Annotated in this window: 58 protein-coding genes and 2 pseudogenes (1 of these 60 running past the window's edge); 33 read left to right on the forward strand and 27 right to left on the reverse strand. The window is 38.7% G+C overall.

Annotation, left to right across the window (positions count from 1 at the left end; genetic code table 11):
* The 3 genes from C6H66_RS26370 to C6H66_RS11835 form a co-directional block, all read left to right on the forward strand.
* Positions 1–199, forward strand: a 199-nt coding sequence (locus C6H66_RS26370) for a hypothetical protein (RefSeq protein WP_219847616.1), incomplete at its 5' end; no start/stop codon positions are given.
* A gap of 279 nt (positions 200–478) precedes the next feature.
* Positions 479–703, forward strand: coding sequence for a DUF4224 domain-containing protein (locus C6H66_RS11830; RefSeq protein WP_046396693.1), 225 nt, complete (start codon positions 479–481; stop codon positions 701–703).
* Positions 703–1719 carry a tyrosine-type recombinase/integrase gene (locus C6H66_RS11835; RefSeq protein ID WP_046396694.1) on the forward strand — a complete coding sequence of 339 codons (1017 nt, stop codon included), beginning with the start codon at positions 703–705 and terminating at the stop codon, positions 1717–1719. Before C6H66_RS11830 ends, C6H66_RS11835 begins: the two co-directional genes overlap by 1 nt.
* Before the next feature lie 166 nt (positions 1720–1885).
* Here the strand turns inward: C6H66_RS11835 and C6H66_RS25645 are convergent, their stop codons facing one another.
* The 4 genes and pseudogenes from C6H66_RS25645 to C6H66_RS25945 form a co-directional block, all read right to left on the reverse strand.
* On the reverse strand, positions 1886–2179 hold the full coding sequence (locus C6H66_RS25645) for a hypothetical protein (protein ID WP_146111047.1): 294 nt from the start codon (positions 2177–2179) through the stop codon (positions 1886–1888).
* 112 nt (positions 2180–2291) lie between these two features.
* Positions 2292–2921 carry a tail fiber assembly protein gene (locus tag C6H66_RS11840; RefSeq protein ID WP_105395778.1) on the reverse strand — a complete coding sequence of 210 codons (630 nt, stop codon included), beginning with the start codon at positions 2919–2921 and terminating at the stop codon, positions 2292–2294.
* Positions 2922–3145: 224 nt separating this feature from the next.
* A pseudogene (locus C6H66_RS11845) lies at positions 3146–3776 on the reverse strand (tail fiber protein); the annotation flags it as partial.
* Positions 3777–4005: 229 nt separating this feature from the next.
* Positions 4006–4185, reverse strand: coding sequence for a hypothetical protein (locus C6H66_RS25945; RefSeq protein WP_105395693.1), 180 nt, complete (start codon positions 4183–4185; stop codon positions 4006–4008).
* Here C6H66_RS25945 and C6H66_RS27630 point away from each other — a divergent pair.
* A complete protein-coding gene (locus C6H66_RS27630; protein ID WP_105395779.1) occupies positions 4105–4350 on the forward strand; it encodes a DUF2569 family protein in 246 nt (81 codons plus the stop codon). The two genes, C6H66_RS25945 and C6H66_RS27630, sit on opposite strands and share 81 nt — an antisense overlap.
* A gap of 77 nt (positions 4351–4427) precedes the next feature.
* Here C6H66_RS27630 and C6H66_RS27635 read toward each other — a convergent pair whose 3' ends face one another.
* The gene (locus tag C6H66_RS27635; protein ID WP_422615603.1) at positions 4428–4556 is read right to left on the reverse strand and encodes a YdaS family helix-turn-helix protein; all 129 of its coding nucleotides are present in this window, start codon (positions 4554–4556) and stop codon (positions 4428–4430) included.
* A gap of 104 nt (positions 4557–4660) precedes the next feature.
* Here C6H66_RS27635 and C6H66_RS11860 point away from each other — a divergent pair, with 104 nt between their 5' ends.
* Entirely contained in the window at positions 4661–5362 is a 702-nt protein-coding gene (locus C6H66_RS11860) for an XRE family transcriptional regulator (RefSeq protein WP_046395052.1), read from the forward strand.
* A 9-nt stretch (positions 5363–5371) separates the two neighbouring features.
* Complete coding sequence (locus tag C6H66_RS11865) at positions 5372–6523, forward strand: type I restriction endonuclease (protein WP_105395694.1); 1152 nt, start codon at positions 5372–5374, stop codon at positions 6521–6523.
* A gap of 583 nt (positions 6524–7106) precedes the next feature.
* Here C6H66_RS11865 and C6H66_RS11870 read toward each other — a convergent pair.
* Positions 7107–8024 carry a phage tail protein gene (locus tag C6H66_RS11870; RefSeq protein WP_105395695.1) on the reverse strand — a complete coding sequence of 306 codons (918 nt, stop codon included), beginning with the start codon at positions 8022–8024 and terminating at the stop codon, positions 7107–7109.
* 814 nt (positions 8025–8838) lie between these two features.
* Here C6H66_RS11870 and C6H66_RS11875 point away from each other — a divergent pair.
* The 4 genes from C6H66_RS11875 to C6H66_RS11895 all read left to right on the forward strand — a co-directional run bounded on the left by C6H66_RS11875 (position 8839) and on the right by C6H66_RS11895 (position 13884).
* The gene (locus C6H66_RS11875; protein WP_105395696.1) at positions 8839–9411 is read left to right on the forward strand and encodes a serine acetyltransferase; all 573 of its coding nucleotides are present in this window, start codon (positions 8839–8841) and stop codon (positions 9409–9411) included.
* 131 nt (positions 9412–9542) lie between these two features.
* Positions 9543–10358, forward strand: coding sequence for a lipopolysaccharide core biosynthesis protein RfaZ (locus C6H66_RS11880; RefSeq protein WP_181150193.1), 816 nt, complete (start codon positions 9543–9545; stop codon positions 10356–10358).
* A gap of 1346 nt (positions 10359–11704) precedes the next feature.
* Positions 11705–12379: a LuxR C-terminal-related transcriptional regulator gene (locus tag C6H66_RS11890; protein ID WP_040152597.1), complete on the forward strand. Its 675-nt coding sequence runs from the start codon at positions 11705–11707 to the stop codon at positions 12377–12379.
* Between the two features lie 836 nt (positions 12380–13215).
* Positions 13216–13884: a helix-turn-helix transcriptional regulator gene (locus tag C6H66_RS11895; protein ID WP_105395699.1), complete on the forward strand. Its 669-nt coding sequence runs from the start codon at positions 13216–13218 to the stop codon at positions 13882–13884.
* A 1308-nt stretch (positions 13885–15192) separates the two neighbouring features.
* Here the strand turns inward: C6H66_RS11895 and C6H66_RS27440 are convergent.
* Positions 15193–15459 carry a hypothetical protein gene (locus tag C6H66_RS27440; protein WP_181150194.1) on the reverse strand — a complete coding sequence of 89 codons (267 nt, stop codon included), beginning with the start codon at positions 15457–15459 and terminating at the stop codon, positions 15193–15195.
* Between the two features lie 931 nt (positions 15460–16390).
* On the opposite strand from C6H66_RS27440, the gene C6H66_RS11905 reads away from it, so the two are divergent.
* The 13 genes and pseudogenes from C6H66_RS11905 (at position 16391) to C6H66_RS11985 (ending at position 26807) form a co-directional block, all read left to right on the forward strand.
* Entirely contained in the window at positions 16391–17083 is a 693-nt protein-coding gene (locus tag C6H66_RS11905) for a PAS domain-containing protein (protein ID WP_105395700.1), read from the forward strand.
* Between the two features lie 45 nt (positions 17084–17128).
* Positions 17129–17809 (forward strand): helix-turn-helix transcriptional regulator, encoded by a 681-nt coding sequence (locus tag C6H66_RS11910; protein ID WP_105395701.1) that lies wholly within the window; start codon positions 17129–17131, stop codon positions 17807–17809.
* Positions 17810–18106: 297 nt separating this feature from the next.
* Positions 18107–18784 (forward strand): PAS and helix-turn-helix domain-containing protein, encoded by a 678-nt coding sequence (locus C6H66_RS11920; RefSeq protein WP_105395702.1) that lies wholly within the window; start codon positions 18107–18109, stop codon positions 18782–18784.
* Between the two features lie 292 nt (positions 18785–19076).
* Positions 19077–19754: a PAS and helix-turn-helix domain-containing protein gene (locus C6H66_RS11930; RefSeq protein ID WP_105395703.1), complete on the forward strand. Its 678-nt coding sequence runs from the start codon at positions 19077–19079 to the stop codon at positions 19752–19754.
* 293 nt (positions 19755–20047) lie between these two features.
* Positions 20048–20731, forward strand: a complete 684-nt coding sequence (locus C6H66_RS11940; protein ID WP_065389422.1) for a helix-turn-helix transcriptional regulator — start codon at positions 20048–20050, stop codon at positions 20729–20731.
* Positions 20732–21029: 298 nt separating this feature from the next.
* Complete coding sequence (locus C6H66_RS11950) at positions 21030–21710, forward strand: helix-turn-helix transcriptional regulator (protein ID WP_105395704.1); 681 nt, start codon at positions 21030–21032, stop codon at positions 21708–21710.
* Between the two features lie 28 nt (positions 21711–21738).
* On the forward strand, positions 21739–22419 hold the full coding sequence (locus C6H66_RS11955; protein ID WP_105395705.1) for a helix-turn-helix transcriptional regulator: 681 nt from the start codon (positions 21739–21741) through the stop codon (positions 22417–22419).
* Positions 22420–22447: 28 nt separating this feature from the next.
* Positions 22448–23128, forward strand: a complete 681-nt coding sequence (locus tag C6H66_RS11960) for a helix-turn-helix transcriptional regulator (protein WP_105395706.1) — start codon at positions 22448–22450, stop codon at positions 23126–23128.
* 30 nt (positions 23129–23158) lie between these two features.
* The gene (locus C6H66_RS11965) at positions 23159–23842 is read left to right on the forward strand and encodes a helix-turn-helix transcriptional regulator (protein WP_105395707.1); all 684 of its coding nucleotides are present in this window, start codon (positions 23159–23161) and stop codon (positions 23840–23842) included.
* 28 nt (positions 23843–23870) lie between these two features.
* A complete protein-coding gene (locus C6H66_RS11970) occupies positions 23871–24551 on the forward strand; it encodes a helix-turn-helix transcriptional regulator (protein ID WP_105395708.1) in 681 nt (226 codons plus the stop codon).
* A 175-nt stretch (positions 24552–24726) separates the two neighbouring features.
* A pseudogene (locus C6H66_RS26785) lies at positions 24727–25269 on the forward strand (helix-turn-helix transcriptional regulator); the annotation flags it as partial.
* A gap of 28 nt (positions 25270–25297) precedes the next feature.
* Positions 25298–25966, forward strand: a complete 669-nt coding sequence (locus C6H66_RS11980) for a LuxR C-terminal-related transcriptional regulator (RefSeq protein ID WP_105395709.1) — start codon at positions 25298–25300, stop codon at positions 25964–25966.
* 145 nt (positions 25967–26111) lie between these two features.
* Positions 26112–26807: a helix-turn-helix transcriptional regulator gene (locus C6H66_RS11985; protein ID WP_105395710.1), complete on the forward strand. Its 696-nt coding sequence runs from the start codon at positions 26112–26114 to the stop codon at positions 26805–26807.
* Between the two features lie 238 nt (positions 26808–27045).
* On the opposite strand, the gene C6H66_RS11990 is transcribed toward C6H66_RS11985, so the two are convergent.
* The 10 genes from C6H66_RS11990 to C6H66_RS12035 form a co-directional block, all read right to left on the reverse strand.
* Positions 27046–28143: an aminotransferase class V-fold PLP-dependent enzyme gene (locus tag C6H66_RS11990; RefSeq protein ID WP_105395780.1), complete on the reverse strand. Its 1098-nt coding sequence runs from the start codon at positions 28141–28143 to the stop codon at positions 27046–27048.
* A 76-nt stretch (positions 28144–28219) separates the two neighbouring features.
* Positions 28220–29575 (reverse strand): YhfT family protein, encoded by a 1356-nt coding sequence (locus C6H66_RS11995; protein WP_105395711.1) that lies wholly within the window; start codon positions 29573–29575, stop codon positions 28220–28222.
* Between the two features lie 10 nt (positions 29576–29585).
* Positions 29586–29945, reverse strand: a complete 360-nt coding sequence (locus C6H66_RS12000; RefSeq protein WP_105395712.1) for a DUF2620 domain-containing protein — start codon at positions 29943–29945, stop codon at positions 29586–29588.
* A gap of 11 nt (positions 29946–29956) precedes the next feature.
* Positions 29957–30847, reverse strand: a complete 891-nt coding sequence (locus C6H66_RS12005; RefSeq protein ID WP_046394676.1) for a phosphotriesterase-related protein — start codon at positions 30845–30847, stop codon at positions 29957–29959.
* Positions 30848–30904: 57 nt separating this feature from the next.
* Positions 30905–32089: a YhfX family PLP-dependent enzyme gene (locus tag C6H66_RS12010; RefSeq protein WP_105395713.1), complete on the reverse strand. Its 1185-nt coding sequence runs from the start codon at positions 32087–32089 to the stop codon at positions 30905–30907.
* 115 nt (positions 32090–32204) lie between these two features.
* A complete protein-coding gene (locus tag C6H66_RS12015) occupies positions 32205–32564 on the reverse strand; it encodes a hypothetical protein (RefSeq protein WP_036775457.1) in 360 nt (119 codons plus the stop codon).
* Positions 32565–32589: 25 nt separating this feature from the next.
* A complete protein-coding gene (yhfZ, locus tag C6H66_RS12020) occupies positions 32590–33450 on the reverse strand; it encodes a GntR family transcriptional regulator YhfZ (protein ID WP_105395714.1) in 861 nt (286 codons plus the stop codon).
* A gap of 199 nt (positions 33451–33649) precedes the next feature.
* Positions 33650–35344 (reverse strand): PTS fructose transporter subunit IIBC, encoded by a 1695-nt coding sequence (gene fruA / locus C6H66_RS12025; RefSeq protein ID WP_105395715.1) that lies wholly within the window; start codon positions 35342–35344, stop codon positions 33650–33652.
* A gap of 72 nt (positions 35345–35416) precedes the next feature.
* Positions 35417–36544, reverse strand: coding sequence for a fused PTS fructose transporter subunit IIA/HPr protein (fruB, locus tag C6H66_RS12030; RefSeq protein WP_105395716.1), 1128 nt, complete (start codon positions 36542–36544; stop codon positions 35417–35419).
* Between the two features lie 560 nt (positions 36545–37104).
* Positions 37105–37725, reverse strand: a complete 621-nt coding sequence (locus C6H66_RS12035; protein WP_052739380.1) for a tyrosine-type DNA invertase — start codon at positions 37723–37725, stop codon at positions 37105–37107.
* An 835-nt stretch (positions 37726–38560) separates the two neighbouring features.
* Between C6H66_RS12035 and C6H66_RS12040 the strand changes: the two genes are divergently transcribed.
* The 6 genes from C6H66_RS12040 to C6H66_RS12070 all read left to right on the forward strand — a co-directional run bounded on the left by C6H66_RS12040 (position 38561) and on the right by C6H66_RS12070 (position 44802).
* Entirely contained in the window at positions 38561–40102 is a 1542-nt protein-coding gene (locus C6H66_RS12040) for a PTS transporter subunit EIIC (RefSeq protein ID WP_105395717.1), read from the forward strand.
* Between the two features lie 13 nt (positions 40103–40115).
* Positions 40116–41474, forward strand: coding sequence for a 6-phospho-alpha-glucosidase (locus C6H66_RS12045; RefSeq protein ID WP_105395718.1), 1359 nt, complete (start codon positions 40116–40118; stop codon positions 41472–41474).
* 310 nt (positions 41475–41784) lie between these two features.
* Positions 41785–42561: a MurR/RpiR family transcriptional regulator gene (locus C6H66_RS12055; protein ID WP_040149528.1), complete on the forward strand. Its 777-nt coding sequence runs from the start codon at positions 41785–41787 to the stop codon at positions 42559–42561.
* A gap of 325 nt (positions 42562–42886) precedes the next feature.
* Complete coding sequence (locus C6H66_RS12060; RefSeq protein WP_105395720.1) at positions 42887–43360, forward strand: hypothetical protein; 474 nt, start codon at positions 42887–42889, stop codon at positions 43358–43360.
* A 19-nt stretch (positions 43361–43379) separates the two neighbouring features.
* Positions 43380–44051 carry a helix-turn-helix transcriptional regulator gene (locus C6H66_RS12065; RefSeq protein WP_105395781.1) on the forward strand — a complete coding sequence of 224 codons (672 nt, stop codon included), beginning with the start codon at positions 43380–43382 and terminating at the stop codon, positions 44049–44051.
* Positions 44052–44106: 55 nt separating this feature from the next.
* Positions 44107–44802 carry a helix-turn-helix transcriptional regulator gene (locus C6H66_RS12070; RefSeq protein ID WP_046394695.1) on the forward strand — a complete coding sequence of 232 codons (696 nt, stop codon included), beginning with the start codon at positions 44107–44109 and terminating at the stop codon, positions 44800–44802.
* 309 nt (positions 44803–45111) lie between these two features.
* Here C6H66_RS12070 and ulaA read toward each other — a convergent pair whose 3' ends face one another.
* The 3 genes from ulaA to C6H66_RS12085 are packed head-to-tail and all read right to left on the reverse strand — an operon-like array spanning position 45112 to position 47139.
* Entirely contained in the window at positions 45112–46365 is a 1254-nt protein-coding gene (gene ulaA, locus C6H66_RS12075) for a PTS ascorbate transporter subunit IIC (RefSeq protein ID WP_105395721.1), read from the reverse strand.
* Between the two features lie 13 nt (positions 46366–46378).
* Entirely contained in the window at positions 46379–46666 is a 288-nt protein-coding gene (locus tag C6H66_RS12080) for a PTS sugar transporter subunit IIB (RefSeq protein ID WP_036807598.1), read from the reverse strand.
* A gap of 29 nt (positions 46667–46695) precedes the next feature.
* Entirely contained in the window at positions 46696–47139 is a 444-nt protein-coding gene (locus C6H66_RS12085) for a PTS sugar transporter subunit IIA (protein WP_105395722.1), read from the reverse strand.
* 271 nt (positions 47140–47410) lie between these two features.
* On the opposite strand from C6H66_RS12085, the gene C6H66_RS12090 reads away from it, so the two are divergent.
* Positions 47411–48451, forward strand: coding sequence for a LacI family DNA-binding transcriptional regulator (locus C6H66_RS12090; protein ID WP_046394692.1), 1041 nt, complete (start codon positions 47411–47413; stop codon positions 48449–48451).
* A gap of 58 nt (positions 48452–48509) precedes the next feature.
* Here the strand turns inward: C6H66_RS12090 and C6H66_RS12095 are convergent, their stop codons facing one another.
* The 5 genes from C6H66_RS12095 to C6H66_RS12115 form a co-directional block, all read right to left on the reverse strand.
* Positions 48510–48974, reverse strand: a complete 465-nt coding sequence (locus C6H66_RS12095) for an Rrf2 family transcriptional regulator (protein WP_105395723.1) — start codon at positions 48972–48974, stop codon at positions 48510–48512.
* Between the two features lie 205 nt (positions 48975–49179).
* A complete protein-coding gene (locus C6H66_RS12100) occupies positions 49180–49581 on the reverse strand; it encodes a nuclear transport factor 2 family protein (RefSeq protein ID WP_046394690.1) in 402 nt (133 codons plus the stop codon).
* Positions 49582–49762: 181 nt separating this feature from the next.
* On the reverse strand, positions 49763–50818 hold the full coding sequence (locus C6H66_RS12105; protein ID WP_105395724.1) for an alkene reductase: 1056 nt from the start codon (positions 50816–50818) through the stop codon (positions 49763–49765).
* A 387-nt stretch (positions 50819–51205) separates the two neighbouring features.
* Positions 51206–51403, reverse strand: a complete 198-nt coding sequence (locus C6H66_RS12110; RefSeq protein WP_105395725.1) for a type II toxin-antitoxin system RelE/ParE family toxin — start codon at positions 51401–51403, stop codon at positions 51206–51208.
* Positions 51372–51608: a TA system antitoxin ParD family protein gene (locus C6H66_RS12115; RefSeq protein WP_036807581.1), complete on the reverse strand. Its 237-nt coding sequence runs from the start codon at positions 51606–51608 to the stop codon at positions 51372–51374. Before C6H66_RS12115 ends, C6H66_RS12110 begins: the two co-directional genes overlap by 32 nt.
* Before the next feature lie 287 nt (positions 51609–51895).
* On the opposite strand from C6H66_RS12115, the gene C6H66_RS26790 reads away from it, so the two are divergent.
* Positions 51896–52783 carry a phospholipase D-like domain-containing protein gene (locus tag C6H66_RS26790; protein WP_248000664.1) on the forward strand — a complete coding sequence of 296 codons (888 nt, stop codon included), beginning with the start codon at positions 51896–51898 and terminating at the stop codon, positions 52781–52783.
* A gap of 64 nt (positions 52784–52847) precedes the next feature.
* A complete protein-coding gene (locus C6H66_RS26795; protein WP_248000665.1) occupies positions 52848–53618 on the forward strand; it encodes a phospholipase D-like domain-containing protein in 771 nt (256 codons plus the stop codon).
* Positions 53619–53800: 182 nt separating this feature from the next.
* On the opposite strand, the gene dsdA is transcribed toward C6H66_RS26795, so the two are convergent.
* Both dsdA and dsdX read right to left on the reverse strand, forming a co-directional pair.
* On the reverse strand, positions 53801–55132 hold the full coding sequence (dsdA, locus tag C6H66_RS12125; protein WP_105395726.1) for a D-serine ammonia-lyase: 1332 nt from the start codon (positions 55130–55132) through the stop codon (positions 53801–53803).
* Between the two features lie 292 nt (positions 55133–55424).
* Positions 55425–56762 carry a D-serine transporter DsdX gene (gene dsdX, locus C6H66_RS12130; protein WP_105395727.1) on the reverse strand — a complete coding sequence of 446 codons (1338 nt, stop codon included), beginning with the start codon at positions 56760–56762 and terminating at the stop codon, positions 55425–55427.
* 241 nt (positions 56763–57003) lie between these two features.
* Here dsdX and dsdC point away from each other — a divergent pair, with 241 nt between their 5' ends.
* A protein-coding gene (gene dsdC, locus C6H66_RS12135; protein WP_046394683.1) for a DNA-binding transcriptional regulator DsdC crosses the window boundary here: on the forward strand, positions 57004–57671 show its 5' portion. It continues 271 nt past the right edge of the window; 668 of the gene's 939 nt are visible here — the first part of the coding sequence; its start codon is at positions 57004–57006; its stop codon lies beyond the right edge, outside the window.

The raw sequence follows: 57671 nt of genomic DNA on the forward strand, positions 1-57671 counted from the left end.
TATTAAAATATCAGCCATTAAAAGTAATAATTCACTGATAAATAATTGGTTTTCAATATACATAACTGATCAGGATGGATGGAGTGAAATTAAATTTGATATTACAGAAGCTAACATTGAAAGAGCGCAGAAAATCATTGATGCCGCTGAAAAATGTAGACTATTAAATAATGAGTTAACTGATTTAATATGGGATTAAAAATGAAAATAACTGATTTGAAATTTAATCTAGATGAATGACCAAGTTCTTGAAAACGGACACCGGGCAATAGCAAAGGAATGATTAAGCGAGCTGACATCTCTCAGAAAATACGATGATAAAGCAGTCACAGCAATACTCGATAAATATACACCGAAATTCAAATTAATTATGTCTGAGCATCAGATGAGAAAGTCAACGCCGAAAGCCTAGCTTTCTCAGTATGTTCGAAATTTGCAAAAAGAACAAATATAAATCCATCAGATAATTGAGGTCAATATGGATGCGCAAACCGGCATTATTAGCGATACAGATATCGCAGAACTAACAGGATACAAAATCCCATCCAAACAATGCGAAGCATTAAAAGAAGCTGGAATATTTTTTGTAATCCGTCGAGATGGTAAACCCAGAACGACATGGGAGCATTTCAACAATCCGTTAACACAAAGAATTAGAAATATCCCCTCTCCCCAAGAACCCAATTTCGGAGCTTTAGATTGATGGGAAGGAAACGTAAAAACTCCGCGGATAATTGGATGCCCCAACGAGTTCGCAGAGGGCGATCGGCTTATGAGTTCCTGACTCCAGATAGCCGAACTATCCGTTTATGTAGTTTTTCATCTACTCAAGCAGAAGTTTGGGTAGCATATGAAAAACTACTATCTGAGCAGAAAGAACAAGAAACACTTGCAGGGCTAGTGAAGAGCTTCTTCCTCTCACCCGACTTTACAGATTTAAGCGCGGAGACTCAAAAAGATTACCATAAGTATTCCAATAAATTACTGCCTGTTTTTGGGAAGATGCTACCAGATAATATCAAGCCAGAGCATATCAGAAAATATATGGATAAGCGCGGGTTGAAGAGTAAAGTTCAAGCAAACAGGGAGAAGAGCTTTTTATCCGGTGTTTATAGATGGGCTTATGAGCGTGGATTTGTTAAAGGAAATCCATGCAAGGGTGTGCGGCAATTTAAAGAAAAAGTGCGAGATCGGTATATTACCGATGATGAATATAATGCCCTCTATTCTGTTTCCCCTCCAGTCGTTAAAGTGGCAATGGAGCTGGCTTACCTCTGCTGTGCCAGGCAAAAAGATGTTCTGGCTATGACATATGCACAAATAAGCGATACAGGAATATTTATTAAGCAGAGCAAAACGGCGGTTGCACAAATTAAAGGGTGGACAGAGCGACTAAATAACGTTATTGAAATGAGTAAATCGTTACCGCTAGCTGACGGGATCAGTAGTATATATGTAGTTCATCAACGTAAAGGTTCCAGATATACAAGGGATGGATTTAATAGTAGATGGAGCAAAGCGCATGAAGAAGCTGTCAAAAAATTTCCGGAATTAGATTTCAATTTTACATTTCATGATCTGAAAGCCAAAGGGATATCTGATTTGGAGGGCCCGCTAACAGAAAAACAAAAAATTTCAGGGCATAAAAATATTACTCAAACTGCTAGATATGACAGAAAAGTGCAAATAGTTCCTGTTGTTGGTGGTCAAGGAAAATAGCTGTTATATGTGATAATTTAATGCCAAGGGACTTATAGTCCTTTCTATTTCGAGCCCTTTTATCTTCACTATATTAATTATTTACGGTTTTTAACTAATTGATTTTGTTAATCGACAAAACTTCTTTTTATAGTGAAAATAGAAAGTAACTATCTGATAAATATCATTATAACACCTGATTTAAAATCCCTCGGCTGTAAGGCTGTGCGGGTTCAAGTCCCGCCCTGGGCACCAAATAAAAACTTGCTGTAAAACAGTGAGTTAGGGAAAAGAAAAGGCCACCGCAAGGTGGCTTTTTTGCATTGTGCGATGGCCTGAAAATGATGAAGTGGCGGCAAAATGGCGGCACTTTGGCGGCGCTGTATAAATATACATTATCTATTTCAGGCAATCTCTTCCCCCTCAAAATATCATCAGAAAAATATTTTTCACATAAAAAAAGCACACCTGAACGAATCATGACATGCTTTTTATGATCATTTATTCATCAAATCTAATCAATAAAGGCATAACGGTTTCTGATCATTAGTAGGATGCAGCTATTCATTCACGATACCCTTTCACTATATTTTTCACTTCGGCTGTTCTGGCCATTCAATATCGGAAACCAGCGAAATATTTACTCTATTGAGCATTATCCTGTATTTTTTCCATTCCAACAGAGCAGCTTTCTCTGCTTCGGTAGCGATATCTAAATCAACAGCATCTTGCAGTAATGCAATGGATTCATTAGCGTGTCGCAACAAAGCCATACGCTGCCGCTCCGCTTGTTCAATCTGATCTGCTTTTAGAGCTGCGTTATCAGTGACCCATTGTGTGCCATCCCACTTATCAAAATCGGTGGTAGGTTGCTTAAAGGTCTGAGTTTCAGGTAATTCACCCAATTCAGTGATTTCCTGTTGAGTTAGTGTTAACGTGTCGTAAGCGATTTTTCCGCGATAGTCCGGTACTATTTCCCAACGCTTACCATCTTCACTGCGGCAAACAGCCAGACCATCAGAATCTGGAAAGTCTGGTGCATCTAAATAAGAATGCGCTGACAAACTGACGCCGAGCATAACATATTCAATATCAGCGTTAGTAAATTCTCTTGTTATTTGATTAGTATGATAAACTTTTATCCAGCCGGGTTGAATTGCTAATCCGTCTTCACCCAATACGGCAGCTTCATGTTGCTCTAAAAAGTTTTTTTGTTCTGTCATTACGCTACATGCTGCTGCTCTCACTATGTAGTTAAATGCTATGTTACGGGGCCTTGATACCCCTATAAATGCGGAATTCGCAGTCCAGTCTGTCTGAGCTTTATAATATACAGCTCTTACCGAAATATTGTTATTTTGGGGAATATCCCACTGCAATTTTTTGCGCTCATTGAGTGAAGGGGTAATAATAAAATGACTGGCCCGATCAGCATTCTGTATCAAATAAGCCCCTTCCTGCCACGACAATATTGAACGCGATGGATCTACATTTCTACCACTGTCCCAGCCACGGATAAACTCTCCCCTTAAATCAGGCAATCTACCGTCAGGATAAGCTTCTGCTAACTTTGGGTACTGAAATTTATTAAAAAATGCACCGTTACAAACAAGGTAGTTGATAGGTGGATAGGGTAACGGCCACGGAATGGGGGAACCCACAGGTATATTAATTTCTTCACGTAACGAACTTATTATTTCCTGAGCAAGCTTTTGTGTAACAGCCAATGTATTACTATTGCCAATCACATTTGTAAGCTGAACAATACCTTTTTGTGTTAATGAAGCATCGGGAACCTTTGTTGCCATTTTTTGTTCCAGCGCTCCATTTAATTGGGCGTTGAGTTTCTCTATATTTCCATCATCCAGAACATCATTGCCAGAGTGTGTGGCGATAAAATTAGCGACTACAGAGGATATCGTGGAAGACTGACGTAATGCCTTATTTAGCATATCAGTGGTAATACCATCTCGTGGAAACCCAGTCTGCAAATTCTGATTTTCTTCATATTTTTCTTGGCTAATTATATTAGCATTATTGCCAACAGAAAAAGCCTTAAAATCACTTTTCTGACTCATGTACTTCCTCCTTAATAAAAATAATATTTTTTATAATCAACATATTTAATTACTGTAAAAACAATCTGCCTGTAAATCATTAAAATTAAAGTCTAGTGCAGAAAGAGGAGTAATACAGCATTCCTATTTATTAGGAGATTGACTGTTTTTATATCATTAGCAGCAATAAGCAATTCAATATCTTAAAATCGGAAATATATCCAAACCATTTATATTTAATATCTGGAAACTATTTTTCTCCTATTCCTTCTATCTCTTCCTGCAACTCCTTCTGTTTTAAATTCCAAACTGAATCTTCCGGCATTTGGACACGAATATCTAAACGACAATGTTGACTCTGCTGACCACATTTCTGCTCGGAAAAACTGTTAATACAATACCTCAATTCTATAACGCATTGCTTGATCATTGGCAGCTCTTAATAATATTTAAAATTACTTCTAATGCATTATTACTCTTGCTAACTATTATCTATGACAACATATTACCCGCTCTACGGTCTATAGTTACTACTGCTATATGGGTACTTTATTCCATGATGTCAGTTAGAGTTAAAAGAACTTTTGTGAACTAATCAACTCTCTCCCCTATCCTTGCAACCACGGAATCATTTTCCCTGAGGTTACAATTTACTCTCTTCTATTTGCAGTATTATCTTCTTGAAGGTGATACATACCCTTTTTTGTCCCACTGGTGAACCACCTGATCCCTAATACTTAGCATTTTGGCTAACGCTGGTATGCCGCCAACTTCTTTTATTGCTATATCCAGTATGTTCATAAAGGTTTTATTTTTTTACTAACAACAAACAAAATACAATAAACACTTTAAAAATAAAGTTTTACTTGCTATAAAAATAAAAGCCTCGCTTGTATATTTAAGGCATGAAAACAATGCACGAAAGAATCAAGCAAGCTCGGCTTGCAAAAAAACTAACTCAAGCTGAACTAGCAAATATGCTTGGGGTTACTCCACAGTCTGTGCAACAGTGGGAATCAAGCACAGAGCCAAGAAAATCAAGGCTAACAACATTAGCATCTATCCTTGACGCTGATGTGAACTGGCTTTTATTTGGCGAAACACTCAAAAAGGGTTCGAACCAAGTTCCATCTGAGAGCGAGTGGACAACTATTACGCAATGGGACAGTAACATGCCATTAGATAGCAATGAGGTGAAAGTACCGTTCTTAAAAGATATTGAATTCGCGTGCGGCAATAGTGGATGTATTGATGCAGATTATAACAGCTTTAAGTTAAGATTTTCTAAAGCAACATTAAGCAGAATTGGCGCACCAACTGACGGCTCTACAATTGTTTGTTTTCCTGCTAAGGGCGACAGCATGGAGCCAGTTATCCCAGATGGAACAGCAATAGCAGTAGATATCTCTAATAAGAAAATTATTGATGGAAAAGTGTATGCAATTGAACAAGATGGGTTAAAGCGTCTTAAATGTCTTTACAGACGCCCGAGAGGGAAATTACTGATCAGAAGTTATAACCGTGATGAATACGAAGATGAAGTTGCAGATGAAGATCAAGTGAACATCATCGGGAGAATGTTCTGGTATTCCGTTTTAGATTACTAAGGTTATGGAATGGACAATTTTAAGATAAAAATAAAACATCATGTTGACCACGTTAAGAGCGCAGGCCAACACTGCACCACCGAAGAAACAACTAAGCAAGCATTAATATTGCCTTTTTTAGATATTCTTGGGTTCAGTCCGTATGACCCTCAAAAAGTTAAAGCCGAGTACGGAGCGGATTTCCCCGGGTTAAAAGCAAACGAGCGGGTTGATTATGCTTTGTTTTGCCAAGGTGTTCCAGTTATGTTTATCGAGGCAAAAGGATACAGCGAAAAGCTAGATAACCACTGCCCTCAGTTATCCAGATACTTTAATTCCACTCCAGAAGTGACTATTTCGGCAATTACAAATGGATTAGAGTGGCGTTTCTTTACCGATTTAAAACAAAAAAACGTAATGGATCCTACCCCATTCTTACGCATTAACATGGATGAAGTGAGCGATGCAGATGTAAGCCAGCTCTATCGATTTAGACACGATAAATTCAAACCGGAAGCACTAAGGACACTTGCAGAGGAAAGTGTTTACTTATCCGCTTTTACTAAAACCATCAGCACTAGCTTGAGAGATGTTGATAGTGAATTTGTAAGATATGTTGCCAATAGATCTAATGTCGAACGCCAACTAAATCAGCGCTTTATTGAATCAATCACCCCGTTGGTAAAACAAGCTGTTGAGAAATCTGTCAGCGCAATGGTGGTTTCCGGTCTTTCAAATACACATGTTCCGATTGATGGAGTTCAAGACGAGATAGAACTCCAAGAAAATTCGAAAGAACCAGATGAGATAGTGGATCTAGATAACCCTAATATTGTTACCACCAAAAACGAATTAGCTTTATATGAAAAAGCAAAATCAATAGTCGGGGATTCTGTTGACTTGCAATACAAGGATACAGAATCTTACTTTGGAATTCTTTATCAAGGAAAATCAAACAGATGGATAATAAGATACTTTGACAAGAAGAATAAACCTTACATCCAGATACCTATTGAGCTAACTGATATATTAGCCAACGAAGTTAATAGGGCTGGATTATCTGCTAATAACTCAAGAATATTTATAGAAGCTCCAGAAGATATATTGAGGATCACAGGTATTATCCTTGATGCTTTTGAGTTCGTTAAAAATGACGATAACTTTAGAAAGAAAGCACAATAACTATACCAGCCACCACTCGGTGGCTTTTCTGCCCTATATCCTTAACTATCACCTAAGAATGTCTAAGCAGTCACATTTTTAACAATCAATAAAAATAAACCCTTCTTAAAAAAACAAGTATTACTTGTTTTTATAAACCAATACTTGTATACCCCTAATCATCTTAATATGACTTGCTACCGTCTAGAAGAACATATCCGCAAGTCTAAGGAAAACAACGTAGCGTTGTCTTTCTAAGCTGCCTGTGCGGCAGTACACGCTGATTGGAGAGAGACATTGCAGCTTGTCAATTTCTAAGCTGCCTGTGCGGCAGTACACATAGCGATGGGATGATTATTGATGCGGTCGTATTTCTAAGCTGCCTGTGCGGCAGTACACTGTTGCATATTAACCCCAATCTACTGAATGTTAAAGAATAATCATTATAAAAAATAAAAAACCCTTTTTTACGGGGTAAATAATATTTACTTAAAAAATCAATAAATTAAAACTTTCCGTTAAAAAAGGGTCAAAATTTCTTTCATTCAAGTAGAACAGCCTCTCTTCTATATTCTAGCTATAAAAGAGTATTTTTATTCAACCATTATGCTGCTCTCACTATGTAATTAAATGCTATATTGCGGGGGCGGTTCTCTGAGGCTACTGGAACAACCCTTGACGCATCGAACCCAAAACCGTATTCAGTGTATACAACATCCGGGGTAAAATGACCTACCGATTTAGGCTTTCCATCTGTAGCTACACCAAAAGTTGCATTACCATAAAAAGCCCCTTTTGCTGCCAGCTCAAAATGAGCTACTATCGCTCCAGGAAATGAACCCTCAATATTTCTGATAGCATCCCCCTGGTGAGTTAAAACTCCACGGCCACTATCAATACCTCGACCGTCATCCCATCCACGGATAAATTCACCGCGTAAATCAGGTAATCTACCATCAGGATAAGCTTCCGCTAACTTCGGATACTGTAATCTATTAAATGCTGAACCATTACAAGTGAAATAACCGAATGGTGGGTGAGGTAACGGCCACGGAATAGGAGAACCGACAGGAATTTCATTGGCTGTTTTAATCCGGTTATCTATCTCTTCACGGGTATATTTATGTAATGAATTTATTACTTCCTGAACAAGCTTTTGTGTAACCGCCAATGTATCGCTATTTCCAACCACATTTGTAAGCTGGACAATACCTTTTTGAGTTAATGAGGCGCTGGGAATGTCCGCTGTAATTTTCTGTTCTAACGCTTTATTTAATTGAACGGTGAGTTTGGCTATATTTCCATCATCCAGAACATCATTGCCAGATCCTGCTGCAATAAAATCAGCCACGACAGATGATACCGTTGATGCCTGACGTAATACCTTATTTAACAAGTGAGTGGGAACATTATCTGGTGAAAATCCAGTCTGCAAACTCTGATTTATCTCATATTTATCTTGACTGACTACATTCGCATTATCACTAATAGAAAAAGCCTTAAAATCATTCTTGTGACTCATACACCTTCCTTAAATTAAATAATGTTATTTCACAATCAACACATTAAATTATTATAAAAACACCCCATTACAACTCACACCAATTAAAGTCTAGTTCAGAAAAAAAGTAATGCACTGTTCTTATTACTTATAAGGTTAACTATTTTTGTATAATTGACTACAATAAGCAACTCAATGTCCCATACTGAATATTTGGGTATCTGAACACGAACATCCAAACAGCAATATTCAGCATTAAAAACCGCATCAAGAAGTTTATCTATTAATACTAATTTCAACATCACTATTGATGCTTTTAACTGCTGATAATTTAAAAATATTCCCAATTTTAATTAATATGGTTTGAGTAGAAACGATACCAAACTTATTATCTTTCCAACAGTGAATAATTCCTGCCACTTAGTGCCGTTAACTTATAGGCATCACAACGGAAAGACCAATATCAGATAGCGGTGGATTCCACTAAAATAATTTGTAACCCGTATGGCGATCAAAAAAATCTACAATTCCCCGGATATACATATACGTCTCACTGCCAACCCAGTAACACCCCCGTTTTTTCTGCAAGATGGTTTGACTGGATTTACGCTGTTTGCACTTGACAGTGACTTTTTTGGAACTCACTTCAAGCTAAAAATCTGTCAGAGATAGTATGAAACATAGAAATTGTATGATGGCTGGTCTGTATTTTGTCAGCACCAATCCACATATTCTACGTTTGCCAAACTAATCTATTTGGCTGAATTTGACATTTTTAATATAATCCATATCTGAAAAATGACACAACTAATCAATACAAAGTATTAACGGAAAAATGAACAAAATATCACCACAAAAAGAAGAGCTAAACCATTTAAAGGCATGTTTACTCAGTGAAGTTATCTGTTCACGAACATCATTCTCATGGCTCAAAGCAGTCCATCGAGCCCTTAAATGTCCAGATCGCAGGTTCTATTTCTGGTGGAGAATTGCTAATTATTTATACAGAACAAATAAAGCCAAGAAAATCTCTATTCATATAAATAGAAATCTAAGGAATAAATATGGATGTGATTTAGGATTAGGGTCCTATATAGGGAAAAATTTTCGTATATCTCATTATGTTGGCATTGTTATTTCTCGCACATGCATTATCGGTGATAATTTTCATATCTTACAAAATACAACCATTGGCGTTCTTAATGAAGATGTTGATGGAACAATAAGGATAGGCAATAATGTAAAAATAGGTGCAAATTGTTGTATTATAAGTGACAATATAACAATTGGGGATAATGTCTACATCGGTGCAATGTCATTTATTAATAAAGATATCCCTGCTAATTGCATTGTATATACTCCTAAATCTCGAAATGAGATAAAGATAAAAAAAGTAAAAAACAATTAACCAAATGTTACACCTTAAAATAAAGATGGAATTACAATATGTTTTTTAAATACAAATATCTCTTAAAATTGGGCTTGCTCTGTAAGCAGAATATAACAAAATCAATATACAGAAATATAGCCAGCAAAAGAATGAAACACAACATGAACTTTTGGCCTCACATAAAGATTTCAAGAAACATTAATGGTAAAATCAACTCAGTTTCGTTCAATAAGAAAAATATAAGCATCAATGAATTCCCCAAAGAATCAGAAAAACCATTAATCATTATTGCATCTGGACCGTCAGTATCTACCATCAAAACAGATTTTTTTGATGATACTAAATTTGATATTATGGGCGTTAACGGTTCGTATGAATTATCACCAAAGGTGAAATTCAAATATCATGTTATAATTGACAGAACATTCATTCTAAATAGGAAGAATATTGTTTTAAATATACTAAAAAACAATGAATTAATACTCTTCACAACAATGGATTGCCTCAACGACATCTTAATTCATTATGGTTATCTTGAATTGAAATGTAAGGTAATTATTATTGAGAATATTGATCAACCAGTTTATAAAGAGGAAAAAGAACTTTCTGAGATAAAGAGTGATGAAATAATAATACAAAATGGTGTAGCATTCTCATTGAACTTGAATCTTGGATTTTATAACGGAACAACAGTTGCATATTCCGCTCTGCAAATAGCATTGTTTTTAGGCTATAAAAAAATATATTTCGCAGGTTTAGATATGAACAATTTTTCAAAACCAAGATTTTATGAAACTCAAAATGACAAACTCGATACCAAATTAAATAATAACTTACACGATTTCATCATTCCTTGTTTCAACCTAGCTCATGAAATAGCAATAAGCAAAGGAGTTAAAATTTATAATCTATCGAAAAATAGCGCTATAAATTCATTCGAAAAGTTGGATTATAGGGAAATTTAATCTGATAAAGCTTGCGTAGCTTCATGTAAAACGAGAAAAACCTCAATTAAAACTCAAACCCATTTATACTCTACCTCATCCTTGAGGTAGAGTATTTATCAACCTCAATATGAGGCCAATATTTCCAGTCTTATCACTCGATAGAAATTCCTTGCTTTTATAACTCTAAACTACACCTAGAACTTCAAGAATTTAAACTGCCTGTACGGCAGTTCACGTCGGAATTTCATAAATACGGCGGTAGTGAAGTTTCTAAGCTGCCTGTACGGCAGTTCACAACCAGCCTTTATATGGCGGGAGGATTGTTATTTTCTAAGCTGCCTGTACGGCAGTTCACTGTTACATATTAACTCCAACCCACTGACTATCAAAGAATATATTTATAAAAAGCCCAAAAGACCCTTTTTTACAAAAGAGATAACATTTAATTCAGAATCAATAAGTTACGATTGACTGCTAAAAAAGGGTTAAAAATTAGGTTCGGGAATGCGCAAGTTTTTAAGTTACCATTGACACAATTTTCTTAGCTAGCGACTACGTTTCAAGAAATCTTCCATCTTATCCCATTCATCACTCAGCGGAATCGATTTCTTCCCATCCGGTGATACAAGGTAATAACGGCTGTAAGATCTGAATTTTACCTTATACAGATGCTCCTCTGTAATAATATATCCTTCATATCGGCCTGACTTTTCAATATCAAATCCATCGTTATATATGATGACATGAGATATTTTCCTGCCAGGGAAAATCCCCATAAAACATTGATAACCGTTCACCAATAACTGTTATCGAAAAAATAAGTATTACCGACTATCATTGACCATTCAGAAAAAATATCATGATTAAATAATTTCTCTAAAAAATAATATTTAAAAATATATTTTCATTTATTTAAAATTTTTCGGTTAAAGAATAAATAATTTAATTATTAGTATATTTTTTCTTTAAAAACAAATTGTTTCTCTATGCCATAGAATAAATCTATTTTAAGTGAAATTATTACTCAAATTATTTAGATAATCTCTTAAGTAATCAGCAAGGATTTACTATGCGAAATATAAAAAGTAAACTGAGCAGTATCACTTTAACCTTAAGTTAAATTAAGAATAAAAATAGAGTCATTTAAAAACATAAATTATATTTGATAATATTAGAATATGAATAACAATACCTCCACCAAGATAAAACATACTTTGAAACGATGCCAAGTCATCTTACTAAAAACTCACTCATTCGGAAGCTACCGCAAGAGAAATAACCACCCTCTTCTACACCTTATCAATATTGATCACTTAGGGTCGCAAAGTATTATAAACCTATCATCAGCTATACAGGCATTAATCATGAAAGAAATTAATGGAACATATGTTTCACCACAAATAATAAACACAATGGAAGCAAGCAATGAACCGTGGGGAATCAAAGATAAAAATTCACGCTTTATTTATGGTAACCTGGCCTTAAAATCTGTTCAAAACATTCCAATGTCATTTAATTATGAAGGATTTTTTGATGACGAACTTCCCTGGAGTGGATCGGAGTTTGCAAAAGAATTTATTGATCATGATAAAATTGTAATGACAAAAGGAGAAAGAGTTTGTTCACTCGAAACCTATACATATGGAAAAGAAAAAATCCTATCGTCTTACTTCCAAGAGAAATTACCACTGTATAACGATGCAAAGGAATGCATAGGCATATTTTTTCATGGATGGAAAGCCAAAGATTTTTCATTAATTAATCTATATCAATATTATAATGATCTACCCACATCTATTATATTCCAACCACCAACAGATACTTTTACCCAACGTGAATGGGATATTATTTTCTTCTTTTTGCAAAAATACACCAGGAAACAGATTGGAAAAATATTAAATATTGCTTATCGTACAGTTGAATCCCATATGACCAATATATATTACAAGATAGGTGTCAACTCCAGTCAGCAACTGGAAGAATATTGTCTCATCAATAATTTTAAACGCTATGTACCGGAAAGGTTTTTACTATCTTAATAACACTATTTCCTATTTTTAGTCACAAAAAATATGATTACATAGTTTATCTCTGCCAGTATGATGTAATCCCATCATCAATGGATAATGATATTATTTCAAATTATACTGGCAGCATTTTCATATATAAAAACATTAGTTACACAAACACTTAACGCTTATTTTATTTCTAAGATAAATAATCATTTTCTGTTATATTCCATCACATTTAAAGATTACCTGTTAAATGAAAATAAATTTCATTAACAGAAATAATCGGCCTTTTCTCTCTATAATAAAATACTGTTATTTTAAACACCATAAGTAAATCATTTAAATAATTACTTGAATAGTTAAATAAGATTCTAAAATAGCGCTACACCTTATACCACTCATAATTCCATGTATAACAACGGGTTGGATAAGGCTATGTGTAGCAGAATTATGAAACGCTATTTAAATGGTATTATACCAACTAAAAAATACAATCAAAACAATACCGTTGTTGAACTAATTTACCTGTACAAGAAAGTAATAATCTCCCGGGAAAAGTGATTATCCCCCCCTCCCGATTCTCTACCAATATCGACATTTTTCTAAAAATAACGATATTTTGAGATTTTCAACTGATAGATTACCCCCATCTATTGTAGAAAATGCCGTTAATTATATTAAGAAGATTCACCCCAAATAACATCTACAATGACATATACAATTAAACTATTCTCGTAATGGAAATATCCATGATAATTATTTTCTGGAAAAGTCTGTCATTGCGGGTAATAAAGTATTAAACTGACAGTATGATTCAAACATATCACAGATTAAACACAAATCAGGTAAAAAGGAATAATAAGATGAGTAATCACATAACTATATCATCTCAAATTATTAACACACTGACCTCAAGCAATGATCCTTGGGGAATCAAAGATAAAAATTCATGCTTTATCTACGGCAATATGGCATTAAAATCTCTCCAAAATTTTTCAAATTCATTTGAATTTGAGGGGTTTTATGAAAATGAACTTCCTTGGGATAGTGCTAAATTTGCGGAAGAATTTATTAATCATGACAAAAAAGTAATGGAAAAACAACAGAGGATATGTTCAATCGAAACCCATGTATTTGGCAGAGAGCAAATTTCATCATCTTATTTTTTCGAAAAATTACCTTTTTACCATAAAGATGGAGATTGCATTGGAGTCATATTTCATGGCTGGGAAGCGCAAAATTATTCATTAGCCTATTTACATCAATACCATGATAAACTACCCGCTTCAATTATGCTCCAGCCACCAACCGATCTTTTTACTCAACGTGAATGGGATATCATTTTCCTCTTTTTACAGAAAAATACCAGAAAACAGATTGGACAAATACTAAACCTAGCTTATCGCACTGTTGAATCTTATATGACTCGGATATACCGTAAGATAGGTATTAATTCTAGCCAACAACTAGAAGAGTATTTCCGAACCAATGATTTTAATCACTATATACCGGAAAAATTTTTATTGTCTTAGATTACGTATTTATTCCCGTTTTTTACATGCTGTTCTTATCCATTATTAATGGAGAAAATAGCCAGCTCTGTTGGGATATTTTTATTTAAAAATATGATAGTTATACTCAATAATTTTTAAAAGTTATATATGAACCCAACAGGGCTCCCTTTTCCTTATTACCATTCAGTGAACAAATACATAGGATAGACATTCATAATGATGGTTTATAAAAGAGAAAGAATTCTATTTTATTTATACAAATGCTGAACCTACTAGAGACAATAAATTACCTAAAAACTTTAATATTATTGAGTATACAGAAAAATAATTATCTACATTAGTTAATCATTTCTTACGCCAAAGAAATCGCTCACAATCAAGCTAATATGGATTTTATTACCAGCTTCCTTGCGGACAAATAATTTATTTATTACATGTTAATACTAATTTTCATTATTAATAGCTATAATTTCGTATACAATAGAATAAAATATTACCGTTGAGTGTATTTACTTAGCAAGATAAATAATTTTATATAAAATAGTCTTCTATATTATATTTATTCATTCTTAAATCCTCTTTATAAAACAGTTACACATCTAATTAATAAGCATGTATTTTTTGACGAGCAAGTTATCACCCTCTATTGCATGAACTTACCTGGATAACTATATTCAATCAACTTACTGAATTTAAATTTATATCTCAGCAATATTTGTCACTATTTTCATTAGTGAGTTAAATGGATTATAAATTCAAATCTTAAAAATTAAATTTTATGTCCAAAAGAAGAGGAGTGATATTATAAGTAGAAAAATAATTGTTTCACCTCAAATAATTAATACGTTAGAGCAAAATAATGAGCCGTGGTGAATAAAGGAAAGATATAAATTTTTTATTTATATTAATCAAGTATGTAAACATGTTCAAAATATTCCAAATTATTTTGACTACAAAGGGCTTTATAAAGATAAACTTAAATCCACTTCAAACAATTTCACCGGTGGTTCACCCAAATACACATATACCGGCAGCATATTAGGAATAGGGAGCATCACTACCTACTTTATCCAAACCACTTTCTCGGCTGACATGATAGCCCAGAGCCGTCATCCTGCCGATTTTTTCATCTTCTGATCCAGTAAAAATGAACACGAGTCGGTGCCTTATCGAACCGTTCGACAATTTCACTAAGATGATATCGATTTAAGTAATCCTCTTCGCCCTCATTCAATCCTGATAAATAAAACAGTTCCATTAATCCGACTGTCAACGAATTCAGTACCTCCATCCTGCGACCAGCACTGATAACGCATCAGCAATGCCTCACCACACTGCGGGTAGTTGCAGCCACGGCGGTAACAACGGCTTCGGCCTTATTTTTGCCACCGTTAAACACCGTTTATACCACGGTAATTTTTTATCCTGCGGTTTATCCGGTTCGGGCAGGTGTTTGTTACCCCGCGGAGGCTGTTCGCTCTTTGGCGCCGTTATTAACGCGAAATATGATATGCCACCGGCAATAATATACGTGCCGGAACGCTTACCACAGGTGGTTTTGTCACCAACGAGTAGATAATACTCTATTGCCATCTATTCATTCCTTATTTACTAATCACATAAAACGTGGGTCTAATCGAAATTTTCACAATATTATTACTACTTAAGAATTAATTTATGATTAATAATACAAAAAATTTTTGTTAAAAAATATATAAATATTCTGAAATTGATGAAAATCAAGTCAATATTTTGTCTCCGACGTTACCCCACCAGTATCGTCAAAGCAGAAAATCATTGATAAAAACCACAAGAAATAGGGTAAGAATCTGATTGTGACAAACATCTAAGTGGAACTTGAAATGCAACTTTATATCTCGAGCTATACCATTTTAAGTAAGTTTTTTATTTAATTATTCTTCAAAAATTTAATTTCATAGAATTTACCTAACCTTAATTTTATTTAAGAATAACTATTGTCAACAGCAGAAAAATTCAGACGCGGTTTTTAGGCAGAAAACTCCATATAGTTGATTATTCTGACAATTCCACAATATATTTTACCAGATTAAAATGACCAATATATGCCGTTTAAAAAGCATTCTTTAATTGATCGAATATTATTCCGATTAAATGCCATTTTTTCGCCTTTATTCTGCTCCAAAGATAACACCTTCTATTTCATTCTATTACCGATCATCGTTATAACAACCACTCTTTCATACTTCGGTTAATGACAGAAAGTTTTTGACCTACATCACTTAATTAATTATGACTTAAAAATCCCATTCATTAATTTTACTGTTTAGTAATCAAATTAAAATGTTTCCATACAAAATAGTACTTTACGTTATATTCATTAATGTTAAAAGTCTCATTGTTTAACAATAAAAGGTTTAATTAATAAATATATGTATTTTGACGAGCAAGTTATTATATTCTATTATATTACCAAGGCATTCTAAGTATAATTAGTTAGCAAACATGTCAGATAACAACCGAAATAATCGTTCAGGAGTCACCAATGCAACATATAAAAAACAGACCTAACAATATCACTCCACAATTAATTCATATGTGGGAAAACAGTGATGAACCTTGGGGAGCTAAAGATCTCCAATCAAGATTCATTTATGCCAACTCCGCCTTTTATCAACTACTCAATTTGCCGGAAGAGTTCGATATTAGCGGGCTTTCAACAGGTGAATTACCTTCACCTATTGCAGAATATGAAAAAGAATGCCACAGTCAGGATCAAAAAGTTATTCAAACAATGCAACGCGTTAGTTCACTGGAAACGCATCCATTTGAAGAACATAAGATTAAACAAATCTATCTTTGTAATAAATACCCACTTTGTGATGAAGATGGCAATTGTATTGGGATCATTTTTCATATGTGCAAAACCCAAAACTTTTCTACTGCTTACTACCATGAAAAAACTCCTCCGGCAACGTTGGAATTTATCACCCCTAATGACAAACTGACGCAAACTGAATGGGAAGTTCTCTTTCTGACCCTGCGCTCATTAGATGAAGATAAAATCGGTGAAGAGTTAATGATAAGTACCGAAGATGTGGTGAATCATATTCAATCGATTTACCAAAAATTTAATTTGCCACTACATGCAGAATTGGAAGATTTCTGTAGAGAAAATAAACTTGATCTTTATATCCCAGCAAGATTCGTCACTCTTGGTAGTTTAGAGTTAAATTGATTATAAGATTAAATATCAATGGCTAGAGAAAAAAGGAGTAATAACATGGATAATAAATTAATTATTTCATCTCAAGTTATTAATACATTGAGGCAAAGTAATGATCCTTGGGGAATAAAGGATAAAAACTCATGCTTTATTTATGGTAACCTGGCATTAAAATCTCTTAAGAACTTTTCAAGTTCATTTGAATTTGAAGGACTTTATGAACACGAATTACCTTGGGATGGGTCCGAATTTGCCAAAGAATACATAGATCATGATCGAAAAGTTATGGAAAAAGAAGAAAGAGTATGTTTGCTTCTAACACATACTTTTGGAAAAGAACAAATTCTGTCATCTTATTTTTTTGAAAAATATCCTCTCTATCATGAAGACGGAAGCTGTATGGGAACGATATATCATGGTTGGCAAGCTCAGGATTTCTCATTCACCCGACTATTTCATGGAAAATTGCCAGCCAATATTATGTTCCAAACACCAACTGACCTCTTTACTCAACGGGAATGGGATGTTATTTTTCTCCTGTTACAAAAATATACCAGTAAGCAAATCGGTAGAATGTTAAATATTTCCTACCGTACCGTTGAAACCCATATCTCACGCATATATAAACGCATTGATGTTCACTCTAGTCGTCAATTGGAAGAATATTGTCGTACAAATGATTATGATCTCTATGTACCAGAAAGATTTGTGCATCCAGAAAGCAGAATGTTTCTTTAACACTTAGATTACAAAGGAGCTTTTACTAATATGAAAAAGAGCTATGCAATATTACCTCAAAATATTAACACCATAGAAATGAGCAATGAACCGTGGGGAATACAGAATAGCTCTTCGAACTTTATCTACGGCGACTCTGATACAAAAAATTCATTCGTAATTTCATACAACCATTTAATTATAAAGGGTTTTATGATCATGAACTACCCAAAGGTCTGGGATAGTCGTGAGTTAAATTGATTATAAGATAAACAGCAAAAACCTGATTTTAAGGCTAGAGAAAAAAGGAGTAATAATATGGACAAAAAATTAATTATTTCACCTCAAATCATTAATATAATGGAACAAAGTAATGATCCTTGGGGAATAAAAGATGAGAATTCATGCTTTGTCTATGCCAACCAAGCATGTAAAAATATTCTCAATATTTCATGTTCTTTTGACTTTGAAGGACTTTATGATCATGAACTACCTTGGATCGGGGCCGAATTTGCCAAAGAATATATAGCTCATGATCAAAAGGTGATGGAAAAAGAAGAAAGAGTATGTTCCCTTGAAACTAACACATATGGAAAAAGGCAAATTCTATCATCTTACTTTTTCGAAAAGTTACCTATTTACCCTGATAGTAGCTGTATGGGAATTATATATCATGGTTGGCCAGCTAAAGATTTCTCATTCACCCGGCTATTTCGTGGGAAACTGCCAGCATCTATTATATTCCAGCCACCTACTGATCTCTTTACTCAACGAGAATGGGATGTTATTTTTCTGTTGTTACACAAATATACTAATAAGCAAATCGGTAAGATGCTAAATATTTCCTACCGTACCGTTGAAACCCATATCTCACGTATATATAAACGAATTGGTGTCCACTCCAGTTACCAATTAGAAGAATATTGTCGTACGAATGATTATGATCTCTATGTACCAGAAAGGTTTGTGCATCCAGAAATCAGAATATTTTCTTAATTCTTAGATTAGAGGAGTTATCACTAATATGAAGAAGAACTATGCAATATCACCTCAGATTATTAACACCATAGAAATGAGCAATGAACCGTGGGGAATACAGGATAGCTCTTCGAACTTTATCTGCGATGATTCAGCTACAAAAAATTTATTCATACTTTAAACAATTGTTTGATCATAAAGAGTTTTATGATCATGAACTACCCCAAGGTCTGGGATAGTCGTGAGTTAAATTGATTATAAGATTAAATATCAATAATCGAATTTTAAGACGAGGGAGAGGAATGATACTATGAATAGCGAGATGATTTCACCGCAAATTATTAATACCATGCAGCAAAGCAATGAACCTTGGGCAATCAAAGACAAAAACTCATGTTGGATTTTTTGTAATTCGGCACTTAGACAAATGCAAAATATCCCAGATTTATTTGATTATGAAGGGAAATATGATAGTGAGCTCCCCTGGAACGGGGCTGAATTTGCCAAAGAATTCGTTATGCACGATAAAAGTGTTATGAAACAAGGAAACAGAATATGTTCACTTGAAACACATACATATGGGAAAGATAAATTTCTATCATCTTATTTTTCGGAAAAATATCCAATCTATAATGATGAAAACGAATGTATCGGTATCTTTATTCATGGATGGAAAGCCCAAGATTTCTCATTCATTCGCCTATTTCATGGAAAACTTCCGGCGTCTATATTATTTCAACCACCGACCGATCTCTTTACTCAACGGGAATGGGATGTTATTTTTCTTCTATTACAAAAATATACCAGTAAGCAAATTGGTAGAATGTTAAATCTCTCCTACCGTACCATTGAAACCCATATTTCACGCATATATAAACGCATTGATGTTCACTCTAGTCGTCAATTAGAGGAATATTGTCGCACCAATGATTATGATCTCTATGTACCAGAAAGATTTGTGCATCCAGAAAGCAGAATGTTTCTTTAACGCCTAGATTACAAAGGAGCTTTTACTGATATGAAAAAGAGCTATGCAATATCACCCCAGATTATTAATACAATAGAAATGAACAATGAACCGTGGGGAATACAGGATAGCTCTTCAAACTTTATCTACTGTAATTCAGCGACAAAAAAATTTATTCATAACTCTAAACAACTAATTGATTATGAAGAGTTTTATGGTCATGCATTACCCTAGGTTATGGCGTAGTCGTGAGTTAAATTGATTTATAAGATCAAAAATCTAATTTTAAAGCTAGAGCAAAAAGGAGTAATAACATGGATAATAAATTAATTATTTCATCTCAAATCATCAATACAATGGAGCAAAGTAATGATCCTTGGGGAATAAAAGACAAGAATTCATGCTTTATTTACGGTAATTCAGCTACAAAACAGTTCATTCATGACTTTAAAAAATCATTTGATTATGAAGGACTTTATGATGATGAACTAGACTGGGATGGAGCTGAATTTGCAAAAGAATTTATTGCTCATGATAAAAGTGTAATGGAAAGAGGAGGAAGGGTATGTTCTCTTGAAACACATTTGTTTGGCAAAGACAAATTTCTGTCATCTTATTTTTGTGAAAAAACCCCTATTTACCATGATAACGGGGATTGTATAGGAACTATATATCATATGTGGAAGGCTCAGGATTTCTCATTCACCCGGCTATTTCATGGAAAACTGCCAGCATCTATTATGTTCCAACCACCGACTGATCTTTTTACTAAACGGGAATGGGATGTTATTTTTCTCCTATTACAAAAATATACTAGTAAGCAAATCGGTAGAATGTTAAACCTTTCCTACCGTACCGTTGAAACCCATATTTCACGTATATATAAACGGATTAGTATTCACTCTAGTCGTCAATTAGAAGAATATTGTCGCACCAATGATTATGATCTCTATGTACCAGAAAGGTTTGTGCATCGAGAAAGTAGAATGTTTCTTTAACACTTAGATTACAAAGGAGCTTTTACTGATATGAAGAAGAGCTATGCAATATCATTTCAAATTATTAACACAATAAAAGTGAATAATAAACCGTGGGGAATACAGGATAGCTCTTCGAAATTTATTTACGGAGACTCGGTTACAAAGAATTTATTCACACTTTTATACAACCATTTGATCATAAAGGGTTTTATGATCATAAACCACCCTAAGATCTGGGATAATCGTGAGTTAAATTGATTATAAGATTAAACAGCAAAAACCTAATTTTAAGGTTAGAGAAAAAAGGAGTAATAACATGGATAATAAACTAATTATTTCACCTCAAATTATTAATACAATAGATCAAAGTAATGCCCCTTGGGCAATAAAGGATAAAAACTCATGCCACATTTATGTCAATCAAGCATGTAAACGTATTCTCAATATTCCATGTTCTTTTGACTTTGAAGGGCTTTATGATCATGAATTACCCTGGGATGGAGCCGAATTTGCTAAAGAGTACATCGCTCATGATCAAAAAGTGATGGAAAAAGAAGAAAGAGTATGTTTGTTCTTAACACATACTTTTGGAAAAGAACAAATTCTTTCATCTTATTTTTTTGAAAAATACCCTCTTTATCATGAAGACGGAAGCTGTATGGGAACGATATATCATGGTTGGCAAGCTCAGGATTTCTCATTCACTCGGCTATTTCATGGAAAATTGCCAGCCAATATTATGTTCCAACCACCGACCAATCTCTTTACCCAACGGGAATGGGATGTTATTTTCCTCATGTTACAAAAATATACCAGTAAGCAAATTGGTAGAATATTGAATCTTTCCTACCGTACGGTTGAAACCCATATTTCGCGTATATATAAACGGATTGGTGTTCACTCTAGTCGTCAATTGGAAGAATACTGTCGTACAAATGATTATGACCTCTATGTACCAGAAAGATTTGTGCATCGGGAAAGCAGAATGTTTCTTTAACCATTTGATTAAAAGGAGTTCTACTAATATGAAAAAGAACTATGTTATATCACCTCAGGTTATTAATACAATGGAGCAAAGTAATGAACCCTGGGGAATAAAAGATAAGAATTCATGCTTTATTTATTCCAATCAAGCATGTAAACATGTTCAAAATATTCCAAGCTCTTTTGACTATGAGGGGCTTTATGATTATGACCTTCCCTGGGATGGAGCCGAATTTGCTAAAGAATACATGACCCACGACAGAATGGTGATGGAAAAAGAAGAAAAGGTGCGCTCACTTATAACACAAGTACATGGAAAAGAACAAATTCTGTCATCTTATTTTTTTGAAAAGTACCCTTTTTACCATGAAGATGGAAGCTGTATAGGAACGATATATCATGGCTGGCAAGCACAGGATTTTTCATTTACCCGGCTATTCCGAGGAAAACTGCCAGCATCTATTATGTTCCAGCCACCGACCGATCTCTTTACCCAACGGGAATGGGATGTTATTTTCCTTTTTTTACAAAAATACAACAACAAGCAAATCGGTAGAATGTTAAATCTTTCCTATCGTACGGTTGAAAATCATATCTCACGCATATACCAAAGAATTGGAGTTCATTCCAGTTATCAATTGGAAGAATACTGTCGCACGAATGATTATGATCTCTATGTACCAAAAAGATTTGTGCATCCAGAAACCAGAATGTTCCCTTAATCATTATATTAAAAGGAGTTCTACTAATATGAAAAACAACCATGTAATATCACCTCAAGTTATTAATACAATGGAGCTGAGTAACGAGCCTTGGGGAATAAAAGATAAAAACTCATGCTTTATTTATGCCAATCAGGCATGTAATCGTGTTCAAAATATTTCACGCTCCTTTGACTATGAAGGTCTTTATGACTATGACCTTCCCTGGGATGGTGCCGAATTTTCTGAAGCGTACATGACCAATGATAAAATAGTAATGGAAAGAGAAGAACGAACATGTTCACTTGTAACTCATAAATTTTTTAAAGAACAAATTCTGTCATCTTATTTTTTTGAAAAATACCCTCTCTATCATGAAGACGGAAGTTGTATAGGAACGATATATCATGGTTGGCAGGTTCAGGATTTCTCATTCACCCGGCTATTTCGTGGAAAACTGCCAGCAAATATTATGTTCCAACCACCAACCGAACTATTTACCCAACGGGAATGGGATATTATTTTTCTTTTTTTACAAAAATATGACAGTAAGCAAATTGGTAGAATGTTAAATATTTCCTACCGTACCGTTGAAAACCATATTTCACGTATATACAAACGGATTGGAGTCCACTCTAATTACCAATTGGAAGAGTATTGTCGCACCAATGATTATGATCTCTATGTACCAGAAAGGTTTGTGTATCCAGAAAGTAGAACGTTTCCTTAATTCTTTAAATTAAAAGGTATTGTTACTAATATGAATAAGAACTATGCAGTATCACCTCAGATTATTAACACAATAGAAATGAGCAACGAACCGTGGGGAATACAGGGTAGTTCTTCAAATTTCATCTACGATAATTCAGTTACAAAAAAATTTATTCATAATTTTAAAAAATCATTTGATTATGAAGGATTTTATGATCATGAATTGCCCAGGGATGGAGCCGAATTCGCCAAAGAGTACATAACTCATGATCAAAAAGTGATAGAAAAAGAAGAAAGAGTACGTTCACTTATAACATGTACATTTGGAAAAGAACAAATTCTTTCCTTTTATTTTTTTGAAAAATACTCTCTTTATCATGAAGACGGAATCTGTATGGGAACGATATATCATGGCTGGCAAGCTCAGGATTTCTCATTCACTCGACTCTTTCATGGAAAATTACCAATAAATATTATGTTCCAGCCACCAACCGCTCTCTTTACTCAACGGGAATGGGATATTATTTTCCTCATGCTACAAAAGTATACCAGTAAGCAAATCAGTAGAATGTCAAAGATTTCCTATCGTACGGTTGAAACCCATATCTCGCGTATACATAAACGGATTGGTGTTCACTCTAGTTATCAATTAGAAGAATATTGTCGTACCAATGATTATGATCTCTATGTACCAAAAAGATTTGTGTATCCAGAAACCAGAATGTTCCCTTAACCATTAGATTAAAAAGAGTTCTATCAATATGAAAAACAACCATGTAATATCACCTCAAGTTATTAATACAATGGAGCAAAGTAATGAGCCGTGGGGAATAAAGGATGAAAATACACGCTATATTTATGTCAATCGGGCATGTAAGCGTCTTCAAAATATTTCAAGTTCTTTTGACTATGAGGGGCTTTATGAGCATGAATTGCCCTGGGATGGAGCCGAATCTGCAAAAGAATACATGGCCCATGATAGAAAAGTGGTGAAACAGGAAAAAAGAATATGTTCACTTGAGACACATGTACATGGAAAAGAACAAATTCTGTCATCCTACTTTTTTGCAAAATATCCTCTTTATCATGAAGACGGGAGCTGTATGGGCATTATATATCATGGTTGGCAAGCTCAGGATTTTTCATTTATCCGGCTATTTCATGGAAAACTGCCGGCATCTATATTATTTCAGCCACCAACCGATCTCTTTACTCAACGGGAATGGGATGTTATTTTCTTCATGCTACAAAAGTATACTAGTAAACAAATCGGTAGAATGTTAAGTATTTCCCACCGTACTGTTGAAACCCATATTGCACGAATATATGAAAGAATTGGTGTTCACTCTAGTTACCAATTGGAAGAGTATTGTCGCACCAATGATTATGATCTCTATATGCCAAAAATTTTTGTCCATCCAAAAAGTAGAATGCTTCTTTGACATTTCGATTAAAAGGAGTTGTTACTAACATGAATAATAACTATGTCATATCATTTAATGATTATTAATATATACCGAATGAACTTCAAGATGCTTGAGCCGTCAGACATAAAAATATTTAAATTCAACAATATAATTGTTTTTCAAACATGCACTTTGAAGTATCTTGAGTATAATGAAGCAAAGCAATGAACCTTGGAGAATAAAGGATAAAAACTCATGTTTTATTTATGTTAATCAGGCATATAACCGTCTTCACAACATTTCAAATTCTTTTAACTACGAAGGGCTTTATGATGATGACCTTCCCTAGGATACAGCCGAATTTGCTAGAGAACACGTGACTCAAGATAAAATAGTGATAGAAAAAGAAGAAAGAATATATTCACTTGAAACACATCTATTTGGAAAAGAGCAAATTTTGTCATCCTATTTTTGTGAAAAATATCCACTTTACCATGAAGATGGAAGCTGTATAGGAACGATATATCATGGTTGGCAAGCTCAGAATTTTTCATTCACCCGGCGATTTCATGGAAAATTGCCGACATCTATTATGTTCCAACCATCAACCGATCCCTTGAATCAACGGTAATAGGATGTTATTTTTCTAATGTTACACAAGTATACCAGTAAGCAAATCGGTAGAATATTAAGTATTTCCTACCATATAGTTGAAACTCATATCTCGTGTATATATAAGCAGAGCGGTGTTAACCTTTATATTAAAAGGAGTTCTTACTAATATGAATAAGATCTATACAGTATCAACTCAGATTATTAATACAATGGAGCAAAGCAATGAACCCTGGGGAATAAAGGATAAAAGCTCATGCTTCATTTATGGTAACCTGTCATTAAAATTTATTAAGAACCTTTCAAATTCATTTGAATTTGAGGGACTCTATGATCATGAACTACCTTGGACTGGGGCCGAATTTTACAAAGAGCGCGTAGCTCATGATAGAAAAGTCATGGAAAAAGAAGAAAGAATATGTTCTCTTGAAACACATGTATTTGGTAAAGATAAATTTCTGTCATCTTATTTTTGTGAAAAAACACCTCTTTATCATGAAGATGGTAGCTGTATGGGAACTATATTTCATGGTTGGCAAGCCAAGGAGTATTCATTGACCTACCTATATCAATATTATGATAAATTACCCTCATCCATTCTACTCCAACCACCTTCGGATCTTTTTACTCAACGGGAGTGGGATATTATCTTTCTCTTCTTACAGAAGCAATCTAGAAAACAGATCGGGGAAATATTGAATATCGCCTATCGTGAGGTTGAAGAACATATGGCAAGGATATATCGTAAAATCGGGATTCACTCTAGTCAGCAGTTGGAGGAATATTGTCGAACCAATAATTTTAATCATTACATCCCAGAAAGGTTTCTATTGTCTTAGATTACGTATTATTTCCCAGTTTCTACACACTACCTTTATTAATTATTTATTGATAAAATATATGGCCCTATGGAAACAGGCTTTTTTCAACGGAACATTTCCATTCAATAGTTTAAAAAAGCAATAATTATCTTAAAGGATATTTATGAATAAATCAGGATTAGAAAAAGCCCCTTTTATTACCCGTCAGTTTACACATGTATGGGACAGAAGCCCTGAACCGTGGTTTGTAAAAGATAAAGAATCCCGTTTTATTTACGCAAATACAAAGTTCATTAAAGTCATTAAGTTACCTGAAAACTTTAATATTATAGGTCACGCCATCGAAGAATTACCAACACCAGTTAATGGTTTTGCTCACTATTTTAAAGAACATGATCGCAGAGTCTTAGAATGTATGCAACGAGTATGCTCTGTCGGCACTTATCCTCAAGGTAATGGTCGACCGCCTAAATCCTATTTTTGCGAGAAGTACCCATTAATGGGGGAAGATAATCAATGTATGGGCATTATTTCCCATGCCAGAGAAATAGAACACTTTACAGTGTCCCATTATATTAAGAATCATACCCCAATATCTGCCTGTCCCAGACCACCTAATGATTTACTAAACGAGAAAGAGTGGGTAGTTATTTTTCTATTTTGCTGCGGTATGAATAATAATGATACGGCCGTTGAAATGAATGTTTCATGCCATTCGGTGGAAAAACATTTTGAAAGTATCTATGAAAAATTATCGGTCAGTTCACTGACAGAGTTACGAGCACTTTGCAAAGAGAATGGTTATGACCTCTATATGCCACCAAGGTATTTTCTATCTATAGGCCATTTTATATTATAAGTGATTTATTTTACTATTAACTGTTACTTACCTCATTGATTAATTTTGTTAATAATTAGGAATACAATTAATGATATCGCCAACTTTTACATTAATTCAAGGTTTATAAGCCTTGATATCGATTTCCCCATACTCAGAAAATATTGCACATATTTTGGATGACAGACGATATATACCGCCGATTGTGGCGGATGTTGCTGCATCCAGAACAATCTTCTGCCTCTATTTTAGCCTTTTATTACAACAAGGCGACGGCCTGTGCACAGCTTTGACTCAGGAGCCTTATCACTGTCTCAGCACCGCTTCGATTGGGATTTATCCTTATCATCCGTTTCTCTAACGTGGGATCAGACTGACGGAATGTACCGGACAACCGGTAAAACAGCGGCGGTATGTCGAATTTCGATTCGGCACCCACCGGATAAGGCAGCGCACCAAGCTTATGAGCAACATGAAGTACCTGCTCGGCAATCTCATCATAAAACTCCACCAGCAATACTTTCGATTGCGCATTGGCGATAAACGCCCGTTTTACCTGTGGAATAACTCCCTGATTAAGCCGGACCACTAATGTTTCATTCACCTGAGCCTGTACAGCATGCATCACCGGGGCAAATACCAATCCACGCAATACTTCCAATGCCTGAAATCCCTGTACCTGACTGCCGCCGGAATACATATTACGCCGGATGCGCTCTATTGCCGCTTGCTGGCCGACTACGACACCAACACCTTGCGGACCAAATAGTTTAAAGCTGGAGAAGGCCGATAACGCAGCCCCCCATTCACAACCGATATGTTCCACTTTCATGGCTGCATAGTTATCGTCAACCAGAACCGGTAGTGATACAGCATTCATCAGCGATATAATTTCTGCCAATTCATAAGCATCATCAATTTTCTGTCGCGTGTGTTGTACCAACCCCGCCACCGGCGAATGTTGCAAAATCGCAGCCCGTATCTGTTCAGATTGATTGAAATCGGCCCGAACCAGATGCAAACCCATTTGCTCGGCAGTAACCGCTGTCGAAGGATATAACGGCGCATCATGAACCAGCAGGCTATCGCCCGCGTTAAGTAATGCCGCCAGCCCACAACGTATTGCGCCGGTTCCCGCCCCTTGCACTAACACAGCCGCTTCAGCGGCAAAGAAATCTGCGATAACCTGTTCAACTCGTTGTGTCACTTGTGGCCGATTCAATCCCGGCACCAGCCCTAAATCTCCGGTGGTGAGAAAATCCGCGCCGGGAAAATGGCGGCAAATAATATCAACTAAACGAAACTGCTTGTGCTGCGCCTGTTCCATGCTCAGACTAGGTAATGGATATGTGTTCAATATCTGTTCTCTCGTGTTCTTTCGCACTTCCCCCTCTATTTTTATCATCACAAAATAAAGGGGAAAATTTACGCAATTAACTGATGCCCACCAGATAAATGACGTTGGCCAGTACACCCACCACAATCGTTGCAATAGGCCCAATCGCCATTTCAACCAAAGGACGTTTAGCCGTGCGGTTGAGCAAATAAATGCCCGCCACCACCATGAAGCCCATACCCGGCAAAATGGCATTGGAAGCCATCATTCCCCCCACCAATAGGGCAACTTCCAACATGCGGGTAATGACGGTACGAATATGTTCACCACAAGCTTTAACGCCAGGATATTTATCCAACCAGATAGCAATTCTTGCCAGTAGTTTGATTTCCATAAACATAATCACACTGCCAGCAATGAAGGCAATCCACAGATTATTGGTCACTAATCCCGCGACAAATACAAATTTCATGCCGACCGGGCTATAAACCCCTGTAGCAATGGCGGTCATACCAACCAACGGCACAAAACTGATCGCTCTGGCAAGCGCCACCAGCATAGCATTAGCCCCTTCCCCCTGCGCCATCAGTTGCAGTGATACAGGCCCTTCCGCCAGCAGACTAAGCGACATCGAAGCCGCTACAGCGGTCAATCCCCCACTGAATACCAGCAACCAGATGTTATTTTGAATACGCTGTATCCGCGTGGAAAATAATCCAACCAGCATCTCATTCGCTCCCTTGGCCGAAGCAGATCCCTCGCCAGCTTTGGGTGCACGCTGTTTCATAGCAAAATAGAACATTACTATCATCGAAATCAGTAGGGCCATCCCGTTAGGGTCCAATTGCACCGGTTTGCTCAGGGCGCCGCCAAAACTCAATGATCCTACGGCTTTCGTCGCGATATACCCCACCAATGTCGCAATCAGCACCCATATTCCTTTGCCATATCCATATTGATAGGCCACCACAATCGCAGGAAATAATGCAAAGCAGGCCACAATAGGATCGCCGACTTTACTCAGGTTGCCCATGAAATTAACCGGCAAATGGGCAAAGATATCGACAACAGATCGTAAACCGGTCATCAGGGCAACGGCATATAGCGCCCCCAAGATAGCGGAAAGTATGAAACCTTTTTTGCTGTTTGCACTCCAGGTACCAATAACATCGGTTCCCAATAATAAACTATGCACCAAAATAATCGGGGCGGTCAGCGAGAACGGAATACCAAAGCCGATAACCAGACCAAAACTTAGGGCAAAACTGGTGGCCGCCAAGGTTTTACGATTCATACGCCCTTCCAGATGTTCCGGCATTAAAGGACGTAGCCCATCATGAAATACCGCAATACCACGGTTAGCCATCATGGCAGATATTCCACCGATCACCGCTAACAAACCGGCCTTAAATGGATCAATTTCCATTAAACGAGTGAAAAATTCATATTCCATTTTCCTGTCCTCATGAAGAAAAAATAGCCCCGATAACAATTGGAATAACTGCGCCTATATCCTGACCAGTAAAACCAAATGCGATTTTCCCCGCGTTAACATGGGCAATAATTTCTTCATCAGGCAGGATCTTGCCTGGCATACTGATGGTCGCGCATTTATCAATACCAACAATAGCAATTACCATCGCCAAAGCGCCTCCACCTGTATTACAGGCCCCCAAATAGTAATCCGCATTACCACTCTTAAGCGCTATCGCGGCATCTATGTCGCCCATCACGGTAATGGATGAGACTTTATCCCCGGCCAGACGGCGTAAAGTTTCAGCAATTTTTTCTTTCTCAATTTGTCCTCCAATAACAAATCTCATCTGTTTTTCCTTTAGTTGAAAAATAGCGTTGGGTTATCACGTAACATCAAATTAATATCGGTTTGCGTTAATCCGGCCTCTTTTAACATCGGCACAAAGGTGGTGATCAAATAGGCAAAACCATTGCCGCCATTAGCTCTTAAGTGAGAACGACGGGTAATATCCATCGATAACATGACGCGGTTAAGTAAGCCACGTTGGGCCAGGGTCTTTAACATGGTGATCCGCTTTTCATCCGGGTAGTAATCGTTTTTGCCAATCGTGTCGAACTGGATGTAAGCACCCTGCTCAATGATACGCAAAATATTGTCCAGATTATCTTTAAGATCACAGTGACCAATAACTACGCGTTCAGCATCTACACCGTGCTTTTTCAATAATTTCAGTTGTTCAAGACCCATCGTGCTTAATGTCGTATGCGTCGAAACAGGCCGCCCAGTTTCCAGATGGGCTATAGCCGCAGCATGGAATACTTTCTCTTCATCAGGCGTAATTACTCCTTTGCTGGAACCAATTTCCCCAATTACTCCGGCTTTCAACGTTGTACCATCGATACCCTGTTCAATCTCAGTGATCATTTCATCCGCCAGTTGTCGAGCGGTGGTATGTGCTACATGCTCAGGAAAAAAGGCAGATTGGTAATAGCCAGTAGAAACTATTACATTAATGCCGGAGTCCCGCATCAGATCCAGCATAAACTGTGGGTTACGTCCCATGTAACGATTGGTCATCTCCACAATATTGTGTACACCCAAGCTGACCAGTGTTTTCATCTCTTCGCAAATCAGGTCGTACTGATCCAGTCGGCAGTCAATGTTGTTTTTAAATGATGATAAATCGAGGTGCAGGTGCTCATGCGCATAGGTATAGCCAGATGCGTCAATTCTGTTTTGCTGAGTCATAAGTAAGGTGGTCCGAAGATAAAAAAGAGGATGAAGGTGAAAAGGATGGAAGTGCATCTATTCACAGGTCATTTTTTCTCCATTAATCAGAATAGGGTTTCCCTGGCTGTCATAAAGCCCTTCCAATACCGGATGTCCTGACTGGATACCGCTAACCAACGCCACATCACTGCGAGTAGCAAATATCTGGGTGCGAAAGCACAACATAACAGCACAACCGACCGGAAATTCACCGCTCAGGGGGAAATGGTAATCAATACTGGCGTCATCCATCGGTAACAGGCGAGTGGAGGTGATCTGACCGTTTGGCAGGAATATCAGTGCATTATGCGCCCGTCCACGACGATAATAACCGCCGCCATAACAATAACTGTTGCCGTTAAATCGGTGAGATATTTCTGTCAGATAGAGCATAGCAATGCGTTCTGGCTGCTCTCCCCGATAATTGGCAAGGATTGTTCCTGTTAGCGCATGTCCCGGCTCGGTATGGGTAACACCATACTTTGCCAGTAACGGCAGTGTGCTACAACTTGACGCCGACGGCGCATTTATCTGCGTCACCTCAACCCCTGCCTGTCGTAAAATGTCCTTTGCTTTCAGTAAAGTAAATAAGTTTGGCGCCGGCAGTGTCTGCTGCTGGACGTCTTGCCACAACAAGCAAGGAAAATGTGTCAACCCTGTCAGTTTTACACCGGGCATCGCCATAATGCGCTGAACGACGGTGTTCAATTCCGATAAATGAAAACCCGCTTCCTGACCAGGATATAAATGATCATGATCATCATAGACTTTCAGCATAATGGGTTGCACATTTCCCTCACGTTGCGCAAAACTGGAAATTTCCTCCGCTTTTTCTAAAGAAAATACTGTGATCACTTCCGGATGTTGTTGCATCACTGAAGAGAGCATATTGCGAGGAATCTGTACCAGGTGGCCTACATGAGTCACCGGGATCTTCCCGTTCATCAAGACTCTGGCTTCTTTAAAATCCACCGCGGTAACGCCCTGATAACCCAATTCTAGCAGTTTACGTGCCAACCAGGCGTTACGACCAACCTGTTTGGTCATCAGGTAGAGAGCGATACCATGATGCTCCGCTACCGCAAGCAATCGTCTGGCATTGTCTAAAACCTGATCAACGTCAATAACATAAGTATCTGGCAGCAAGGCTCCTTGCGCCCATAACATCTGGGCTGCCTCAATTAGTGCCGGATTTTGTTTGTTCAGCGCATGCATAAACATGCTGTACCTCCTGTACTTCTTCGGCGATCAATGCCACTATAAAAACCTAGATGTTAAATCATCATTTTTTTGAATATTTGATGGAAAAAAAAAATTTCCCTCATCTCTGTTGGAGTTACCACTGCCCCTTAGCCGCCCAAAGGCTAAACAAATTTACCAGAAGGTACCCCTCCTCACAGGGATGTAATTGCACGTCAAAATGTGCCAACAGCGAAGCGTTAATCTCTTGCAAATGAGAAAAAACACTCGATTGACGCACTTCCATCAACAGCTCAATATCCATTGAACTGATTTGTTCTCCCCGGCGTGAGCGCATCAACGCATTAGCCATATGTGTTATTACTATTTCCCCTAGTGCATTTCTGACAGGGATTTTCCAATCATTTTCAAGCTGCGCCACAACCTGTAACATGCCATCATGGATATCCTGATCAATGACATTTCCTTGACAGAGTAGATTCAGTCGATTTTCCATTTCGTGAACCTCCCTACATGCCAAATTAATAACTTGGGTCCTGCTGGCCTGCCAGTACACGTTGTTGATGAGCCAACAACTCTGTTTTATTCACCATAGTACGTAAAAGTTGTTGAATCAAAATGTCATCAGTTCTGGTTAAAACCACCGCCTCGGAAGCTTGGATAAAACATGCGCTTCCACGGAGCGGTACTGCAATAAGTTCCCTAGAACTAAGTTCAATTTCTCTGCTAACGTTCCAGATCACCGCGTCAATGTCACCTTTCGCCACTTTATACAGGCTCTCGTGGTAAGAGATATCCACCAACGTGATATCCTGCCCGGCAAAGTACACTTCAGTCATGATCTTCTGGTCGGCAGAACGATGATCCAGCCCAACACGACGAATATTATGTTCACCCCCTTTGCGATAAATCAGTTGGTGTGCCCCAACATAGGTCTGTGGCCCCAATTCAAGTACAACGCGGACATCACCCTGCTCCAGATAAGTCTGCGCCGCCAAATGTGATACCACCGCCAAGTCATAAATACCGCTACGCAAGCATTCCATCCTGGCATCTGAACCTCTCATATGGGCGAAGTAAAACGGAATGCCCTCAAATTGCGCTTTCAAGCCGCTCGCCAATCCTTCATACAATCGGGTATAAGGCAGCGGCATCGCACAAACCACGTTACTAATGTCAGCATGGGCTAATAGCGCTTTGTGATCCACACTAACCAAATAGCTGCCATTGCGCCCCCGCCGTTCCACGTAAACCGCGCCAGAACTCTCCAGTTTTTTTAATGCAAACTGAACTAGCCCAACAGATAACCCATAGTCAGATGACAGCTCTTCAATCGTCTTCAACCGATTACCGCAATGCTCACCTAGCAGATAACGCGCCAGACACGCCTGAGCAACCCCCTCTTTTTTTTAACAGACCGCGACTCATAATAATTCTTCATTTTTTTGAATGTATTTATATCTAATTTAAGCAGGCAAATAACAATCGGAAAATAGCAAAAATGCGAATGAGGTCACGAATAAGTAGATAATTTCCTGTAATTTCAATGAGTTTAATTCAATAACTAATAATTTCTGTTTTTTATGCTTTAGTTGTGGTCGTTTCTGGGCGCTTAAGCAGTGCATAGATCAATCCTGCCAACAGGGTACCGACAATAATCGACATCAAATAACCCAATATCGGTGTGATGGCTCCGGGGATCAACAGTACAAACAGGCCACCGTGCGGCGCCATCAACTGCGCACTCACTGCCATAGAGATCGCTCCCGTCACTGCACCGCCAACGATACAACATGGGAGCACACGCATCGGGTCGCGGACAGCAAAAGGAATCGCGCCTTCGGAAATAAAACACAGGCCCAACACCAATGCGGCTTTACCACTTTCCCGCTGAACGTTATCGAACTTCTGCCGGGCAATTAGGGTCGCCACCCCCATTGCCAGCGGTGGAACCATCCCCGCGGCCATAATGGCAGCCATTGGCGCATAGGTTTGCGAACTAAGTAAGCCGACACCAAACGCATAGGCCGCTTTGTTTATCGCTCCCCCCATATCAGCACACATCATTCCACCCAAAATAGCCCCTAGCAGGAGCGCGTTGGTTGTCCCCATATTAGAAAGCCAGTACGTTAGCCCCGCCATGATACCGGCGACGGGTTTACCAATAACATAAATCATAATCAGACCGGTGATCAGGCTGGCAAATAGCGGAATAATCAAAATCGGTTTCAACGCTGCCATACTCTGCGGCAGTTTCACCTTGGTACTGAGAAACTTCGCTATGTAACCGGCGAGGAAACCCGCGATAATACCGCCAAGAAATCCCGCGTTCGTGCTAGTTGCCAGCATGCCGCCAATCAAACCAGGCGTCAGACCTGGGCGATCAGCGATCGAGAAAGCAATGTAACCTGCCAGTACGGGGACCATCAGAGCAAAAGCTGAACCACCCCCGATTTGCATCAGCGCGGCTGCCAATGTACCCGGCTCTTTAAATGCAGTGATGCCAAAAGCAAATGAGAGCGCGATACACAGACCACCCGCCACTACCATCGGCAACATATAAGAGACGCCGGTCAACAGGTGACGATAGATGCCGTTATTCTTTTCTCCTTGTCCGCTTTTAGTACTATTCTGCATACTATTCTGCGTACTATTCTGCCCTGTCGGCTGGAAAGGTTTAGCTTCGACCAACGCTTTATCAAACTCTTGCGCTGTTTTCTTCAACGCCAGCCCGGTGGAGGTACGGTACATAGGTTTTCCTGCAAATTTCTCCAGATCTACGTCAATATCTGCAACGATCAACACCAGATCCGCTTTTGCCACCTCTTCCGGTGTAATAACATTGCCCGCCCCTACCGAACCGCGGGTTTCCACTTTTACCCACCAGCCACGCTTTTTGGCTTCGATTTCGATAGCTTCAGCGGCCATAAAGGTATGTGCCACACCAGTAGGACAGGCAGTAACCGCGACAATGCGTTTTATATCACCACCGCTGTCAGTTGCCGGTATCTGGTACGGTTGTGCATCGGTTTTTGCCTGCTGAAAGAAATCTTTCGGCGCATGCAATGCCTGTTCCGTATCGCCGAGATAAACAAGCTTACCGTTCAGTGCGTTATCGGTGGGAACGCAATTGCCGGTCACGACCACCAAATCGGCTTCGGCTGGATCTTCTGTTAGTATCAGTCCGTTTTCCTCCGCAGAGGCACTGAGAATTGTTTTCACCAGATAACTTCCGGCAAGTCCGAGTGAAGGATCAATGATAAGCAATGTTTTCATCATGCTTCTCCTGCTATTAGTTCAAAGGGTTGTAGATCGACGCGCGCCATTTTCACAGTCAACTAGGGATTTTTACTTACACGGCCCTTCCCCCAAACCGGAAATAATCGCTTCACCAATGGCAGCTATCGCCTGCTGCGCATCATCGCCATTAGCAGTAATATGAAGCCGGTGCCCTTTTTTAGCGCCCAATGCCATGATTTTCATCAAACTGCGGCCGTTTACCGGTTGACCCACGCCATCAAGATTGATGATGGTAATTTCACTGGAAAATTGCCGGATAACATTAACCAACACGGCGCCAGGGCGAGTATGTAAGCCATGTTCGTTGCACAGGACAAATTCTCCACTGGATATCGCGCTCCGCGCCTGTACGCCACTGGTCAGTAATGCCAGCACTGTCGGCGCATCAGCTTTCAGCAAACATTCCGCTTTTTGTGCTAATAACAAGTTACCCAGGCGATGTAACACGTTTAGCGGCTGGTCGTCAGCAACCGCAACGGTCAATAACATCACCACCGGTTCGTTGTCCCGCGTGAACAATCGGCTCACTGCCACAGCGCTGGTTAAATTACCGTCGGGACTATCGCTTAACCAAATGCCCTGCCCAAGATCCAATGGCTTACTGTTAATCACTTTGCTGACAAAAGTCGTATCCACCGCCCCCACTTGCTGTAACCGCCCGGCATTTAATGCCTGTAGCGTCATCAAATCGCGGGCGTTAACATCTAGCGTAATCAGGCTGGTATCGAATTTAAACTCAGGCTGCTGAACTTCGCCCATTAGCAATCTATGCAGCGCCTGCGCTGACTTAACAGTTTTTAGCTGTTCAGCAATACGATCATCGCTCAGTAGGTGCGTTAACTGACGCAGTAGTGCCAAATGTTCATCGGAACGTGCGGCGATACCAATAACCACATAACACATCGCCCCTTGATCCCATTCAACACCCTGTGAAAAGTGAAATACCTGTACATCGGTTTTCATGACCAGATCGCGAGTATCTAGCGTGCCATGTGGAATGGCGATACCGTTGCCAAGGTAGGTAGAAATTTGATTTTCACGTTGCAACATGCCGTCAACATAGGCATCGCTGACATTACCATTAGCGGCTAGCATAGCCGCTACCTGACGAATAGCATCCTCTTTACTGGTTGCAATTGCGCCAGTATGAATATTTTGCAGAGCCAACTGGAACATAATTTTCTCCCTATTACCAAAATAGAATCGTTTCAGTTTACGCAGAGAAAAAAGCATTAAGTCCATAAAAAGAAAAAGAGATAAAAAAACTGAAACGTTTCAACGAGTGTGAAACATGAATAATTTTCATTCAATACTTATGTGAAATAAAATCGCAATTTTTTGAGATTACTCACATTTTTCCTGCTATCACTTTTTGCCTACCTCCCCCAAGGGATTTGGTAAACCAATAACTTTGCCATTCACCAACCCTCCTAAATTGGTACAGACCTACGTCAGAACGGGTAGTTAAAGAAATAAATTATTAAACCAAAATCGATAAGATATTAGGGAACGACTAGCAGAATGAGTTACGCCGGAGAAATATCATTTTTTCCAAGATCAGGAACAATTATTTGAAAAAATGCTGTATGAAAGGTCTGATATTATTTCAGAAATTTGTCAACGCGATACTTTATTTTTACAGACAGATCTTTGTCATCCCTATTCTCTAAATACAATCACGCTGTTTAAGAGGGTTTTTATGTATGCGCCTTAACAGGCGCATACATCAGAATCGCTTATTCAGTTGAACAAGCATTTTCCTGCGGGACGTAATCAAAGTGCAATTCTCGTTGCCGATTCCTTTTTACACCCCAAACACCGTGGAAACGCTCCGCATTACTGGCGGTATATCGCACAGTATGGCGAATATTACTGTGCCCAAGATAATCTTGTATCAACCGAGTATCTATCCCTCTATCCGCAAGCGCAAAACCACAGGCATGCCGCAACATGTGCGGATGCGAATCTATGGAAATCTTAGCCAATCGTCCAAATTGGTTAATAAGTTGATAAACGCGCTGGCGAGTCAGTGGGTTTCCGCTACGTGACAGAAACAACCAATCACTTTCTGCCCCTCGGAAGGTTTTACGGACTTTTAGCCACTCTTTGATCGCCTGGATTTCATAACCCAAAAGAGGATGAATAGTAGAAAATCCGCCTTTTAAACGCCGGATATACAAACTGCCATCATCCAAATCCAGATCAGATAACCGTAGATATCTGGCTTCACTAACACGTAAGCCATGAACAAAGCTCATGTATACCAGACAATAGTCGCGCGCCCCATTAGGACTCTTTTTCGCCACTTCCAGTATTCTTTCCACTTCGTATTGCGTTAGATGTCTTCGTTGACCCATTATGGTCTATCCCAAATATTCTTTGTTTTAACGCATGTAATACACTGCGTTATCTGTAACTGATTGAGACCCAGAACCAACCCTAAATCCCCCATAGTAAATAAACCTGCGCCGGAATGGCGGCAGATGATTGTATGAAATCTCTGTTTCTGTACTTGATCTATGTTCAAGCTGCGTAACGGATAGATATTCAATGTCTGTTCTCCGGTAATCCCCCCTATTCTTACCATCCCTAGGTTAAAAGAAAAATAGTGATTCAATTAACCGATTCCCACCAAATAAGGCTTTTTGGCTAGAATTACCAACAAAAATCACTGCAATAAGTTCAATAACCATTTTAACAAAAGGACGTATCAGTCGATTAATTTCTGGTTCAAATCACTAAGGAAGGATGTTGATGCAGCGATATTTGTCGGCTTTCGATAAACATTCAATCTCTCTATCTTGCCGAATAAAACCCAGCCGACAGTAAATTTAACAAATTGGTAACACTAGTAGATGATCCTCTATGTAGAATGATTTGGTATATCAGCTAGATACAATATTCAGCTTTCCAAATCACCACTAGATTTCAGCCATGTCACCACAATGATGTTATTTACTATCTAAACCCCGAACATTATGACTCATTATTGTCCTCTTCTGCCAATCCTTTGTAACAAAAATTGATTTGCGAATACACTCACACGTTTAAAAGTTACATGTTACTTTTTCAGTCATTTGTTATTTAAAACAATCGGATAAGTGTCATTTTACCTTCCTGAGCTGTTATTCTTAATCTGTATCTTTAGTTTTATGTAACCAAATAATATTTCTAGCAAGGAACAGAAGTTTAATGAAAAGGATCATTAATGCGTTGCAAAACCTTGGCAAGTCTTTGTACGGCCCGGTGCTAATTCTCCCTATCGTCGGGCTATTTATTGCTTTTGGCAATGTATTGGGAAACGGTAACCTTGCAGAATATTTTCCATTTTTAAACCATTGGTTAGTTCAGCAATCTGGGAAATTGATCTCCCAATCTGCTGTTTCAATATTGAGCAATCTGGCGTTGATTTTTGCTGTTGGAATCCCTATCGGGCTGGCAAAACGCAATAAAGGTTATGCCGCATTGATCGGTCTGGTCACTTTCGTCATTTTTATCAATGCTATGCACGTTACTTTAACATTACAGGGAAAATTGGCGCCAGAAACGCAAATGCGCAATGTTGGCCAAGGCATGGTTCTGGGTGTGCAAGTGTTGGAAATGGGCGCTTTTGCCGGGATACTGATCGGTGCATTGGCTGGTTATTGCTATAACCGCTATTCGTCAAAACAGTTTAATGGTGTGATGGCAATTTATTCCGGGCACTGTTTTGTCGCCATTCTGATGATCCCTCTGGCCGTTATATCGGGTTACTTAATGAGTGATATTTGGCCCTACGCACAACGGGGCATCAGCGCCCTTGCTCACGGTATTCATGAATCTGGGCCATTTGGCGTCGCCATATACGGCTTTCTGGAACGCATTCTGATCCCATTAGGCTTACATCATCTGGTTTATACGCCCTTTTTGTATACCGAATTAGGAGGCGTTGCAGAGGTATGCGGCACTGTACATCAAGGAGCACGCAATATCTATTTCGCTGAAATGGCCTGCCCGACTGTACATCAACTCAGTAACAGTGTGGTATGGGATGCACGAGGGATCAGTAAGATGTTTGGCCTGACTGCCGCTGCGCTGGCGATGTATGTGACTGCCCGCCCAGAAAAGAAAAGTACAGCAAAAGCTGTTCTCATCCCTGCCGCTATGACCACTTTTTTGTTAGGCGTGACCGAACCTCTTGAATTTTCTTTCCTGTTTGTCGCTCCGCTACTGTTTGGCGTTCATGCCGTATTAACCGGTTTAGGTTTTATGCTGTTCTATCTACTCGGCGTACATGCTATCGGCGCTAACGGCATAATCGACTTCATACTATACAACTTACCGCTCGGCACCGAAAAATCTAACTGGCCAATGTATATCGCCGTAGGGCTAATCATGTCGGTGATTTATTTTTTCGCATTCCGTTTCCTGATTTTACATTACGACCTGAAAACCCCTGGACGAGAAAGTGACGATCAAGAAACACGCCTCTATAGCAAGAAAGAGTATCAAGTTGCCGATGATGACAAACCAGGACAACAAATCATCTGCGGATTAGGCGGTACAGCGAATATTGTCGCTATCGACAACTGCTACACCCGACTGCGCATAACGGTACATGACACCACGCTCATTGACGAAAACAGGCTTAAATCGACCGGCGCAAAAGGTGTCATCTGTCAGGGAAATAACGTTCAGGTAATTTACGGTCTGCACGTCAAAAAGATACGTGAAGCTGTAGAAGAAGCACTTTAACAGGAGCATAAATATGGCTAGCGCCCCTTTCGTTTTAACTATCGCCGGCGGCGGTAGTACCTATACGCCAGGTATCGTAAAAAGCCTGATGGTACGGCTAAACGACTTCCCACTAGCGGAAATTCGTTTGTATGACATCGATACTCACCGGCAAGACACCATTGCGCCGGTAGTGGAAAAAGTGATACGTGAGCATAGCCAGACGATTCGCTTTGTCGTAACAAACGAGGCAAAAACCGCTTTTAGCAGCACCCATTTTGTCTTTGCCCAAATACGCGTTGGTCAGTACAAAATGCGAGAACAGGACGAAAAGATCCCCTTACGTCACGGCGTAATTGGTCAGGAAACCTGTGGCCTTGGCGGATTGGCTTACGGCCTGCGTACTATCATGCCAATGGTGGAACTGATCGATTTGGTGGAGCGCTATGCAGATAACGCTTGGATCGTAAATTACTCTAACCCCGCCTCTATCGTTGCTGAAGGAATACGCCGTCTACGTCCACAAGCCAGAGTACTCAACATCTGTGATATGCCAGTGGCCGCTATGCGCAATATGGCAGCAATTTTAGGTGTAGATCGTCACGATATCACCGTCGATTACTTTGGTCTGAACCATTTCGGCTGGTTTACCAAAGTGTGGGTGAACGGAAAAGATCATTTGCCGGAATTACGTCGTCATATCGCCCAGCATGGCCTGCTGACTGCTGATGCAGCACAGACAGATCCACAACATGCAGATCCATCATGGGTTAAAACCTGGCGTAATATCAAGCCGATCATGGACCATTTTCCTGATTATGTGCCTAATCCCTATTTGCAATACTATCTGATGCCAAACCACATTGTTGAGCACCAAAATCCTGACTATACCCGTGCCAACGAAGTGATGGACGGTCGGGAAAAGAAGTTGTTTAAAGCAGCGGCTGAGTTTAAACGCACAGGCATTTTACCCAACGCTTTCCATGTCGGGGTGCACGGCGCTTTTATTGTTGACGTAGCATGTTCACTGGCTTTTGATTTGCGTCAGCGCCATTTGGTGATTACCGAGAATAGGGGCGCTATCGCTAACTTACCTTATGATGCAATGGTGGAAATACCCGCTTACATTACCGCTCAAGGTCCTGAGCCGGTACGTATAGGGAACGTACCACTGTTTCATCAGGCGCTGCTAGCGCAACAACTGGCTTCAGAACAGTTGTTAGTGGAAGCCGCATTAGAAGGTAGCTATGAGAAAGTGCTGCAAGCCTTCACACTGAATCGTACCGTACCTACTATGCAACAAGCCAAAGCGATTCTGGATGAAATGATCGAAGCTAACCAAGGTTATTGGCCTACACTTAACCAAGCCTGGCACCAAGGTGAAGCAATTTAACCAATATTTAACCTATAATCTGCCTTTTTTACATAAAAAAGAAGATTTTTATGCGAGCCGGCTCACTGTCCGGCAATCATTATCTTGTGGAGATTAAGAAAATTCACCACAATTCGATTATCGAACAGCCGAACATACATATCCTATGGATTTCAATATGCATCGCGACAGCGAGGGAGCGAATCCCCGGGAGCATAGATAACTATGTGACCGGGGTGAGTGAGTGCAGCCAACAAAGAGGCAACTTGAAAGATAACGGGTATATGATATGGCTGCCTGCTATCACTGGATAAATAATGGATAATAGATAATGGATAATCGGTTAGCCCCTTTGTTACAGCGCAGCGAAAAAATAACTCGCGCGGAATACCGCGTATTATCTTATTTAACCGCGCATCCATTGTTAATTGGGCAGATTACAGTACGTGAGCTGGCAAAAGCCACGTTCATTTCTCCCGCCACTATTATGCGTCTATGCCAGAAACTGGGGTTCAGTGGCTATAGTGAATTTATTTGGTACTGCAAACAACTGTTGTCCGGTGGAATGCCCATTTTCGGGAATACGCAACCCCATCATGATGAGATAATTCCTGATGCATTTGAACACTTCGTGGCTAATTACCGTAAAACTTTCACTTTGGTCACACCAGAAAGAATGTCGTGTTTTAGCACGCTGCTACGTGAGAAAGAGAGTTTTTTTCTCTATGGTGCTGGTTTTTCCGGGCTATTTGTCAATTATTTGACGCAAAAATTGCAAGTGCTAGGGAAAACGGCTTTTAGATCCGACCCAGGAGATAGCCGTAAGATCTTCCTAAGTAATGCGATGAAATATGAAGTTTTTATCGCTATCTCTCGCAGCGGTCAGACAGAACAGGTGTTGGATAAAGTACGCATTGCTCATAATATTGGTATGACAGTCATTGCATTCACCCGCTCATCTGCCAATCCATTGGCTTCACTGGCTGATGTGCACTTTGCACTATATGACGAGGCAATTTATTTCGATGCGGAAATCAACGAAATCACTTCATTCGAGTCTAATCTGATCATGCTCATTGATTTATTATTATTACAGGCAACGTCTTAATTCACAGAACAAAAACCATACAATATGATCTCGACAGCCAAGGAAAATAAAAATACAGGACGGGATGTTAACTATTAAATCAAACTGGCATGAAACGATTTAAATAATTTTAGTACTAAACAATACTGATGTTTATATATTCTCATATAGAGGTATTTTTACATAAAATAATAAACTATTTGATTAACGGATTTAGGTAAAAATCGATAAATTTTATCTTTATACGAATTAATTATTGCAATCTGTTATATAATCAGGTTATTTTAAATGGAATCAATAGAAAAACTCTTCAGATAATGATTAAAATACTCATTAAGGAGTTGTCATGTTAAATATAAAAAACAAACAAAATAATATCACTCCGCAATTAGTTTACCTGAGAGAAAAAAACTATAATCTTTGGGAAGCTAAACATTGCCAGCCAAAATCTATCTATGCCAATCTGTTTTTTTGCCAACAATTCAACTTATCTAAAAATTCTGATATTACTGAACTTCCAGCAAGTGAATTACCTGCACCGATTATAGAAGATAAGGATTCACAGCACTGTCTTGGTACTCTCTTTCATGTAAATAAAGCAAAAGTTTTTTCTCTAACCTGTCTGTTTTATGGAAAATTACTAGCATCCGTTATGTGCCAAACACCATATAAACTTTTTACTCAAGTTAAGCATGTTATTATTTTCCTATTTTTACAAAAATACACTATCCAAAAACTAGAGGGATATCGTTGTCTCAATGACTTTGAGCTCAACGCATCAGAGAAATTTTTGCAACAAGAAAGCATGATGTTTTCCTAAATCAAAATATTACATGAATATGACTAGAAAAAATTCCACTACTTCGCTACAAATAATCAATACCCTGGAAATAAGCAATGAACCTTGGGGAATAAAGGATAAATCGTCCTGCTTTCTCTATGGTAATGATGCATTAATTAAACTCCAAAATATGAATGCAAACTATGATTATGAAGGTAAATACGATAGTGATATCCCCTGGAAAGGTAATGAATTTGCCAAAGATTTTATTATACATGATTTGCAGGTCATAAAAAATAGAGAAAGTATTTTATCATTAGAGACACATGTATTTGGCCGAGATAAAGTTTCATCATCTTATTTCCAAGAGAAATTTCCATTCTATGATGATAACAATGAATGTATCGGTATTCTTTTCCATGCCTGGAAAGTTCAGGATAATTCATTGACTCGGCTATTTCATAGTAAACTGCCTGCTTCTATTAGGTTTCAATCACCAACTCATCTCCTTACTGAACAGGAATGGGAAATTGTTTTTCTTTTTCTACAAAAATATAATAGGACACAAATCTGTCAATTACTCAAAATCTCAGATAAAACCATAGAGGAATATATAAGAAAGATTTATAATAAACTGAAAGTTAACTCAGATTCACAACTGGAGGAATATTGCCGACTAAATAGTTTTGATCTCTATGCGCCAAAAAGGTTTTTATTGTCTTACTTATAAATATCGTCTATTTATTCAAATTTTTTATAAGGTAATAATGTTATAAAGGTCAAATATGAGTCAATCAGGATGTAAAAAAGTCCCTTTTATTACTCCTCAATTAACTAATATGTGGGATAAAAGCTCAGAACCGTGGTTTGTAAAAGATAAGGAGTTCCGCTTTATTTATGCAAATAAAATGTTTATTAAGGCTAATAAATTACCTGAAAATTTTGATATTATTGGGTATACTGATAAAGAGTTACCTTCACCCGTTAATCAATTTGCTCATCTTTTTGAGGAACATGATCACAAGGTATTGCAGGGTATGCAACGAATATCATCTCTTAGCACTTTCCCTCAAACCAAAAACGAGCAAACTACATCCTATTTCTGTGATAAATATCCATTAATGGATGAAAATAAACAGTGTATTGGCATAATTTCTCATGCCAGGGAAATACATAACTTTACCGTATCTCATTATATGGAGAACAATATTGCTATATCAATCCGATTTCAGCAACCTAACAATCTATTAAAAGAGAAAGAATGGATAATCATTTTTTTATTCTGCCGTGGCGTTAGCAATAAATATATCGCTGACGAAATGAAAATTTCATATCGCACTGTGGAAAAATATTTCGAAAGTATCTATGAGAAACTATCAGTTAACTCAGCCATTGAGCTAAGAACACTTTGCAAAGAGAATAATTATGATCTTTATATTCCCCCCAAATACCTTCAATCCATAGGCCATATTTTGCTATAAACAATAGATTTCATTGCTACATATTTCTCTCTGACCTGTTTAATTAACCTGAATTTTGCTTAAGTTCCCCTAACGGATATATGGATAACAATTTGACGAATTAAAATAAAGGGCTAAAAACGTGACTAAATAATCATTTTTTTGAAAATTTACTTTCTTATTTCTGTTGAAGACTTTATATAAAAAACGATGAAACCAAGAGATTTTTATGAGCATTGACCGATGCCTTACCACAGTCAAATGGTTTACATCAACATTTTGGCAAGAGACAGGGTGTTTTAACCCCCTGTTTCAATGCCAAATCCACAATCAACGAACAATAATACCTAACAGAATGCCCAATGCGCCAAAATCAGCATCACTGAATGTCGTGTTGGCAATACCAATATCCCCCAAAACAGGCAACAGGAACACGGGTAAAAAGGTGATCAGAAAGCCCTGAGCAAAAGCCCCAAGAATAGCGCCTCTACGCCCCCCTGTCGCATTACCAAAAACTCCAGCCGCTGCACCAACAAAGAAGTGTGGCACTACGCCGGGAATAATGACCGTCATACCTAGTGCATACAGTATAAACATACCGATAACACCAGCCACAAAACTGCTTAAGAACCCTACCAATACTGCATTAGGCGCGTAAGGGAAGACAACCGGGCAATCTAACGCTGGTTTAGCATTTGGTACCAGTTTGTCAGAAATTCCTTTAAACGCGGGAACGATTTCTGCAATGACCATTCTCACACCTTGCAGAATAATGTATACACCAGCGGCAAAAGTAATAGATTGCATTAGCGAGAACATAAATCCATTTTTCCCACCACTGACTTCTCTCACAAAATCACTACCAGCGAATAAGCAACTGATCATGAAAATAATCGCCATCGTAAAAGAGATGGCAACTGGTGTATCACGCAGAAACAGCAAGCTTTTCGGAACATTCATCTCTTCTGTTGAATACGCTTTATTTCCCAGTTTACTGCCAATAAAACCAGATAAAACATAGGAAAGCGTGGAAAAATGCCCAATGGCAACGTCATCAGAACCTGTTACTTTCTTCATATATGGATGGGCAATCGCCGGGAAGAAAACCATAGCAACACCAACAACCACAGAACCAATAGCCACTAGCATAGTGCCTTTGATCCCTGCTGTCGCCAGAATCACCGCAACCATCATGGACATAAATAATGTGTGATGCCCGGTCAGAAAGATAAATTTCCACGGGGTAAAACGTGCAATCAAAATATTGATCACCATAGCAAAGAACATGATCATTGCCATTTCTTTACCAAAACCTTTTTGCGCAATAGAAACAATGGCTTCGTTGTTTGGCATCACCCCCTGAATACCAAAAGCGTGTTGGAAAATCTCAGCAAAATCCCCCAGCGAAGAGACGACTAATCCAGCCCCCGCTCCCAAGATCACAAACCCCATAATGGTTTTTATAGTGCCTTTGATACATTCCGTCACCGGTTTCCTTTGCATGATCAAACCAATAAGCGCGATAAGACCAACCAAAATCGCAGGTTCTGATAGGACACTCATCAGAAAATGGAAAAATTCCATGACGTCCTCCCAGTTACAGTGCGCCAAGTTCTGCTAATGCCGCGGACAAACGTACTTTCATTGCCGATTTATCCACCATATTGTCCAGTGCAACAATTTTGCCATCGACGGCCTGAACAACTAGTTGTTCCGTAATATCTTTAGTACCGACAAAAATATCGCTTTGAGTTGCTTTTGCTGACCCTAGATCGACGTGATCAACACTGGCATCGATTCCCATCTCTTTCAGAATACTTTTGATACTCATTTCCATCATCAAACTGGTACCTAACCCATGCCCGCAAACGACGGTGATTTTCATACTGTTTCCCCATAGCAAAAAATAGCGACTTAATACTGGTTAACCACGGCAAGAATCTCTTCTTTACTTTTGGCACTCATCAACAATGCAACATCCTGTTGATTATCAAACAACTCAGCAAGCTGAGCGATCACCTCAATATGACTATGGCTGTCAGTTGCTGCTAGGACAATCAACAACTTGATCGGATCATTTTCCGCAGACCCAAACCCCACTCCATTACTAATCACGGTTAAGGCTAAAGCCAATTTATTGACCCCTTCCTCAGGTCTGGCATGTGGCATAGCGATTCCGGGACCGACAACATAATAGGGACCAATTGCCTCATGCGAACGATAAATAGCATCAATATAGCGAGAAGAAATGGCGCCATTTTCCACCAAAGGCTGACAAGCAACCGCGATTGCTTCGCGCCAATTTTCAATATCCGGTATCACTTGGATCACATCCTGGGTAAGTAACGTCTTTAGCATCAATCTCCCCCGACTAAAATCTCATTCCGCTCTACCTACTTTCTGCCCTCTGTCTTCTGTCTTCTGTCCTCTGCTAGTGATATTAGTCACAAATGATAGCGCTATCTATGATCGTAATTCATTATTGTGATAGCGCTATCATTTGTTATCTGATTAATTCACCAAAAAGCGAAAGTACATTCATGGTTTTTTCCCACGAATTGCCTGAGATCAGGTAGAATCCCATCGTCAAATTCATAGCAGTTAATTAAAAAAACAGAAAAATATTTTGATGAAAAAGACACGAAAACGCCGTAATACAGGGCGAGTAACATTACAAGATGTTGCTAAGTATGCCGGTGTCGGTTCAATGACAGTTTCACGCGCATTGAGAACACCAGAAATGGTATCGGATAAATTACGAGAAAAAATTGAACAAGCCATACAGGAATTGGGATATATCCCAAATGGCGCTGCCGGCGTACTCGCTTCAGGTCAAAGTAATATTATCGCGGTGCTTGTGCCCTCACTGACAGATAAAGCCAGCGCTACATTTATACAGTCACTGCAACAAGTGCTGAATAAACATGCTTTTCAAGTTTTGCTTGGATGTCATGAATATGACCATAATAAAGAAGCCGAAATTATCATGACACTACTGCAAAGCAATGCAGCAGCACTGGTGATTTTCAGTTCGCAATTGGCAGATAAAACCTACAGCAATATTTCTCATATCAATATTCCCATTATTAATGTTGCAGGCTCTCATCAACAACAGACGGCAATTAATATAGAAACCGATTTTTCCGCGGCCGCCTATACGTTAACTGAACATATGTTAAATAATGGCCGCAAGCATATCGGTTATATTGGCGCCCAAATGGACAGCCGTTTACGCAATCAGCAAATTAATGGCTGGCATAAAGCCATGCTGCATCACTATCAGAATGCTGACCAAAATATCACTACCTCGGATACGGCTAGCATGCAATTTGGTCGCCAGGCAGTTACTGAGATGTTATTACGTCAACCTGAACTGGAAGGTGTAATTTGCAGTCATGAAGTGATTGCCTTAGGTGTCATATTTGAATGTCAGCGACGTCTACTTAAAATACCTACTGATTTGGCTGTTGCTTGTCTGGAAGGTTCAGATAACTGTGACCATACACAACCAACACTGACATCAATTCGCATTGATTATCCCCAAATAGGCAGGGACACCGGAAAATTACTGATAAAACTGCTCAATCAACAAAGTGAAGATGAAGCAAAACATCAAAACAACCAATATCACCTATTTTCGTATAAGTTCGAGCCTAGGCAAAGTGCTTAACAAAATGATAACGCCATAATGAAACATCCATTGTGATTAAAGCCTGTAACCGTGGTAACTATTTTACCTGCTGGCATAGGTCATGCGAGGTGAAAGGAAAACCCGCGCAATCCTCGACCTTATTTACTATGTCAGCCACCGTCGTTTCAGCTAAAGCGTTTTCTAGCACACAGGTAACACGCGAAAATTCATCTTCTAATACTGGCGTGATATTGTGCCCAATATAACACTTGGGATTAGGTTTAGAACGGTGCAAGGTAAAGTACTGAGGATCTTCAACTGCGCGATAAATATCTAACAATGAGATTTGCTTCGACGGCCGGGCGAGTAACGCTCCACCGCCCTGCCCCATTTGCGAATAAGTCAGACCAGCCTCCGCAAGGGCGCCTAAGAGCCGACGAACAACAGTCGGGTTAGTATTCACACTTTTTGCGATATCCTCAGAACGCACGGCTTGTCCGTGGTGAAGCGCGATATCGGTGAGAATATGAATAGCAACAGCAAAACGGGTAGATGTTGGCACTGGAAGATCCTGTATATCTTAAGGATGTTACGAAAGAATAGCAAAATATGAACAAAAAAGCCGCATAGTATGTCACTAATTTCGTCACATAACAAGAAATGAAATTCAGAATGTTAACTTGTCTGATTAACATTCCTACTCCTCCCGTCTTGCCGCCGTATGCCATTGTTCGGCTCAGTTAATATTACCAGCATGATAACCGACGTTACCGAATAGAATAATCTGCATGAGCACGCTCAATTTGAAGCGTATCGGCAGTTTGTTGTAATTTAACTAACCGTCCATCCCGCACTGTCCATATATGAACGAAACGAGCAATGAACCGCTTACCACTCTTCACTCGTCCCAAATAATTCCCCAGAACAATGACATGATCATCTGATTCAAAATATTCAGAACTGTCCACAACAAAATCATCAATATCATTTAAAAATGGCACAAAGAAATTATTTAGTATATCTTCGATTCCTTCATAAATCCCACCATACCGAGATCCTTCGGTAATATCCCAAATAACATCACTTGCCATGATCTGGCGAAGAACATCAATATCACCCATAGAGTCATAAAAACGGCGAACAATAGATACATTTAATGAATCTGACATTATCATTCTCCTTCAAATTATCCTGCAATGAAATATGACCGGCTCTTATAAAATGAGCCGGCCGGATATCTTGGGACGTTCAACCAAAAAGCGCCATTAGCGCTTTAAATTAACATCCCAGGAAAACAATTCGAACATCTTTCATGTTAGGCTATCCATTGCGGGTAAGATATCCCCTTACCTAGGTAAGCGCTGGATAATCAGTATAGCCTATAGCGCCAGGAACCATAAAAGTTTCCGGTTGTTGTTCATTAAATGGCGCTTCAATTAAAAACCGGTGAGGTAAGTCTGGATTGGCGATGAATAATTGACCAAAAGCCACTGCATCAGCCCGGCCGTCAGCAAGAACTTGCTCGGCACTTTCTTTAGTAAGTTCCTCGTTAGCAATATAAGTTGACCCAAAAGCTTCTTTTATCACCTTACTTAAATCACCATCAACCACAGCATCACGTGAGAAGATAAAAGCAATACCTCGTTTACCAAGTTCACGTGCTACATATCCAAACGTCGCTACAGGATTAGAATCCGCCATAGAGTAGTAGCCGCCACGTGGGGATAAATGCATACCAACACGTGATGATCCCCAAACCGAAATACAAGCGTCTGTCACTTCCAGCAGTAATCGCGCCCGATTTTCGACTGAACCTCCGTACTGATCTGTGCGCAGATTAGCATTATCTTGCAAGAATTGATCGAGCAAATATCCATTGGCGCCATGTATTTCTACTCCATCAAACCCTGCCGTTTTCGCGTTTTCCGCTCCGCGCCTGAATGCTTCGACAATACCGGGAATTTCCTCAGACTCAAGCGCCCGCGGAATCACAAAAGGACGTTTTGGGCGTAATAAGCTAACATGACCATCAGCCGCAATTGCACTTGGCGCCACTGGCCGTTCTCCATTAAGGAAAATAGGGTCCGATATCCGCCCCACATGCCAAAGCTGTATAAAAATACGCCCACCGGCAGCATGCACGGCATCCGTGACCAACCGCCAACCAGCAACTTGTTCATCCGACCAAATACCCGGCGTATTCTCGTAGCCAACTCCCTGTGGGGTTACGGAAGTCGCTTCACTGATAATCAAACCCGCGGAAGTGCGCTGAACATAGTATTCCGCCATCAGCGCATTAGGGACACGCCCTTCTCCTTCTGCACGGTTGCGTGTCAAAGGAGCCATAATGATGCGATTTGGCAAGTCGAGATCACCAATGCGAATTGGGTCAAAAAGTGTAGGCATATTTTTTCTCTCATATAGATTAATAAATGCACTTCGTTGCAAATCATCAATAGATGCATAGCTAGGTCATACCAGAAACAAACAGCGTTAATTAGGGAGTGTGAACTTTTTCTCTTGATTCTGTTTCTCTTGATTCTGTTCCCGAGTCTTTAGTAGCAGGCTGCTTCTCTGACGTGAATTAATGTAACTTACACAGTTACATAATACAACAGAATAAAAATGTCAGATATTAAAATATTTGCAAGATAATAATATTATGACACAACAATGACTTTGCTTGAGCATAATATAAGCCGCTTATAGCCTTTGATTTGAGTTAATAAATGAGTGGCATAAAAAAGGCCACGCAATACGCAGCCTTGAAACGCTCTTTAATAGATAGAGCCTCTATCCAATGAGTTTTAAATCCGCTTTTCTGTGTCGCTTTTGTTCCTGATAAAAATTTTCATGAGAGCCAAAATTCAGCAGATATAACTCTATTTTCTCTTCAACCCAATAATAACCAAGCAATGTTAACTGGTTAGCCTTAGAGAAACGTCTTATTTCATACACGTCAATCTTTGGATCTTTTTGTCCTTCTGACATAACGAGATACCTTACCATTATTGACTTCGCTTTTTGCCAGCAAAGAATCAAGGATAAAAGAGTACGGCAAATCAGAGTTATTCTCCGCAATGCGACCAATTTTAGCCCAATGCTCAATTTGCTTAGGTACACTTCTGCTTGAAGCTTCTGCATGAATTTTTACATCATTCACGAAATCATCATCCAAACTTATACTGATAGCCATAGTTTAATTTGCCCCTCTGAGATTTTGTACTACATGCGATATAAAACGCATTTGTATGAAATGCAACATTTTATCGCACTATGCAATCATTGATTTCGATATGTCTATTCCCATGATAAACATCCTTTAATGAATAGACGCAATAACCTAATTTGAAAATACGTGATCCCAGTTTTATCTTTTTTAGCCTCCCCCTATCAAAAATTAGTTATGATTATAAATGGTTTGTCTGATGCTGGCAGGCTGTTGGTTGATATGTAAAAAAATTGTTGCCGGAGGATACATATATGAATTTATTGGATGGTTTACAAAAAAAACTGGACGGTTACTTTCATAAAACAAGTGAAATCAACTATGTAAAAATATTTGATACTCCTAAAATATGGGGATTTCCTTTTGGAAAAGAGATAATGCCACAGGCTATTAAAAGGGAAGCAGAATTTGAGGATGCTATTGTAAGTATTCTGGAAAAAATGCGTTATCGCTGTGATATTTCCTCCTTAAATGCCCCGGATGCAGAGTGGAGAAAAGTTATCCTATCAGCTATTGATCGCGCATTTACCAAAAAAATAAACAGGAAGGATAGAACTCAAATAAGGTTCTTATTCGCTCAAACACCGACATCTTTGTTAAACGGTGTGAATTCATACTTCGAAGGCACCCCTGAATATCTGGCATTGAAAAGTGATATTATTCAATTAATTCAGGAAAGGAGAAAGCATTGGGAGTGTATACCTGAAATATGGATTGGTCGGTTTTTCAGAATAGTAGATGGGCTTAAAGTATCATTACAGAAGAAGGTGCTGCCAGAGGAAATGTTTCCAGAAGATGACACCAGAATGACATGGAATCATACAAAAATTATCGCAGTTGATGGAATTGAGTCATTTGTCGGGGGCCATAATTTAAATATGGATCTCTTTAAAAATTACCCTCCAGTTCATGATGTCTCTGTTAAAGTTATAGGAACGGCATCATTAAGCTCACAATTATTTTTAAATAACATGTGGGAGTCTGATACAGACCTTCTAACTAAAGAATTCTTTGATATAGATGAAAATAAATGGGTTAATGCAAATGGTATTGTGGGAAAGCCAAAAGATCCATTAAAAAAAGAGCACATTACTAAATATATAGACAGAAAAAAAAGAAGAATGCCTAAAAAATCCACCTAAGGACCCAGAATATAAGAAAGCAAGCAGGATATTATCCGTAGGTAAATATTGGTCTGGGCCTGATATGCGAACAGATTATAAAAAAGGCTCTGAAATAATGAAAGAGTTTATAATAAAGAATGCAAAGAAAAAAATTCGCATGTCCCAACAGGATCTTGTCAGTGCATGGAAAAAACAGTGGCGAGATCATCATGTGTGCCGATGGTTGATCGAAGCATTACTTGCCAACCCCGAGCTGGAAGTTCAAGTTGTTGTATCGCCACTTGATGCAGCCGCAGGTGCCGCTGGTGATCAATATTCTTTTGGTTCTGGAGCCAAAAGAACGTTTGAAATATTTAAATACTATTTAACACATGATGAGCACACCGATGAGAAGCTGGAAGATCCGGATGGAATCAGGCTAGCCGCACTGAAAAGAATAGAGATTGCCCCTTTTTTCTTTACAGACAAAGTACCTGAAGAACTTTCGATTGAAGGTACTACATACAAATGGCCAACCCCGGATGAAAATTCTTATACTGCTACGCTAAAAGAACCGCCTCTTGCTGAAAGACCTCCACAGGTAGGTTCTATAGGACGCCCATTCCGGTCCTTAATTAAAGCAAGTGGTCCGGTATATCCCAAAGTTGCCCCTGCTCCTGGGAATCATGCAAAAGTAACAATAATTGACGATGAACTCTACGTGGTTGGTTCTGATAATCTCTACCCGGGATATCTTTCAGAGTTCAACTATCTTATTGAGGGAAAAGATGCGGTAAAAACTTTCATCGAATCCTACTGGGAACCATTGTGGAAATATTCAAGAACACATTCATTTAATTACAAAAATGTTTGATGTAAGCAACCAGTGTACTGATATTCCCGCCAACTACTGGCGGGAATATAACTTGAAAAACATTAAGAAGATGACTTTTCAACGTAGGAAACCAAATCAATGCGTTTTTCAGTAATAACCTGGAGGCTAGCAGGACATTGGACCTGAGAAACCAGATGCCGATAACCGGATCGCCACGCCAATTAGATTTTGGCTGTCGCTAAATACTTTGTCATTTCATCATCGGGCACCATACCGCCGCCTGTTGCCCAAACCAGATGTGTAGCCTGCCTCATCTGTTCTACTGAAAGGTTTTTGTTATTCAGATAATCACGGTTTCCACTCACACGAGCGGGACCCGCCATACCAGCTAATGCCGACGGCTCCAACCGGATACCCTCATCACGATTCAGTAACCCCAACAGATTATACATTTCCTGATCTTGAATAGTATAAAATCCATCCAGCAAACGTTCCATCGCACGCCCAACAAAGCCAGAAGCCCTGCCTACCGCAAGACCATCAGCAGCAGTGATATTGTCGATACCGATGTCCTGTACACAAATATTGTCATGCAAACCAGTATATACCCCCAATAACATACTGGGAGAATGGGTAGGTTCAGCAAAAATACAGTGCACATGATCACCAAAAGCCAATTTCAGTCCAAATGCAACACCACCGGGACCACCACCAACGCCGCACGGCAAATAAACGAATAATGGATGATCTTCATCAACCACAATATTCATCTGCTCAAACTGCGCCTTTACCCGTCCACCTACGACAGAATATCCCAGAAACAACGTTTGGGAGTTTTCGTCGTCGATAAAGAAACAGTTCGGATCAGATTCGGCTTCTTTACGCCCTCTGGCTACGGCTACCCCATAATCTAGTTCATGTTCTACGACATTGACCCCATGCGAACGTAGCTTTTGCTTCTTCCATTCACGAGCATCGGCAGACATATGCACACTGACATTAAAACCCAGTTTCGCACTGACAATACCAATGGACAGCCCCAAATTGCCGGTAGAACCTACAGCAATGCTGTATTGATTAAAGAACCATTTAAATTCTTCCGAGAATAGTTTGCTGTAATCATCGTTTTTAGAAAGCAACCCCGCCTGTAATGCCAATTTTTCCGCGTGAACTAACACTTCATAAATTCCACCACGGGCTTTAATCGAACCTGAAATTGGCAAATGGCTGTCTTTTTTAAGCAAAATTCTTCCCGTGATACCCACACCATAATATTGTTCCAGTGTTTTCTGCATCGTAGGAATAGCCACTATTTCTGATTCAATAATGCCATGTGTGACGGCTGTTTCCGGGAAAGCTTTACATAAATAAGGCGCAAAACGATCCAGGCGTGCTTTAGCATCCCTGACATCATCAGCGTCCAAACCGACAAAAGGCAATCCCTCTTTAAAGGTGGTGTTACAAGGGTTAAACCAAAAGATTTCCTCTAATTCCATTAAATTTTTTACTAACGGATATTCATTTAGTAATTGCTGAATTTCAGTACTTTTCATGTATGTATTAACCCAAGATAAGTGTTTCCCTGGTATATAAAACAACTCTTACTTGCTTGATTATTAGAATTTTTATTATATTCAATATGTTATGTTTACTACAACTTCCTACAATATATCAGCACATCATACTTTGTTTATTTTTTATCTTCCCCTTATTTTAATTACTACGTTAATGTTCATTTTGTTTATTATTTTAGCTATAAAAGCTGCCTGTTTTACAGGCTTCCCTGGTATTGACACTTCGCACGTCTTATTCTTATTTTTCAAGTTGAGCTGTTACTTCTTTCCATTACACAATAGTAGAAAGAAGAAACGTCCCAACCAACGCAACTACAGACGCAATAAACGTTGCAGTTGTGTAGTACTTAAAAGTTTCACAGAGCGTTGCTCCGCAATATTGCTTAACCAACCAAAACAGTGAATCAGTCACAATAGTACAGCCGATAGCACCAGAACCAATTGCCAATGTAATGATTTCAGGACTAATATCTGGATATAACGGCAACATAGGCGAAACAATCGCTGTTGCGCCCATCATTGCGACTGTTGCTGAACCAACCGCCGCATGCAAAATAATAGCAACCAACCAAGACAAAAGAATTGGGTGCATATCCAGACTCGACAAAATAACGGCCAACGTATCACTAAGGCCGCTTACTTTTAAAACACTATTAAATGCTCCGCCCGCGCCGATAATTAATAAGATATTGGCGATAGAGGAGAAACAATCTTCTGTTTTCGTCAACAGTGTACTCATTCCCATATTTTGCTTGATGCCCAAGGTGTAATAGGCAACAAAGGCGGCAATGAACATAGCTGTAATAGGATTACCAATAAATTCCAGCACCGCATAAAACATGGTGCCTTTTTCTATATTTAATTCAGCAATCGTTTTAATCAACATCAACCCAATTGGCAATAACACCGTACACAATGTCATGCCTAAAGAGGGTAAATTCTCTTCTTTACGAACTGCAATTTCAGAAAATTCAGCCGGAACCGATTTAAAAGGCAGACGGCTACCGAGAAGCTTCTGAAATAATGGACCACCTACCAAAGCTGCAAATAGACCAACTACCAACCCATAAACAATCACCGAACCAACATCCGCGCCCAGTTTATTCGTCACAAATAATGCAGCCGGGTGTGGAGGAACAATACAGTGAACCGCCATCAACGCTGTACATAATGGAATCGCTAATTTCAGCAGTGACGTATTGGTTTTCCTGGCAATAGAAAATGCCAGTGGAATTAACAATACCACCCCTACTTCGACAAACAGCGTAATACCACAAACCAAACCAATTAGCACCATAATGATGTCAGGTGACAACCATCGGCATTTTTGCAATGTGATACCAATACGCTCTGCCGCGCCGGATATCTCCATCATCTTACCAAGAATGGTTCCCAGACCAATCACTACGGCCAAAAAACCTAACGTATCCCCAACTCCCCCTTGAATGGCGCTCACCATTTCAACAGGGTTCATTCCCATTAAAACACCGACATAAAAACTGGCTAACAATAGCGCGAGAAAAGGGTGAATTTTTAATTTAATTATCGTGAATACGATTAACACAATACTTGTAAGTAACGTACCAATCACCCAAGGTTGTGAATCCACTTAATCATTCCCCACAGTCAGCCTCTGTTCGTCATACGAATTTTCATTATTGAATATGAATATTCAATTTTTGACAAATGATTAATACATAGCCATGCATGAATCAGATTGAGCCAATTCAGTGATACTGATCAAAATTTTCACTTTATTTGCGATTTAAATCACTAAAACTATCTGAAACACACCGCCTTAATGATACGGTTGCATTATCCGTCGTCGATGAACTAGAAACACGATAAATATGTACACAGATGATAATTTCATGGTTGTAAATAAGTTACTCAATGGAAGCCAGTTATCAAAGCTGCATACATTTGAGATAGCCGCTCGCCACTGCTCCTTTGTTCTGGCCGCTGACGAATTAGCTATCAGTGCCAGTGCGGTCAGCCATCGAATCAGTTCTCTGGAACAAGAGTTGGGATTCAAACTCTTCCAACGTTTTCACAGAAAAATTGAATTAACTTGTGAAGGAAAGCGTTTATTTTGGACAATAAAATCGACGCTGGAACATCTCAATCAGGAAATTCTGGAAATAAAAAATCAGGAGTTATCGGGTAATCTGACTATTTACTCCCGCCCGACCTTTACTCAATGCTGGTTAGTACCTAGATTGGCTGATTTTAATCAGCTATATCCATCCATCAACCTGAACATTTTAGTCGGTAACGAAAATGTGAATTTCCGCGGTTATGGTATCGATCTTGCGATTTATTTTGACGATATTATGTCCAACGAGTTATCACATCAATATCTGATGAGCGAATATATTACCCCGGTCTGTAGCCCACAATACGCCGAAAAACATAACCTAATGGGAAATATTGACAATCTACAATACTGCACGCTATTACACGATAAACAAGCATGGAGCTATGACTCCGATACCAAAGAGTGGAATACATGGGCAGA

This window comes from Photorhabdus hindustanensis, from assembly GCF_002968995.1.
Lineage (GTDB): Bacteria > Pseudomonadota > Gammaproteobacteria > Enterobacterales > Enterobacteriaceae > Photorhabdus > Photorhabdus akhurstii.

What these genes read in the sequence shown, in the direction of transcription:
- C6H66_RS12000 (WP_105395712.1), bottom strand. Translation starts at nt 29,945, where the DNA reads ATGAGATTTGTTATTGGAGGACAAATTGAGAAAGAAAAAATTGCTGAA.
- C6H66_RS11890 (WP_040152597.1), top strand. Translation starts at nt 11,705, where the DNA reads ATGAAAGAAATTAATGGAACATATGTTTCACCACAAATAATAAACACA.
- C6H66_RS12035 (WP_052739380.1), bottom strand. Translation starts at nt 37,725, where the DNA reads ATGGGTCAACGAAGACATCTAACGCAATACGAAGTGGAAAGAATACTG.
- C6H66_RS12015 (WP_036775457.1), bottom strand. Translation starts at nt 32,564, where the DNA reads ATGGAAAATCGACTGAATCTACTCTGTCAAGGAAATGTCATTGATCAG.
- C6H66_RS12065 (WP_105395781.1), top strand. Translation starts at nt 43,380, where the DNA reads ATGACTAGAAAAAATTCCACTACTTCGCTACAAATAATCAATACCCTG.
- C6H66_RS11860 (WP_046395052.1), top strand. Translation starts at nt 4,661, where the DNA reads ATGAAAACAATGCACGAAAGAATCAAGCAAGCTCGGCTTGCAAAAAAA.
- C6H66_RS11880 (WP_181150193.1), top strand. Translation starts at nt 9,543, where the DNA reads ATGAAACACAACATGAACTTTTGGCCTCACATAAAGATTTCAAGAAAC.
- fruA (WP_105395715.1), bottom strand. Translation starts at nt 35,344, where the DNA reads ATGAAAACATTGCTTATCATTGATCCTTCACTCGGACTTGCCGGAAGT.
- C6H66_RS12085 (WP_105395722.1), bottom strand. Translation starts at nt 47,139, where the DNA reads ATGCTAAAGACGTTACTTACCCAGGATGTGATCCAAGTGATACCGGAT.
- C6H66_RS12110 (WP_105395725.1), bottom strand. Translation starts at nt 51,403, where the DNA reads ATGTCAGAAGGACAAAAAGATCCAAAGATTGACGTGTATGAAATAAGA.
- C6H66_RS12055 (WP_040149528.1), top strand. Translation starts at nt 41,785, where the DNA reads ATGGATAATCGGTTAGCCCCTTTGTTACAGCGCAGCGAAAAAATAACT.
- C6H66_RS11865 (WP_105395694.1), top strand. Translation starts at nt 5,372, where the DNA reads ATGGACAATTTTAAGATAAAAATAAAACATCATGTTGACCACGTTAAG.
- C6H66_RS12090 (WP_046394692.1), top strand. Translation starts at nt 47,411, where the DNA reads ATGAAAAAGACACGAAAACGCCGTAATACAGGGCGAGTAACATTACAA.
- C6H66_RS11920 (WP_105395702.1), top strand. Translation starts at nt 18,107, where the DNA reads ATGGACAAAAAATTAATTATTTCACCTCAAATCATTAATATAATGGAA.
- C6H66_RS26795 (WP_248000665.1), top strand. Translation starts at nt 52,848, where the DNA reads ATGCGAACAGATTATAAAAAAGGCTCTGAAATAATGAAAGAGTTTATA.
- C6H66_RS11995 (WP_105395711.1), bottom strand. Translation starts at nt 29,575, where the DNA reads ATGGAATATGAATTTTTCACTCGTTTAATGGAAATTGATCCATTTAAG.
- C6H66_RS11985 (WP_105395710.1), top strand. Translation starts at nt 26,112, where the DNA reads ATGAATAAATCAGGATTAGAAAAAGCCCCTTTTATTACCCGTCAGTTT.
- C6H66_RS11840 (WP_105395778.1), bottom strand. Translation starts at nt 2,921, where the DNA reads ATGACAGAACAAAAAAACTTTTTAGAGCAACATGAAGCTGCCGTATTG.
- C6H66_RS11960 (WP_105395706.1), top strand. Translation starts at nt 22,448, where the DNA reads ATGAAAAACAACCATGTAATATCACCTCAAGTTATTAATACAATGGAG.
- C6H66_RS11980 (WP_105395709.1), top strand. Translation starts at nt 25,298, where the DNA reads ATGAATAAGATCTATACAGTATCAACTCAGATTATTAATACAATGGAG.
- dsdA (WP_105395726.1), bottom strand. Translation starts at nt 55,132, where the DNA reads ATGAAAAGTACTGAAATTCAGCAATTACTAAATGAATATCCGTTAGTA.
- C6H66_RS12080 (WP_036807598.1), bottom strand. Translation starts at nt 46,666, where the DNA reads ATGAAAATCACCGTCGTTTGCGGGCATGGGTTAGGTACCAGTTTGATG.
- C6H66_RS11970 (WP_105395708.1), top strand. Translation starts at nt 23,871, where the DNA reads ATGAAAAACAACCATGTAATATCACCTCAAGTTATTAATACAATGGAG.
- C6H66_RS11905 (WP_105395700.1), top strand. Translation starts at nt 16,391, where the DNA reads ATGCAACATATAAAAAACAGACCTAACAATATCACTCCACAATTAATT.
- C6H66_RS12070 (WP_046394695.1), top strand. Translation starts at nt 44,107, where the DNA reads ATGAGTCAATCAGGATGTAAAAAAGTCCCTTTTATTACTCCTCAATTA.
- C6H66_RS12105 (WP_105395724.1), bottom strand. Translation starts at nt 50,818, where the DNA reads ATGCCTACACTTTTTGACCCAATTCGCATTGGTGATCTCGACTTGCCA.
- C6H66_RS12005 (WP_046394676.1), bottom strand. Translation starts at nt 30,847, where the DNA reads ATGACTCAGCAAAACAGAATTGACGCATCTGGCTATACCTATGCGCAT.
- C6H66_RS12060 (WP_105395720.1), top strand. Translation starts at nt 42,887, where the DNA reads ATGTTAAATATAAAAAACAAACAAAATAATATCACTCCGCAATTAGTT.
- C6H66_RS25945 (WP_105395693.1), bottom strand. Translation starts at nt 4,185, where the DNA reads ATGATCAAGCAATGCGTTATAGAATTGAGGTATTGTATTAACAGTTTT.
- C6H66_RS11830 (WP_046396693.1), top strand. Translation starts at nt 479, where the DNA reads ATGGATGCGCAAACCGGCATTATTAGCGATACAGATATCGCAGAACTA.
- C6H66_RS11910 (WP_105395701.1), top strand. Translation starts at nt 17,129, where the DNA reads ATGGATAATAAATTAATTATTTCATCTCAAGTTATTAATACATTGAGG.
- C6H66_RS11875 (WP_105395696.1), top strand. Translation starts at nt 8,839, where the DNA reads ATGAACAAAATATCACCACAAAAAGAAGAGCTAAACCATTTAAAGGCA.
- C6H66_RS11965 (WP_105395707.1), top strand. Translation starts at nt 23,159, where the DNA reads ATGAATAAGAACTATGCAGTATCACCTCAGATTATTAACACAATAGAA.
- C6H66_RS12010 (WP_105395713.1), bottom strand. Translation starts at nt 32,089, where the DNA reads ATGTTTATGCATGCGCTGAACAAACAAAATCCGGCACTAATTGAGGCA.
- C6H66_RS11870 (WP_105395695.1), bottom strand. Translation starts at nt 8,024, where the DNA reads ATGAGTCACAAGAATGATTTTAAGGCTTTTTCTATTAGTGATAATGCG.
- C6H66_RS12115 (WP_036807581.1), bottom strand. Translation starts at nt 51,608, where the DNA reads ATGGCTATCAGTATAAGTTTGGATGATGATTTCGTGAATGATGTAAAA.
- C6H66_RS25645 (WP_146111047.1), bottom strand. Translation starts at nt 2,179, where the DNA reads ATGATTCGTTCAGGTGTGCTTTTTTTATGTGAAAAATATTTTTCTGAT.
- C6H66_RS11955 (WP_105395705.1), top strand. Translation starts at nt 21,739, where the DNA reads ATGAAAAAGAACTATGTTATATCACCTCAGGTTATTAATACAATGGAG.
- C6H66_RS12045 (WP_105395718.1), top strand. Translation starts at nt 40,116, where the DNA reads ATGGCTAGCGCCCCTTTCGTTTTAACTATCGCCGGCGGCGGTAGTACC.
- C6H66_RS12100 (WP_046394690.1), bottom strand. Translation starts at nt 49,581, where the DNA reads ATGTCAGATTCATTAAATGTATCTATTGTTCGCCGTTTTTATGACTCT.
- C6H66_RS12040 (WP_105395717.1), top strand. Translation starts at nt 38,561, where the DNA reads ATGAAAAGGATCATTAATGCGTTGCAAAACCTTGGCAAGTCTTTGTAC.
- C6H66_RS27635 (WP_422615603.1), bottom strand. Translation starts at nt 4,556, where the DNA reads ATGAACATACTGGATATAGCAATAAAAGAAGTTGGCGGCATACCAGCG.
- C6H66_RS11835 (WP_046396694.1), top strand. Translation starts at nt 703, where the DNA reads ATGGGAAGGAAACGTAAAAACTCCGCGGATAATTGGATGCCCCAACGA.
- C6H66_RS11950 (WP_105395704.1), top strand. Translation starts at nt 21,030, where the DNA reads ATGGATAATAAACTAATTATTTCACCTCAAATTATTAATACAATAGAT.
- C6H66_RS27630 (WP_105395779.1), top strand. Translation starts at nt 4,105, where the DNA reads ATGTTGACTCTGCTGACCACATTTCTGCTCGGAAAAACTGTTAATACA.
- C6H66_RS26790 (WP_248000664.1), top strand. Translation starts at nt 51,896, where the DNA reads ATGAATTTATTGGATGGTTTACAAAAAAAACTGGACGGTTACTTTCAT.
- fruB (WP_105395716.1), bottom strand. Translation starts at nt 36,544, where the DNA reads ATGTTCCAGTTGGCTCTGCAAAATATTCATACTGGCGCAATTGCAACC.
- C6H66_RS11895 (WP_105395699.1), top strand. Translation starts at nt 13,216, where the DNA reads ATGAGTAATCACATAACTATATCATCTCAAATTATTAACACACTGACC.
- ulaA (WP_105395721.1), bottom strand. Translation starts at nt 46,365, where the DNA reads ATGGAATTTTTCCATTTTCTGATGAGTGTCCTATCAGAACCTGCGATT.
- C6H66_RS11940 (WP_065389422.1), top strand. Translation starts at nt 20,048, where the DNA reads ATGGATAATAAATTAATTATTTCATCTCAAATCATCAATACAATGGAG.
- C6H66_RS11930 (WP_105395703.1), top strand. Translation starts at nt 19,077, where the DNA reads ATGAATAGCGAGATGATTTCACCGCAAATTATTAATACCATGCAGCAA.
- C6H66_RS27440 (WP_181150194.1), bottom strand. Translation starts at nt 15,459, where the DNA reads ATGGCAATAGAGTATTATCTACTCGTTGGTGACAAAACCACCTGTGGT.